Raw genomic sequence first — 54,884 nt, 5'->3', positions numbered from 1 at the left:
AGGGGTGACGAAGGGGGTGACGAAGGGGGGTGTCAGGGCGTCAGTCTTCCCGGGTCTGACAACGTTGTCCAGGCTCTATGCTCGACCTCACCTCCGTGCATCAGAGGCCCCTCCGCGCAAAGGACGAGCGCCCGTGACCGACACCCGCCGCGCCGACGGCGCCGCCCCCGTCCCCCGGCCCCGTTACGGCAGCCGCCCGACGATGAAGGATGTCGCGGCCCGTGCCGGAGTGGGCCTGAAGACCGTCTCGCGCGTGGTGAACGGCGAGTCCGGCGTCACCGAGGACACCGAGCGGCGCGTGCGGGAGGCGATCACGGCCCTCGGCTTCCGCCGCAACGACAGCGCCCGCGTCCTGCGCAAGGGCCGCACCGCCTCCATCGGGCTGGTCCTCGAGGACCTCGCCGACCCGTTCTACGCCCCGCTCAACCGGGCCGTCGAAGAGGTGGCTCGCGCCCATGGCGCGCTCCTCATCAACGGCTCCAGCGCCGAGGACCCCGAGCGGGAACGGGAGCTGGCCCTGGCCTTCTGCGCCCGCCGCGTCGACGGACTGGTCGTCATCCCGGCGGGCCACGACCACCGTTATCTGGAACCCGAGATAGCGGCGGGCATCGCCACGGTGTTCGTCGACCGCCCGGCCGGGCTGCTGGAGGCCGACGCGGTGCTCTCGGACAGCTTCGGCGGTGCCCGCGAGGGGGTGGCCCATCTGATCGCCCACGGCCACCGCCGCATCGGCTTCATCGGCGACCGGCCCCGCATCCACACCGCCGCCGAGCGGCTGCGCGGCTACCGCGCCGCGATGGCCGCCGCGGGCCTGACCGTGGACGACGCGTGGGTCTCCCTGGGCCCCACCGAACCCGGTCGCGTACGAGCCGAGGCGGAGCGCATGCTGACCGTTCCGCACGCGGTGACCGCCCTGTTCGCGGGCAACAACCGCGTGACCCTCACCGCCGTGCGCGTCATAGCCCGCCTGCCCCGCGCGGTCGCCCTCGTCGGCTTCGACGACCTCGAGCTCGCCGATCTCCTCTCCCCCGGCATCACCGTCGTCGCCCAGGACGCGGCGCGGCTCGGCCGCACGGCGGCGGAGCTGCTCTTCCGCCGGCTGGACGGTGCGGAGGACGCCCCGCGCCGCGTGGAGCTGGCGACCCGTCTCATCGCCCGGGGCTCGGGCGAACTCCCGCCCGCGCAGGACTGACGACCGGTGTCACCCACGATGTGCCGGCAGTACGGCTCCGGCGCCACCCACGAGCCGTCGCCCACGGCCACTCCCGCGTGGGCGTGCCCGGTCAGATGGGCAGGTGCGTGGCGAGTTGCTCCCACTGCCGTACGGACGGGGAGTCGGGTGCGGTGGTCATGAGGTGGAGGCTGACGTGGTCGGCTCCAGCGTCGAAATGCTCTTGGACGCGGTGGGCGATGTCCTCGGCACGGCCGTGGGCGACCAGTGCGTCGATCAGCCGGTCGTCGAGCGCGTCCGGGTTCTCGTGTCCAAGTCCTCGCAGCAGGTCGCGGCGGTTCGGCAGGGCGGCCGCGGCCGTGGTGCGGGCCGGCTCGGCAGTGTCGGCCGGGTTGTGGGTGAGCACGCACAGCTGGGTGATGGCCAACAGGCCGTCGTCTCCGAGGACGGTCCTGGCGGTGCGGGTGTACTCGACGGGCATGCCCAGCACCGTTGCGCCCCGGGCGCGTTCGGCGGCGAGGGCGAGCATGCCGGGATCCAGGGCGGCGAGTACGCGGTGCGGTGAGGCGGCCGTGTCGGGCGGCCCGAACGGGGCGGTGTCCAGCGCGTCGAGGTAGGAGCGCATGGTGGCCAGGGGCGGGCCGAAGCGGTGGCCGCGGATGTCCTCGGCCAGGCTGGGGTGACTGTCCCACAGGCCGAGCAGGAACCGTCCGGGGAACGCCTCCTCCAGGGTGCGCTGCCCGGCGGCGGCCGTGACCGGGTCGCGGGCGTAGATGTCGGTCATGCCGGCGGCCACGGTGATGCGCCGGGTGGCCGACAGGAGGATCGCGGCCTGCGCCATGGCCTCCCGTCCCGTGATCTCGGGGAACCACAAGGTGCCGTAGCCGAGGTCCTCGATCGCGGCGACGGCCTTACGGACCTCGGGTGCGGGGAGGTGGTCGAAGTCCCCCGCCCAGATTCCGATGCGTCCGAGGCCGTGGGCGCGGGCGTTCACGCGTCCTGCCCTGCGGTGCGCGCGGAGTCCAGGAACACGGCGATCTGGGACGCTCCGGTGCGCTCCAGCCAGGTGCCGAAGTCCATCGCGGCGGGGTGGATCTTCCGGGTGGCGGGAATGTCGGCGCGGTAGCCGGGTGCGTTGAGCCATTCGTTGGCGTAGGCGAAGTCTTCGCTCACGGCCCGGATCGCGTCGATCGGGACCTGAACGTAGGGCAGCGGTATGCCGAGCGCCTTCCCGATGGCCGCGGCGATCTGAACCGGCGTGAGTTCGTCCCCGGCCAGGGAGACGGCCCGGCCGATCCACTCCTTCGGCCGGGAGAACGCCAGCGCGGCGACGGCGCCGACATCGTCGACGGCCATGATCTGCTGCGGGACCTGCGGCGCGAGCCCGGTGGACAGATTTCCGTTCCGCAGCGCGTATCCGCCGGTGAAGTTCTCCATGAAGGACACCGGCCTCAGGATCGTCGCGGGCAGGCCGAGCGTGGCGATGTGCTGCTCGATCCGCCACTTGCTGACCAGGTTCACCGGCAGCTTCTCCTCAAGGTGCCGGTGCGCTTCGGCGACCGAAGTGAAGACGAAGTGCCCGATGCCGGCGGCGCGGGCGGCCTCGGCGACGTTCACACCCCAGCGCACCTCGTCCTCGGCGCTGAAGTCCGGCGCGGTGCCGGGCGAGCCGACGGTGGGCTGGACGCTGAACATGCCCCACGCGCCCTCGGCCGCGGCGGTCAGGGAGCCGACGTCCTCCATCTGCGCCCGCACCACCTGTGCCCCGGCCTGAGCCAGTGCTGTGGCCTGCGCCCCGTTCGGGTCACGCGTCAGCGCGCGCACCTGCCAGCCGTCGCGGAGCAGGTGATGCGTCACGGCCCTGCCCTGCAGTCCGGTCGCTCCCGCCACCACGACGGTCTTCTGCGTCAGCTTCACGTTTCTTCTCCATCGCGCCCGTGCGGAAGGGGCGCCACCCCATAAGTGGGGTGGCCCTCCGTTTCTCGTTCGCTACGATATGGAGGACCACCCCACTTTTCAAGCCGTCAGGAGTGCCCGTGCCCAAGGACGCCACCCCGCCCCGCCGGCCGATGCGCGCCGACGCCCGCCGCAATGTCGAGAAGATCGTGGCCGCCGCCGGGGACCTGATCGCCGAACACGGCGCCGATGCCTCCCTGGAGGAGGTCGCCCGCCGTGCCGGAGTCGGCTCGGCGACGTTGCACCGCCACTTCCCCTCCCGCCAGGCACTCCTGGAGGCGGTCTTCAAGGACCGGGTGGAGGCTCTGTGCGCGAAGGCCGGCGACCTGCTCGCCGAACCCGACCCGGGCCAGGCCCTGTCCACCTGGCTTCACGCCGTCGGCGCACACGCCGTGGCCAACCGGGGACTGGGGGCGTCGCTGACGCGCGACGCGGACCCGGCACTGGGCGAGACCTGCCACGACATGATCACCAATGCCGGAGACGCCCTCCTCGCACGCGCCCGAGCGGCAGACGCCGTGCGCCCCGGGATCACCGTCACCCAGCTGCTGAAACTCGTCGGCGCCATCGCGCTGGCCACCGAGCAGGACATCGACGGCCCGGCCGAGGCCGACCTCCTGCTTGCGATCGCCATCGAGGGCGTACGCGCGCGCTGATCGGGGGTGCGCCCCCGGCCGTGGCCGGGGGCGCGTTGAGGGGCCCTACGCCCCGCCTTCGGCGGTCCAGCAGCGCCATGGCGCTACCTGCGTCACTGCGGGGCTCATCGCGCCGCCCCTGCCGTCTCGACGCTTTCGGCGGCGGCCCGCGGGGCGTCGCCATCCGTCGCACGGGGGCGACCGCGGAGGCCGAACGCGCTGATGAGCGCGGCAAGGGCGGCCGCGATGAGCGGCACCAGCAAGGCGGCGTGGTAGCCGTCGAGCAGGGCCTTGGGGGATCCGCCGTCGGCGGTGGCCGCGACGTTGACGGCGGTGACGGTGGACAGGCCGAGGGCGGCGCCGAACTGGAAGGAGGTGTAGAGGAGGCCTCCGGCGAGGCCCTGCTCCTCCTCGTCGATGCCCTCGGTGGCGACGATGGTGAGCGGGCCGTACGCCAGGGAGAACGCCAGGCCGAGGGTGATGAAGCCGGGGAACATCGCCGCGTACGTCCAGTCGGCGCCGACCGGCAGGAACAGGGCGTACGACAGCACGGCCAGCACCAGGCCGCCGAAGATGACCCGGGCGTTGCCGAAGCGGTTGACGAGTTTGGGGGTGAGGGTGGGTGAGAGTGCGGCGTCGATGCCGATCACCAGGAGCGCGAGGCTGGTCTGGACCGTGGACCAGCCGCGCAGCTCCCGCAGATACAGCACGGCGATGAACTGGAAGCCGAAGAAGCCGGCGGAGAAGAGCAGCGCGGCGAGGTTGGCGCGCACCAGGGAACCGCTGCGGAAGATGCCCAGCCGCACGAGCGGGGCGGCCGCCCGGCGTTCGGCCAGTACGAAGACGGTGAGGAGGGCGAAGCCCGCGGCGAGGGTGCCCAGCGTCTGGACCACACCGGTGTGGGCGGCGCGTTCGACGGCGAGGACGAGGAGCACGATCGCGCCGGTCACGGTGAGCGCCCCGAGCAGATCGACACGCTGCCCGGCCCGGTCGGGCCGCTCGGACTTGGGGATGAGGGCGAGTGCGGCAACCAGGATGAGGAACGACATGACAACGGGCGCGAAGAACACCCAGCGCCAGTCGGCCGAGGTCAGCAGCCCTCCGACGACCAGGCCGACGGAGAAACCTCCGGCCGCGGTGCCCGAGTAGACCAGAAGGGCCTTGTCGCGCTGCGGTCCCTCCTCGAAGCCGGTCGTGATGATGGACAGCCCGGCCGGGGTCATGAACGCGGCGGCGACCCCCGTCACGAAGCGGGCGGCGATGAGCGTCGGTCCGTCGTCGGCGAAGCCGCCCAGGCCGGAGAAGAGCAGGAACACGGTGAGCCAGAACAGAAACATCTGCCGGCGGCCGAAGAGGTCCGCCGCTCGTCCGCCCAGCAGCATGAACCCGCCGTAACCCACGACGTAGGCACTCATCACCCACTGCAGTTCACCGGTGGACATTCCCAGGTCGGCACGGATCGACGGCAGGGCCACATTGAGCATGGCCACATCGATGCCCTCCAGGAAGATCGCTCCACACAGTACGAAGAGCACTCCCCAGGCGCGCCCGCCCAGGCGGGCGGCGCCGGGCTCCGGCGGTGATGACGTGGACGACGTGGACACAGGACGGCTCCTTCAAGCGAAAAGGAAAGAGGAGAGAAAAGAGAACGAAGGCATCGCAGGTGGTTACCAAACTGCCTGTCAGTTCCCTCTTGTTACCGTCTCGATCCTGTTGCACCCTGAACGACTATGGAAGAAGGCACTTTGAAGTCACCGAGTTACTGCACGGGAACCGAGGACGACCAGGCCCGCCAGTGGGACACCCGCGAGGGCTGCGAGGTCCGTCAGATCCTCGACCGCGTGGCCGACAAGTGGTCGCTGCTCGTCATCGCCCTGCTCGACCGCCGCACCCTGCGCTTCACCGAACTGCGGCGCGAGATCGACGGGATCAGCCAGCGCATGCTGACGGTGACACTGCGCCAGCTGGAGCGCGACGGGCTGGTGCGCCGCACGGTGCACCCGGTCGTTCCGCCGCGCGTGGACTACCAGCTCACCCCGATGGGCACGACGCTGCATGACACCATCCAGGCGCTCGTCACCTGGACCGAGGGCCACCAGGACGAGATCGCCGCCGCGCGCGCCGAGTACGACCAGCGGGAGGCAGAGGCCGAGCGCGCACAGACGGCGATGGGCGGGGTCTGAGGCTGTCATCCAGCGGCAGTAAAGGCACCGCTGGTGAGGACGGGGACCACGCTGGAAGCGTCCAGTTCCGTCGCTATGGCGACGTCGTCGGCATAGCCCCCATCGATGAGTTCCCGTCCCGAGGAACTGTCCGCGACAACGGCGCCGAACGTTCGTGACGCCCGCGAAGGCTGCCGCTGCCACCGCCGCCTCAGGCGAGAGCTGGTCTCTGCCACATCGGCGCAGAGAAGCAATCACAGCTCCAGCCGACGTCGAGCCGAGTGGGTTCCAGGTTCAGAACTCGTACTTGCGTTCGCTCCCTGTCTCCTCGATCACACACTCTCTTCCCGACGCACGGAGAAGGCACCCCCGGCAGCCGCCAGGACTGCCGTCTCCGCGGCCCGTTCCGGGAGTTGCGGGTCCGGGTTGGCACGCAGGAGCACCAGCTGGTGGTAGAGCGGAGCCGTGGCGGCGATCAGCAGGCTCCGCGCGTCCGTGTGCTGTGCGGGGAGTTCACCGCGCTCGATGGCGCGCTCGACGAGGATCTCGCACTGGGCGTACCGGTCCGTCCACAGCTGCGTCTGGGCCCGCGCGGCCTGTTCGAAGTGGAACGAGGCGGCCATCAGGGCGACAGCGAACGACGGCTGTACGACCAGAGATTCCTGGATCTCCTGGTTGAGGGCGGTCAGATCGCCGCGCAGCGAGCCGGTGTCCGGCGGCTGCCAGTCGATCTCGCCGGCGGCGTCGATGACGTCGACGAGCAGGCCGCCGACATCGCGCCAACGCCGGTAGACCGTGGCGCGGTGCACTCCGGCCCGCGTCGCGACACCCTCCATCGTGAGTCCTTCGTGACCGCCTTCAGCGAGTTCGGCGCGCACCGCATCGAGGACCTGGGCGCGGATGCGGGCGGTGCGACCGCCCGGGCGGCGGTCCGGCGTCGTGTCCAGCGAGTCTGTCATCGGCAATCAGTATCCAGTTGATCAAGGCGGCAGGGCTGTGCCAGCATCTTAACGCGACAGTTGTCGCTCAGCCCATCGGAGAGGAACCGCCCCCGCGATGCCGCCCGTTCCCGCCGACCCCACCGCGCTCCACCCGATGCCCGAGCACCCGCGCGTGGTTCTGCTCAAGCCGTTGGTGAAGTCGCCGCTGATCGAGGTCGGTGACTTCTCCTACTACGACGATCCCAACGACCCGACCGCGTTCGAGACGCGCAACGTGCTCTACCACTACGGTCCCGAGCGGCTCGTCATCGGCAAGTACTGCGCGCTGGGGACGGGAACCCGGTTCATCATGAACGGCGCCAACCACCGCATGGATGGTCCTTCCACCTTCCCGTTCCCCACCATGGGGGGCTCCTGGGCGGAGCACTTCGACCTGATCACCGACCTGCCCGGCCGGGGCGACACGGTCGTCGGCAACGACGTGTGGTTCGGCCACGGCGCCACGGTCATGCCCGGTGTACGCATCGGCCACGGCGCGATCATCGCCGCCGGCGCCGTGGTCACCGGCGACGTCCCCGACTACGGCATCGTCGGCGGCAACCCCGCCCGGCTCATCCGCACCCGCTACGACGCTGCGGACATCGCCCGGCTCCTCGCCGTGGCGTGGTGGGACTGGCCCGTGCAGCACATCACCGGGCATGTACGGACGATCATGTCGGGGACCGTCGCCGACCTGGAGGAGGCCGCCGCGCAGATCGATCAGCCCTGACACCGCGTCGCCGCATCGACACCGCGGACGCCACCGCCGACACCCTGCGGAAGGCCCTGAACGTGCCGGGGTGAATGGCGAGGTCGCGGAGCGGGCGGGCCGGTCGCTGTTGAAGACGCTGCATCGAGTTGAGGCATCTACCCCGTTGTGCAAATCGGCATTTTATGGCCTCTGCCATAGGTCAGTACGGTCGGTTTCATGGAGTGGAACCTTCAGACAGCAGAAGAACTCGCGGCTGCCTTGCGTGCCGGTGAAGTGACCTCGGTGGAACTGACCGATGCGGCGATTGCCCGTATCGAGCGCGACGACGAGGTGATCAACGCGATCTGTGTGCCGGACTTCGACCGTGCGCGGGCCGCCGCGCGCGATGCCGACCAGGCGCTCGCCCGCGGCGAGGTCCGGCCGCTGCTCGGTATTCCGGTGACGGTCAAAGAGTCCTACAACATGGCTGGGCTGCCCACGACCTGGGGCATGCCGCAACACCGGGACTATGTGCCGGCCGAGGACGCGGTACAGGTGTCGCGGCTCAAGGCCGCGGGCGCGGTGGTGCTGGGCAAGACCAATGTGCCTTTGGGGCTGCAAGACATCCAGAGCTTCAACGAGATCTACGGCACCACCAACAATCCGTGGGCTCACGATCGCACGTCGGGCGGATCCTCCGGCGGATCAGCGGCGGCCCTGGCGTCCGGGTTCGGCGCGCTGTCCATCGGCTCCGACCTCGCCGGTTCGCTGCGCACCCCCGCGCATTTCTGCGGCATCTATGCGCACAAGCCGACACTCGGACTGGCGGCAACCCGCGGCATGGTCGCGCCGCCGGCACCGGCATTGCCGGTGGACCTCGACCTCGCCGTCGTCGGTCCGATGGCGCGCAGTGCCCGCGACCTCATGCTCCTGCTCGACGTCATGGCCGGACCGGACCCGCTGACGCACGGTGTGGCGTACGACGTGACGCTGCCGCCCCCGCGCCACGAGCGGCTCGGCGACTTCCGGGTCCTGGTGATCGAGGAGCATCCGCTCATTCCGACCGGGTCCGCCGTGCGGGCGGGCGTGAACCGGGTGGCCGACGCGCTTGCCGACGGCGGCGCCCGCGTCGAACGGCACAGTCCGCTGCTGCCCGATCTGACCGAAGCCGCCATGCTTTACCGGCAGTTGCTGTTTTCGGGCTCCGTCGCACGTTTTCCCGTCGACTCCTACGAGCAGCTGCGGACCCGCGCCGCCGCACTGAGCGCAGACGACCAGAGTCTCGATGCGGCGGTACTGCGCGGGATGGTGTTGAGCCACCGCGACTGGATCGAGACGAACAACCGTCGCGAGCTCCACCGCCACGGCTGGCGGCAGCTCTTCGCCGAGTTCGACGCCGTGGTGTGTCCGATCACGCCGACTCCCGCGTTCCCGCACGACCACAACCCCGATCCGAGGGAACGCCGGATCGACATCGACGGCGTCGAGTACCCGTACTTCGACCAGCTCGTCTGGGCCGGTCTGGCCACCATGCCCGGCCTGCCCGCCACCGCCATACCAACGGGCCGGTCCCCCGAGGGTCTGCCGGTCGGAGTGCAGCTCATCGGTCCGATGTTCGAGGACCGCACCCCGCTGCGGCTGGCCGAACTGCTCGAGCAGAAGATCGGCGGCTTCCAGGCACCGAAGTAGGGCGTACTGCTCGCGGCCTGGCACGCGGGACCGGCCATGCCGGCTGTCCAGTCGCTCCACTCCCACCTCCGCGGAAGCGTGGTCAGCAGGGTGACCCGGGGCCCTTGGCGAAGCGGGCGAGTTCTTCGGCGGCGCCGCGCGGCAGGTCGGCGACCGCCGTCTCCGGCAGAGTCGTGATCACGCCGCGCAGCCGCGCGGCGAGGTCCGGCATCAGAGCCCAGGCCGAGGCCGGGGCTTCGACAGCCGCGAGCAGCAGGTCCCCCTCATAGAAGTACGCGTCGAGCAGCGGCTCCTCGAGCAGCAGGTGCACCGCGAGCGGCAGGACGTACGGCAGGGCCACCCGCTGAATCTAGTCGTCCCGCCCCGCACCCGTACGCCCGGCCAAACCCTCCAGCGCAACCCGGTCCAGCCCAGTAAGCCGGTCCACCTCGTCCGCGTCCACGGCCCCGCAGTCCAGCCCGCGCAGCAGGTGGCCGCTGAGCGCACGGGCCGTGGCGGGCTCGTCCAGCACGGCGCCGCCGCGCTTCCCGACGTACGCCACGAGGCGGGCGGCGGCCGCTTCCAGTCCTTCGCGGTAGAAGGCGTAGACGGCCGCGTAACGGGTGGGCAGGTGGGCCGGGTGCATGTCCCAGCCCTGGTAGTAGGCGCGGGACAGGGAGCGGCGTACGAGCCGGTGGTGCAGGCGCCAGGCCGCGTGGACCTGCTGCGTGGTGCCGACGGGCAGCACGTTGGTCGAGCCGTCCGAGAGCCGTACGCCGGTGCCGGCGGCCGCCGTCTGCATGACGGCCTTGGCGTGGTCGGCCGCCGGGTGGTCGGGCGCCTGGTGGGCGGCGGCGACCGAGCACGCGGCGCTGTAGTCGAAGGTGCCGTAGTGCAGTGAGGTGACGCGGCCCTGTCCGGCGTCGATGAGCCGGGCGACCGTGGCCCGTCCGTCGGCGCCGAGGACGGCCTGGGTGGTCTCGATCTGTATCTCGAACCCGATGCGCCCGGTGGGCAGGGCGTGGGCCTTCTCGAACTCCTCGGCCAGCCGGACCATCGCGGTCACCTGCTCGGGATAGGTGACCTTGGGCAGGGTCAGCACGAGGGCGCCGGGCAGCCCGCCCGCCTCCATGAGGCCGGTGAGGAAGATGTCGAGGGTGCGTATCGCCCGGTCACGGACGGCCGCTTCCAGGCACTTCATACGGATGCCCATGTACGGAGCCGCCGTGCCCCGCGCGCAGGCCCGGGCCACCAGGGTGGCCGCGCGGGCGGCCGCCGCGTCCTCCTCGGCGTCCGGGCGCGGGCCGTAGCCGTCCTCGAAGTCGATGCGCAGGTCCTCCACCGGCTCGCGCTCCAGCTTGGCGCGCACGCGCTCGTACACCGGGCCGGCGAGTTCGTCGGGCAGGCCGAGCACGGCGCCGAACGCGGCCGCGTCGGGGGCGTGTTCGTCGAGGGCGGCGAGGGCGGCATCGCCCCAGGAGCGGAGGGTGCCGGCGTCGAAGGCGTCGGCCGGGACGTAGACGGTGTGCACGGGCTGGCGGGTGCCGGGGTCGCCCGGGTAGCGCCGGGCGAGCTCGGCGTCGACGTCCGCGAGCAGGGCGCCGACGCCCTCGCTCACGGTGGTTCCGAAGGTCGTCGCGACGCGCTGCTGCCCCATGCCACTCCTCCGCGTTTCCGCTGAACGGAATCGACCATCCGCAGCGCGAAGCTAGCGAGGGGGCGGTGAGGGGGTCAACACCCCGGCCGTGTCAGAAGTCGCGTCAGCCGCGTCAGAAGTCGCGTCAGAAGAAGTCCTTGGCGACGCCCTCGGCGGCACGGTGCTCCGCGGTGGCCGGGTCGAGTTCGCTCAGCGCCATCAGATCGGTGTCGTCGCGCAGGTGCTTCTCCCACTCCTGCGCCAGCTTCTCCTGCTGTTCGCGGGAGAGCTGTTGGACGTCCTCACGGCTGGCGGGGCTCAGGGCGTGGAGAAACCGCGCCACGGTGTCGGTCTGTTCACTGGGCATGGGGCTTCCTCGTCGTCCGTGCGGCGCCGTGCGCAGATTCCGGTGGTCCACGGTCATCTCTTCCAGCGACCGGCTCGGCCGGACACCCCCGTACCGGCCAAGGTCACCCGAACGGACGCGGCGGACGTGCGGCACGACGCAGCCGCCCCCGGCCGGTGGCCGGGGGCGGCGGGACGACGCGCGTGCCGTGCGGGATCAGCCCTTGCGGGCGGTGATCTCCTCGGTGAGCTGCGGGACGACCTGGAAGAGGTCGCCGACGACGCCGTAGTCGACGAGGTCGAAGATCGGGGCCTCGGCGTCCTTGTTGACGGCGACGATGGTCTTCGACGTCTGCATGCCGGCGCGGTGCTGGATGGCACCGGAGATGCCGGCCGCGATGTAGAGCTGCGGCGAGACGGACTTGCCGGTCTGGCCGACCTGGTTGGTGTGCGGGTACCAGCCGGCGTCGACGGCGGCGCGGGAGGCGCCGACGGCCGCGCCGAGGGAGTCGGCAAGGGCCTCGATGACGGGGAAGTTCTCGGCGCCGTTGACGCCGCGGCCGCCGGAGACCACGATCGCGGCCTCGGTCAGCTCGGGGCGGCCGGTGGACTCGCGCGGGGTGCGGGAGACGACCTTGGTGCCGGTGGACGCACTCCCGAAGGAGACGGCCAGCTGCTCGACCGTGCCGGCGGCCGGGGCGGCCTCCGGGGCGGCGGAGTTGGGCTTGACGGTGATGACCGGGGTGCCCTTGGTGACACGGGACTTGGTGGAGTACGAGGCCGCGAAGACGGACTGCGTGGCCACCGGGCCCTCGTCGCCGGCCTCCAGGTCGACGGCGTCGGTGATGATGCCGGAGCCGATGCGGACCGCGAGGCGGGCCGCGATCTCCTTGCCCTCCGCGGAGGAGGGGACGAGCACGGCGGCCGGGGAGACGGCGTTGTACGCGGCCTCGAGCGCGTCCACCTTCGGTACGACGAGGTAGTCGGCGAACTCGGCGGCGTCGGCGGTGAGGACCTTGACCGCGCCGTACTCGGCGAGCGTCGCGGCGGCGGTGTCCGCGCCGGCGCCCAGGTGCACGGCGACGGGCTCGCCGATGCGGCGGGCGAGGGTCAGCAGCTCGAGGGTGGGCTTGCGGACGGCACCGTCCACGTGGTCGACGTAGACGAGGACTTCAGCCATGGATCTGCACTCCTGCGGGAATTGCGAGGGCGGTTGAGGGATCGGGTGTCAGGAGCTCAGATGAACTTCTGGCCCGCGAGGAACTCGGCGAGCTGCTTGCCGCCCTCGCCCTCGTCCTTGACGATCGTGCCGGCCGTGCGGGCCGGGCGCTCGGTGGCCTCGTCGACCGTGGTCCAGGCGCCCTCGAGGCCGACCTCTTCGGCCTCAAGGCCGAGGTCGGAGAGGTCCAGGGACTCCACCGGCTTCTTCTTGGCGGCCATGATGCCCTTGAAGGACGGGTAGCGGGCCTCGCCGGACTGGTCGGTGACGGACACGACGGCCGGGAGGGAGGCCTCCAGCTGCTCGCTGGCGGCGTCGCCGTCACGGCGGCCGGTCACCTTGCCGCCCGCGACCGCGACCTCGGAGAGCAGGGTCACCTGCGGGACGCCCAGGCGCTCGGCGAGCATCGCCGGGACGACGCCCATGCCGCCGTCGGTGGAGGCCATGCCGGAGATGACGAGGTCGTAGCCGACGTGCTCGAGGGCCTTGGCCAGCACCAGCGAGGTGCCCAGCGCGTCGGTGCCGTGCAGGTCGTCGTCCTCGACGTGGACGGCCTTGTCGGCGCCCATGGACAGCGCCTTGCGCAGGGCGTCCTTGGCGTCCTCGGGGCCGACGGTCAGGACGGTGATCTCCGCCTCGTCGTCGTTCGCCTCCTTGATCTGCAGCGCCTGCTCGACCGCGTACTCGTCGAGCTCCGAGAGCAGACCGTCCACGTCGTCACGGTCGACGGTCAGGTCCTCGGCGAAGTGCCGGTCGCCGGTGGCGTCGGGCACGTACTTCACAGTGACAACGATCCTCAAGCTCACGCCGGCTCTCCTACTGCATCGTCTCTATCAAAGCTGCCTTGGCAGGCAGCATAGGCGCCTTGGGGGCGGACCCCGGTCGGGTGCGGGCCCCGCTCCCACCGGAATGTTACTCGTCAGTACATCGAGGGTGTGCGCCGAACGCAAGGCCGCTCGACTGTGATCTGCCCAACGCGGCGAAGGGGGATGTATCAGTCCCGCAATCCGTTGAAGCGGCCCTGGTGGTAGAGGAGCGGACGGCCGTCCCCGGTGGGGTCGCCGGCCACCGCCTCGGCCAGCACCAGGCGGTGGTCCCCGGCGGGCACCCGGGCCACCACGCGGCAGACCATCCAGGCCAGGACGTCCTCCAGCACCGGCACCCCGTGGGGGCCCGAGTACCAGCGGGTGGGGGCGGCGAAGCGGTCGGCGCCGCTGCGCGCGAAGGTGGCGGCCAGCTCCTGCTGGTGCTCGCCGAGTATGTGCACGCCGACGTGGTCCGCCTCGGCCAGGACGGGCCAGCTGGAGGAGCCGGTGCCGACGCCGAAGGAGATCAGCGGGGGCTCGGCCGCCACCGAGGTCAGCGACGTGGCGGTGAAGCCGGCCGGGCGGGCGCCCCGGGCCGTGATCACGGCGACGCCGGCCGCGTGCCTGCGGAAGACCGAGCGCAGCAGTTCGGGAGTGGCGGTGCGGTGCGTGCCGAGGTCGGGCGAGGCAGTCATGAGGGGTCCTTCTGCCGGGAGGTCGGGGCTGCCGGGGATCGAGCCGGGAGCGGCGCCGGGGGCGCTGCGGTGCGGGTGCTCACGGACTCGGACAGCGCGCGCTCGCGGTCCGCAGGAGATCCACGTACGCGCGTCCATGGAGAAGGAGCCCAGGCCACATAGCGTCACAGTGACGATTCAGGGCGTGCGACGTCAAGGGACGCCTGCGATCTGGGAGGTGGATCACGGCCCGTCAGACCGCCGCGCCCAGCGCAGCGATGACGTCCGCCTTGCGCGGCTGGCCGACGGCGCGCCGCACCTCGCGGCCGGCGGCGTCGAGGACGAGCGTGGTGGGGGTGGCGCCGATGTCCAGGGCGCGCACCAGCTCCAGGTGCGCCTCCGCGTCGACCTCGACGTGCGCGACGCCCTCGACCATGGCGGCGACGTCCGCGAGGACGCGCCGGGTCGCCGCGCAGGGCCGGCAGAAGGCGCTGGAGAACTGCACGAGCGTGGCGCGCCGCCCGAGCTCCGCGCCGATCCCGTCGGCGCCGAGCCACCGGGCCCCGTCCCCCTCGCGGGCGTCCTCGTACCGCACGGGCACGCGCGTCCTCCTTCTTCCGTGTCCGACTCCCTTCCTCCAGCACCGTCCGAACCGGGAAAATTTCGCGACGTGACGAGGATCTCCCGGCCCATGGGGCCTCCCCGCTGGCCCGCGGGCCGGGCATTCAGGCACGATCTGCCGGAAGCCGACACCCTACGGCCGCGTAACTTGAGAACCGCACCCCTTCACCATTTCCGTGGGAGCACCCTCCCCAGGCCCGGAAGGAACTTCCCGATATGGCAGAGCTCGTCTACCCCCCGGTGATCGGAGTGGCCCGCACCATGTTCAAGGCGCTCGATCTGCGCTTCGACATCCAGGGCACCGAGCACATTCCGCAGCGCGGCGGGGCGGTGCTGGTGAGCAACCACATCGGGTACCTCGACTTCGTCTTCTGTGGTCTGGCGGCGCGCCCCGCCAAGCGGCTGGTGCGCTTCATGGCGAAGGATTCGGTGTTCCGGCACAAGGTGTCCGGGCCGCTCATGCGGGCGATGAAGCACATTCCCGTCGACCGCGCGGCGGGCCTGGAGGCCTACCGGCACGCGCTGACCGCCCTGCGTTCGGGTGAGATCATCGGCGTGTTCCCCGAGGCGACGATCTCCACGTCCTTCACGCTCAAGAACTTCAAGTCCGGCGCGGCGCGGCTGGCGCAGGAGGCCGGGGTCCCGCTGGTGCCGATGGCGCTGTGGGGCACCCAGCGGCTGTGGACCAAGGGCCAGAAGCGCAATCTGGGCCGCGACCACATCCCGGTGGCCATAAGGGTGGGCGAGCCGGTGACCGCCGGCGCGGAAGAGTCCGCCGACACCGTCACCGAGCGCGTCCGCTCCCGCGTCCAGGGCCTGCTGGAGTCGGCCCAGCGGGCCTATCCGGTGCGGACCGAGGGCCCGGGCGACAGCTGGTGGATCCCGGCCCACCTCGGCGGCACGGCCCCGACCCCGGCCCAGGCCGCGGGCACGGACCGGCGCTAGTACGCGCAAAAGCCCAGGAGCCCCCGGCCGCTCGATGAGCGGCCGGGGGCTCCGGCGTCTCCACGGCCGTACGTCGCCGTGGGGAGGGCTGCTACGCGCTGCTACTGCTTGGCCATCTCCTCGGCGACGGCCGCGGTGAAGGCGTCCACATCGGCCTCGGTGGTGTCGAAGGAGCACATCCAGCGCACGTCGCCGGCCGTCTCGTCCCAGAAGTAGAAGCGGTAGCGCTTCTGCAGGCGCACGCTCACGTCGTGCGGCAGCCGGGCGAAGACGGCGTTGGACTGCACCGGGTGCAGCACCTCGACGCCCTCCACGTCCCGTACGCCCTCGGCCAGGCGCGCCGCCATGGCGTTGGCGTGGGAGGCGCTGCGCAGCCACAGGTCGCCCGAGAGCAGGGCCTCGAACTGGACGGAGACGAAGCGCATCTTCGAGGCGAGCTGCATCGACAGCTTGCGCAGGTGCTTCATGGCCCGCACCGCGTCCGGGTTGAGGACGACGACGCACTCGCCGAAGACCATGCCGTTCTTGGTGCCGCCGAAGGAGAGCAGGTCCACTCCGGCGTCGGTGGTGAAGGCCCGCAGCGGCACCCCGAGGGTGGCCGCCGCGTTCGCGATGCGGGAGCCGTCGAGGTGGACCTTCATGCCCCGCTCGTGGGCGTGGTCGCAGATCTCGCGGATCTCCTCGGGCGTGTAGCAGGTGCCCAGCTCGGTCGTCTGGGTGATCGAGACGACCTGCGGCTGGGCCCGGTGCTCGTCGTCCCAGCCCCACGCCTCGCGGTCGATCAGCTCGGGGGTGAGCTTGCCGTGCTCGGTCGGCACGTGGAGCAGCTTCAGGCCGCCGACGCGCTCGGGCGCCCCGCACTCGTCGACGTTGATGTGCGCGGAGGAGGCGCAGATCACCGCGCCCCAGCGCTCGGTGGCGGCCTGGAGGGCGACGACGTTGGCGCCCGTGCCGTTGAAGACCGGGAAGGCCTCGGCCGTGGGCCCGAAGTGGGCCCGCATGACGTCCTGCAGGTGCGCGGTGTAGTCGTCCTCGCCGTAGGCGACCTGGTGGCCGCCGTTGGCGAGGGCGAGCGCCGCGAGGACCTCGGGGTGCGCGCCGGCGTAGTTGTCGCTGGCGAAGCCGCGCACCGCGGGGTCGTGGCGGCGTATCGCGTCGGTGGCCGGCAGGGCGGTGCCGGGGTTGTCGGTCAGACGTGCGGGGTGAGCCACTGACGGGTTCCGTTCACTTCCTGGGCGGGCTTGTCCCACAGACCGGCGATGGCCTGGGCGAGGTCCTTGACGTCGGTGAAGCCCGCGAACTTGGCGGTGGGTCGTTCGGCCCGCATGGCGTCGTGCACCAGCGCCTTGACCACCACGATGGCGGCCGCGGCGGGCGGTTCCTGGTCGCCGCCGGCCTTGCGGAAGGAGTCCGCGAGGGCGAGCGTCCAGGCCTCGGCTGCGGCCTTGGAGGCGGAGTAGGCGGCGTTGCCGGCGGTGGGCTTGCTGGCGCCGGCGGCGCTGACGAGCACGTACCGGCCGTTGCCACTGCGGGCCAGGGGACCCTCGAAGGCCAGCGAGGTGTGCTGGACGGTGCGGATGAGGAGCTTTTCCAGCAGCTCCCAGTCGGCCAGGTCGGTCTCGGCGAAGGTCGCCGAGCCGCGCCAGCCGCCCACGAGGTGGATCAGGCCGTCGACGCGGCCGAATTCCTTCTCGGTGCGGTCGGCCCAGGCGCGGGCGGCGTCGAGGTCGAGCAGGTCCACGGTGTCACCGGTGACGGTGGCGCCGCCGTGGGCGTAGCGGGCGGCGTCCACGGCCTCGGCGAGGCGGGCCGCGTCCGCGTCGGAGGCGACCACGGTCGCCCCGGCCTCCGCCAGGCGCAGCAGGGTCGCCCGGCCCGCCGGGCCGGCCGCTCCCGCCACCGCCACGACGGCACCCTCCAGCGGGCCGTTGCCGTTGGTCGGAGTGCTCATGCTGGTCGCCTCCTCCTGTTGCCCGGTCTCGTTCTCGCTCACGCGGCCACCTGCGCCATGTCCGCAGCAGTGATCCCCCTGGTCGAGGCGATCACGCCACGCAGCTTCTTGGCAAGGGCCTCGTAGAACATGCTGAGCGGGAACTCGTCCGGAAGCACGTCGTCCACCAGCTTGCGCGGCGGAAGGGAGAGGTCGAGGGCGTCGGGGCCCTTGGCCCACACGGATCCGGGGTGCGGGGCGAGGTAGGTCGAGACGAGTTCGTAGGCGGCGAACCAGTGGACCAGCTTGGGGCGGTCGATACCGTCGCGGTAGAGCTTCTCGATCTCGCCGCAGAGCTGGTTGGTGACCTGCGGAGCACGCTCCCAGTCGATGTGCAGTGTGTTGTCCGTCCAGCGTACGACGTCGTGCTTGTGGAGGTAGGCGAAGAGCAGCTGGCCGCCCAGACCGTCGTAGTTGCGGACGCGCTCGCCGGTGATCGGGAAGCGGAACATCCGGTCGAAGAGGACGGCGAACTGCACGTCACGGGCCTGGGTGTAGCCGTCGGCCTCCAGCTTCACGGCCTCCTTGAAGGCCGTGAGGTCGCAGCGCAGCTCCTCCAGGCCGTACATCCAGAACGGCTGCCGCTGCTTGATCATGAAGGGGTCGAACGGCAGGTCGCCGTGGCTGTGGGTGCGGTCGTGGACCATGTCCCACAGGACGAAGGCCTGCTCGCAGCGGTCCTGGTCGCCGACCATCTCGGCGATGTCGGCCGGCAGGTCGAGGCGCAGCGTCTCGACGGCGGACTCGGTGATGCGGCGGAAGCGGGCGGCCTCGCGGTCGCAGAAGATGCCGCCCCAGGTGAAGCGCTCGGGGGCCTCGCGGACGGCGATGGTCTCGGGGAAGAGGACCGCGGAGTTGGTGTCGTAGCCCGCGGTGAAGTCCTCGAAGGTGATGCCGAGGAAGAGCGGGTTGTCGTAGCGGGTGCGCTCCAGCTCGGAGAGCCACTCGGGCCAGACCATGCGCAGGACGACGGCCTCGAAGTTGCGGTCGGGGTTGCCGTTCTGGGTGTACATCGGGAAGACGACCAGGTGCTGGCGGCCGTCCTCGCGGCGGGCGGCCGGCTGGAAGGCCAGCAGCGAGTCGAGGAAGTCCGGCACGCCGAAGCCCGTGTCGGCCCAGCGTCGCAGGTCCGCCACGAGTGCCGTGTGGTACGCGGCGTCGTGCGGGAGGAGCGGCGAGAGCTGCTCGACCGCGGCTATGACCGTGTCGACCTGGGCGCGGACCGTCGCGCCCGGTGGTGCGCCCTCGGTCTCGAGGTCGATGGAGCCGTCGGCGGACTGCCACGGCCGAATCGTCTCCACAGCGGCCTTGAGCTCGGCCCAAGCCGGGTGCTCCACGACGCGGTCAACAGACAAAATGTCGGATTTTGCGGCTGTCGACGCAAGAATTTCCGTCACGACTACCCCTCCTCGGGAGAACCTGGCGTTAAGACACCGTATCCATGCGCAGTTCTTCGACTCAAGGGGTTGAGCCATAAATTATCCTGCCGAGCCCCCGTCGTACAGCCTTTTTTCCTGTCGACCTCGGCCGTTCAGGGCATCGGGGGCACTCAATCCTCACTCGCAACACCGCGGAACCGCCCGTCACACCGACTGTTTCCGGCCATCTCTCGCTTCCGTCGGGACGCGCGTACTCCCGTCGGCCGCGCGTTCATGATCCGGCAACAACCGTCCGCCATTCGGACGGTTCATGGCCTTGACCTGGACAGATCACAGCGCGCGCTGCCAGTCTCACGCCATGTCCGTCGCCACCCAGCCCAGACGCCTGGCCGCAGCCCTCCTCGTCCTCCTCGCCGCGGCCACCGGCTGCGCCCCGCAGGAGGAGACCGGCGCGGCGAAGCCCCCCGGCTCCCCCGCCGCGCAGGCGGCCGCGTGCGCCAAGGAGCGGCTGACGACCCGGACCGCCGGGAAGCTCACCGTGGGGACGGACAAGCCCGCCTACGCCCCCTGGTTCGTCGACGACGACCCCGCCAACGGCAAGGGCTTCGAGTCGGCCGTCGCCTACGCCGTCGCCGACAAGCTCGGCTACGGCCGCTCCGAGGTCCTGTGGCAGACCGTGCCCTTCAACACCTCCGTCGCGCCCGGGGCGAAGAAGTTCGACTTCGACATCAACCAGATCTCCGTCAGCGACGAGCGCCGCCGGGCCGTGGACTTCTCCTCCGGCTACTACGACGTACGGCAGGCCGTCATCGCCCTGAAGACCTCGGACGCGGCCAAGGCCACCACGATCGACGGCCTCAAGCACGCCAGGCTCGGCGCCCAGGTGGGCACCACCAGCCTGGACATCGTCGACGAGGTCATCAAGCCGGACCGCAAGCCCGCCGTCTTCCAGAAGAACGACTACGCCAAGACCGCGCTCAAGAACGGCCAGGTCGACGCGATCGTCGTCGACCTGCCCACCGCCTTCTTCATCACCTCCGCCGAGGTGCCCGAGGCGAAGATCGTCGGCCAGTTCGACCCGAAGGACGCCAAGGGCGCCGCGAACGGGCGGCAGGAGCAGTTCGGGCTCGTCCTCGACAAGGGCAGCCCCCTCACCGGCTGCGTCAGCAACGCCGTCGACGCGCTGCGCAAGGACGGCACGCTCGCCCGGCTGGAGAAGCAGTGGCTGTCCGCGACCGTCGGCGCGCCGGTGCTCTCATGACGGCCGGGGACGCGGTGCCCACGCAGCAGGGGGCACAGGAGCCGCGCAAGACACAGGACGCGCCACCGGTGGCCGAGGACGGGTACGTGCCGTCCGCGCGCCGCCTGGAGCGGGAGCGGTTCAAGCGGGCGCGGACCCGCCGGGCCACCGCCGTCGCGGCCGTCAGCACGCTGGTCACCGGCGCCGTGCTCTTCCTCGTCATCGTCAACTCCCCCGGCTGGCCGCGCACCCGCGAGACGTTCTTCAGCGCCCACTACGCACGCGAGGCCCTGCCGGAGATCCTCGACGGGCTCTGGCTCAACTTCCGGCTGCTGCTCGTCTGCGGGGCGGCGGTGCTCGTCCTGGGCATGCTGATCGCGGTCGCCCGTACCCTGCGCGGCCCGGTGTTCTTCCCGCTGCGCGCCCTCGCCACCGCCTACACGGACTTCTTCCGCGGGCTGCCGCTGATCATCTGCCTGCTCATGGTGGTCTTCGGCATCCCGGCGCTGCGGCTGCAGGGCGTCACCACCGATCCGGTGCTGCTGGGCGGGACGGCGCTGGTGCTGACGTACTCCGCCTACGTGGCCGAGGTGTTCCGCGCCGGCATCGAGTCCGTCCACCCCAGCCAGCGCGCCGCCGCCCGTTCGCTGGGGCTCGGCAGCGGGCAGACGCTGCGCTTCGTGGTCCTGCCGCAAGCCGTGCGGCGCGTCGTGCCGCCCCTGCTCAACGACCTGGTCTCGCTGCAGAAGGACACGGGCCTGGTCTCCATCGCGGGCGCGGTCGACGCCGTGTACGCGGCGCAGATCACGGCGAGCAAGAGCTTCAACTACACCCCCTACGTCGTCGCCGGGCTGATCTTCGTGGCGCTCACCATTCCCATGACCCGGTTCACCGACTCCGTCACCGCCCGGATGGACCGCCGCCGGGCCCAGGGAGGGATCGTATGAACGAGCAGCCGGTGCTGCGCCTGGAAGCGGTGCGCAAGACCTTCGGGAGCACGGTCGTCCTGCGCGACGTGGACCTGGAGGTCGCCCCGCACACCGTCACCGCGCTGATCGGCGCGTCGGGTTCGGGCAAGTCGACGCTGCTGCGGTGCGCGAACCTGCTGGAGGAGATCGACGACGGCGCGATCTTCCTCGACGGCGAGGAGATCACCGATCCGCGCGTGGACCCCGACACCGTGCGCCGCCGCATCGGCGTGGTATTCCAGGCGTACAACCTCTTCCCGCACATGAGCGTGCTGGAGAACATCACCCTCGCCCCGCGCCGGGTGCACGGCGTGCCGCGCGCGGAGGCGGAGGAGCGGGCGCGCGAGCTGCTGGCGCGGCTCGGCCTGGGCGGCAAGGCGGACGAGTACCCGGACCGGCTCAGCGGCGGCCAGCAGCAACGGGTCGCCATCGTCCGCGCGTTGGCGGCCCGACCCCGGCTGCTGCTGCTCGACGAGATCACCGCGGCCCTCGACCCGGAGCTGGTCGGCGAGGTGCTGGGCGTCGTGCGCGACCTCAAGGACGAGGGCATGACCATGGTCCTGGCCACGCACGAGATGGGCTTCGCCCGCGACGTCGCCGACCAGGTGTGCTTCCTGGACGGCGGCGTGGTGCTGGAGCGCGGCACACCGGGCGAGGTCTTCGGTGAGCCGCGGCAGGAGCGGACCCGGCGCTTCCTGCGACGGCTCGTCGAGGCGGGCCGGCTGTGAGGGCCGGCCCCCGGGTCAGTCCAGTTCCTTGACCAGCAGCTCGAACTCGAGGTCGTCGCGCTGCGGGATGCCGAACCGCTCGTCGCCGTACGGGAAGGGGCTCATCCGCCCCGTGCGCCGGTAGCCGCGGCGCTCGTACCAGGCGATCAGCTCGGTGCGCTGCCGGATCACCGTCATGTGCATCGCCGCGGCGTCCCACTCGGCGCGCGCCAGGCGCTCGGCCTCGGCCATGACGAGCTTGCCGAGGCCGCCGCCCTGGGCTGTCGGGCGTACCGCGAACATGCCGAAGTAGACGTGGTCGCCGCGGTGTTCGAGATGGCAGCAGGCCACGGTCTCGCCGTCCTGCTCGGCCACCAGCAGCCGGCTGTTCGCGTCGGTGACCACCGCCAGGACGCCCTCGGGGTCCGTGCGCTGCCCCTCCAGGAGATCGGCCTCGGTCGTCCATCCCGCGCGGCTGGCGTCGCCCCGGTAGGCCGACTCGACCAGCTCGACCAGGACGGGCACGTCGGCGACGGCCGCGGTCCGGAAGACCGGCTCCGAGGTGCGGGTCGTGGTGGTCTCCATGTGCTGCGAGGTCCTCTCCGTGCGGTTTCGGGCGTATGTACGACCCTAACGGACGTAACAGGAGGGGAATGCGTACAGTCGCGGGCATGGTGCACGTACTGAGCAGCAGGGTGTTGCTGAGGCCGACCGATCCGGAGCGGACCCGGGCCTTCTACGGCGGGGCCCTGGGCCTCGCGGTCTACCGCGAGTTCGGCACGGGCCCCGAGCGCGGGGTCGTCTACTTCCTGGGCGGCGGCTTCCTGGAGGTCTCGGGCCGGTCGGAGGCGCCGCCGGGGCCGGGGATCGAGCTGTGGATGCAGGTCGCGGACGCGGCGCGGGCGCACGAGGAGTTCGTCAGCCGCGGGGTGGAGGTGCTGGAGCCGCCGGAGACGAAGCCGTGGGGCCTGATCGAGATGTGGATCGCGGACCCGGACGGGGTGCGCATCGCGGTGGTGGAGGTGCCCGAGGGACACCCGCTGCGGTACCGGCCGGGCATCTGACGGGTCTGCCCGCCGAGGGCCGGGCCCGTGTGGCACCACGTCGCGCGCCCCGGCGCGCCCCGGCGCCGACGCCGCCTGTGCCCGCGCTGCGCCGGAGCACGAACCGGGCTGCCTGCGCTCCCCCTGTGCGCCTGTGCGCTCCCGTGTGAGGCGGCCCCGGCGGGCATTCTCCGGGGGTGGACGCGCGTCCCGGGGAGGTGTGCCGTGCACGGACCACCGCTGGTCGGGTGGTTGCTGGTCGTGCTCTGCACCGCCACGGGCGCGTACGGCCTCGTCAGTACGCGGGCCGGCGCGGCGGGGGAGCGCCGGGCCGCGGGAGGCGACGCACTCATGGGGCTCGGCATGGCCGCGATGGCCGTGCCAGCCGCCGTGCTGCACACCCGGCCCTGGGGGTACGCCCTGTACGCCGTGGTGTTCGGGGCGGCCGGGCTGCACACGCTGATCCGGGCCCGCAGGGAGCCCGAGGCGCACCACCTGCACCACGCGGTGGGCGCGTTCGCCATGGTCTACATGGCCCTGGCGATGGCCGGGACCCCGGCGGCCACGGCTGCCCGGGCATCCGCGGGAGCCGCCCATGCCGGGCACGCGGCGGCCGCGCACGAGCCGGCGGGCACACCACTGCTCACCGGCCTGCTGCTGGTGTACTTCGCGGTGTACGTCGTCCGCGGCGCGGCCCAGATGGTCCCCGTCCCGGCGGGCGCGCCGGCCGAGGCCGGCGGGCCGGGCCGGGCGCCGGGCGGGCGGGAGCTGACCCACGCGTGCCGGTTGTCCATGGGCATCGGAATGCTGGCGATGCTGCTCACCATGTGAGCGACGCCGGGCCGCCGTGTCCTGCGTCACTTCCCCGCCGGGAACGTACCCGCCGCGGCGCCGCACTCATAGGCTGCTGACCATGATGGTCCCGCTCGCGCTGCTGGCCCTCGGCGGCCTGGCCGCGGCGATCGCGCCGCGCGTGCTGACCCGTGCCGACTGGCCCCGCCGCGAGCCCGTACTGGCCCTGTGGGTGTGGCAGTGCGTCGTGGCCGGCGTGCTCCTGTGCTGTGCGCTCGCGATGTCGCTGAGCGCCTCCGCCGCCTGGGAGGCCGTGCGCGGCAACGTCTTCGCCCCCGCGCCGCACGGCGTCGTCGAGGCCTACGCGTTCGCCGCCTACGGTTCCTGGGCGGCCCCCCTGGCCGTCTCCCTCGCCGCCGGAGCCCTGTGGACGGCGGCGATGCTCACCCGCGAGGTCCGCGACGCCCGGACCCGCCGCCGCCGTCGCCGCGCCGACCTGCTCGTACGCTCCCCCCGCCTGCCCGGCGAGGAGCGCGACGGGGAGCGGCTGGTGGTCCTGGAGGGCGAGCGGCCCGAAGCCTGGCTGCTACGGGCCGGCGCCGCGCCCCAGCTGGTCATCACCACCTCCGCGCTGCGCCGGCTGAAGGGTTCCCAGCTGGACGCGGTGCTGGCACACGAGCAGGGCCACGCGCGGGCCCGCCACGACTGGCTGCTGCACTGCTCCTCGGCGCTGGCGAACGGCTTCCCGCAGGTGCCCGTGTTCGCGGCCTTCCGCGACCAGGTGCACCATCTGGTGGAGTTGGCCGCCGACGACTCCGCCTCCCGCCGCTTCGGCCGCCTGACCACCGCGCTCGCCCTGGTCGAACTCAACGAGGACCGCGGCGTGTTCGGCCCCTGCCCCTCCCTCTCCCAGGTCCCGGACCGCGTCGAACGCCTGCTGGCCCCCGCTCCCCGCCTGACGGCGGCCCGCCGCCTGCGACTGACGGCCGTGGCGTCGCTGGTGCCATTCGTACCGCTGCTGGTGACGTTCGTACCGGGGCTGAGCGCGCTGGGGGGCTGAACGGCGCCGGGGTTCCCGTCTTTCGTCCGCGCCGGGACTCCCGCCTTTCGTCGTGGTCAGCGTGCCGGGAACGCGGCAGAGTGCTCCCATGAGCAATCTCGACCTTCATCCCGCACCGGCCGAGTGCGGCGGCCGACACGACGTCACCGCCCGGCCCGTGCGCGAGCTGTTGCCCGCCAAGGACGTACGGCTGGGCGAGAGCACCATGGTGCGCCGACTGCTGCCCAGCATGGGCCGGCGCATGGTGGGGGCCTGGGCTTTCGTCGACCACTACGGCCCCGACGACATCGCCGACGAGCCGGGCATGCAAGTGCCGCCGCACCCGCACATGGGTCTGCAGACCGTCAGCTGGCTGCATGCGGGCGAGGTGCTGCACCGCGACAGCCTCGGCAGCGAGCAGCTGCTGCGCCCCGGCGAGCTGGGGCTGATGACGTCGGGGCGCGCCATCAGCCACTCCGAGGAGTCGCCCCGCGAGCACGCGCCCTCCCTGCACGGCGCACAGCTGTGGGTGGCCCTGCCGGACGAGCACCGGCACACGGCTCCCACGTGGGAGCACCACGGCGAACTGCCGACGGTGACGGGCGGTGGTGGCCTCCGTGCCACCGTGCTCCTGGGCGAGCTGGACGGGGCGCTCTCGCCCGGGACGACGTTCACGCCGATCGTCGGCGCGGATGTCTCACTCGCCGCGGGGACGTCCGCCCGGCTCCCTGTGCGGCCTGACTTCGAGTACGCGGCCCTGACCATGTCCGGCGAGGCCGAGGTGGACGGCGTGCGCCTCGCACCGGGCACGATGCTCTACCTCGGCTGCGGGCGCTCCGAACTGCCGCTGCGGGCGGACGTGGACAGCGCGTTCATGCTGCTGGGCGGGGAGCCGTTCGAGGAGCGGATCGTCATGTGGTGGAACTTCGTGGGGCGCTCCCATGAGGAGATCGAAGAGGCCCGCGCGGACTGGATGACCGGCTCCCGCTCCCGCTTCGGCGAGGTGCGGGGCTACGCGGGCGACCGGCTGCCCGCGCCCGCGTTGCCGCCGGTGGCGCTCAAGCCGCGGGGAAGGGTGCGCTGAGCCGGGGGCGCGGCGCGTGATGTTCGACCGGATGGCGGGCATGTGCGGGGTCTCGGATAGCAGGGAGGCTCCGTACAGATCACTATCACCATATGTCGCTAAAACGACACAGTGTCCGGTGGCGGTGCCCCGGCACCGCCGAGGGCGCCGGCCGTCGCTCGATCGTCGTCGGCCTCATCGGCACCACCCTGGTCTGGTACGACTTCTTCCTGTACGTCGGCGCTTCGGTGGTGGTCTTCCGACACCAGTTCTTCGCCCCCTCGGCGCCTCTCACCGGGGTGCTCCCGGGCATCGGCCTGTACGGTGCCGGGCTGGTGGCGCGGCCGCTCGGGGGGCTGTTCTTCGGTCATCTCGGTGAACGGTTCGGCAGGCGCGTGGCCGTCGTCGCCACGCTGCTGCTCACCGGCGCCTCCACCGCCGCGATCGGTGTGCTGCCGACGTACGGACAGATCGGGGTCGGCGCCCCGCTGCTGCTGGTCGCCCTGAGGTTGCTGCAGGGGCTCGGGCTCGGTGGCGCGCGGGGAAGCGCGGCCGTCATGTCGTGGGAGGCCACGCCGCCGGAGCGCCGCGGGTGGGTGTCGAGCTGGGCGCAGATCGGGGCACCGGCCGGCAATCTGCTGGCCTTCGGGGTGGTGGCGGCCGTGTCGGGCCTGATGACGCCGGGCGAGTTCCTGGCCTGGGGCTGGCGGGTGCCGTTCCTGTTCTCGGGGCTGCTGGTGGCGGCCGGGCTGTGGGCGCGCGTACGGATCGCGGAGACGGGGCCCTTCGAGGCGCTGGTCTCGACGGGCTCGCGTGCCGAGCGGCCGGTCGCCGTGCTGGTCCGGGGGCACCGGACCGAGTTGGTGACGGCCGCGGCCCTGGCGCTGCCGCTCCTGTTCCGGACCGGCTCCTTGCCGGTGCTGGCCGTCGGCTGCCTTGCGGCTCTGATCGCCTTCGCGGCGATGTACGCCCCGCAGGCGGGGCTGATCGCCGAACTGTTCCCCAGCCGGGTGCGGCTCAGCGGCACGGCGGCCGGCTACCAACTGGCCGGCCTCCTCGGCGGCGCCCTCGCCGTGTCCCTGGCCGGCCACGGCCCCGCCTGGGCGCGCGCTCCCCTGACCGTCCCCCTCTACGCCGTCGCCGCGCTGGTCGTGAGCGGCGCGACGCTCCTGATCGCCCGGTCACCTCGCGAAGCGATATCAGCGATATCTCCGAAAGGGATAGGGACATGAGAATCCCCTGGCATCTCACCTGCGCCGTGACGGCCGCCGCGCTGTTCGGCGCGTTCTTCCTCCACGACGTCTCCTCGGCCAGAGCAGCGCAGGTCATCGCCTGTGACCACACATGGACGATGACCTTCGAGCCCGCTCTGACGCTCACGCCCCAGTCCCAGGTGACGGCGAAGGTCGGTTCTCCCGACGGCGCGCTGCGCGGCTGCACCGGCGACGCGGCCATCTCCCGGGCGAGCTTCGTGACCCAGGGCGTCGGCACCGACGTGACCTGTGCGGCCGGTACGTACGGCGACCGGCCCGGAGCGGCCAATCGCGTTGCCTGGGACGCCAAGAGCGGTGAGCCCGCCATGAAGTACAGCTGGTCGATGCGGCCGGTCGCCGACCTGCTCAGCGTCTCGACCCCGTTGAGCGGGGGCATCACCGAGGGCCGGTACAAGGGCGGCACCTGGACCGCGACGCTCGACCCGCAGCGCTCCGACATCAGCCTCGCGGACTGCTCGGCCCCTGGCGGGCTGAAGTCCATGACGGTCGCGGGCACGCTCTTCATCACCACTCCCGGATAGCGGGGCGGACGGACTCGTGGACGGCGGACGACCGGCGGGGCGGTGGTGTGGTCGAGGCGTGCACCGGGCCGTGGCAGGCGCTTGGCCGGACCGCGGATGCCCCGGGAGCGGCACGGTCGGCGCTTCTGTGTTCCCGCGCCGGATATCTAGACTGCTGGCATGGTTTCGGGGGGCTGGGGATGGTTCACCACTGTCGTGTCGATCCTGATCGGCCAGGCCACGGTGGTGACGATGGGCTTCGTCAACAACCGCTCCCAGGCCAGGCGGGAAGCGCAGGCCAGGGCGGCCGAGCGGTACAAGGTGGCCGCGGAACGCCGTGAGACGTTCGAGCTGGCCCAGCTCGTCGAGGTGAACACCCTGCTGCGGAACGCCATGATGGCGCTCCACGCCTTCGTTACGGCCAGGCGGCACTACCGGTCGCGCCTGCGGGAGGACCCGTCCGCTCCGCCGGAGACCCACCGGCAGCCGATGCTGGACGCGTCCGCCGCGTCGGACGCCGCTCTCGACGCCCTGCGGTCCCAGATCGGCTTCATCCTGGCGGACGACGTCCGGGCGCTGGCCGATACCGCGGAGAAGGCCCTGACGTTGGCCGCGGCGGCCGTCCTGCTCGACGAGCCGGTCGACCCCGGCGCCCTGGGCGCACGGGCCAATGCCGCGTACGAAGCCCTGTCCGCCCGGCTCCGGGACATCTACGCGACCCGGGAGTCGGCCATGCCGGCGCCATAGCTCGGCGACGTGGCGGGGCTCGTGCCGTGGCTGTGGGAGCGGGGTGTTCAAAAAAGACTTCGGCTGGAGGCGAATCCTTTTCGGATCTCCCCGCCTCTTGTCTGTGTACCGGCCGAACGGGCCGGCAGAACCGGGAGGAACCACCCATGATGGTCACCAGCCTCGTAGTAATCGGAGCCCTGCTCGTGGGCGCGTGCAGCTGGCACCTGATGCGGCGCTACAAGAGCCGAAGCTGACCAGCACCTGCCCGTAGGGCGCCTTCCGGGGAGGAGTCCCAGATGAACCAACGCTTCACTTGGCCGGACGAGCGGCTGATCAAGGCCGCTCAGGACGGCGACGTCACTTCGCTCACCACCGTCGTCATGGAATCGCAGCCTCATGTGCGCAAGTTCGCCATATCGCTGTGTTCGTCACCGCAGGACGCGGAGGACGCGGCGCAGGAGGCGCTGATCATCCTCTATCGGAAGATCGGCACTTTGCGGGCCAGTGGCGCGCTCGCCTCATGGATGTTCCGGATCGTGCGCAACGAATGCCTCCGGCAGGTACGGCTGCTCGTCCCGCGGAGCGACGAGGCGCCAGCCGAACCGGAGGCGACCGCGGAACCGTCCGCCGAGGACGCGGTGCTGCGCGGGCTGGAGGCGGAGCGGATCGCGGCTGCGGTCAGCGCCCTTCCCCGTGACCAGCGGCAGGTCCTGATCATGCGGGACGTACAGGGCCTGCCCGGCAGGACCGTCGCCCATTCGCTCGGTCTGAGCAGCGCCGCGATGAAGTCGCGGCTGCACAGAGCACGCGCGGCACTGCGTCACTCTCTGGCAGTGACAGACCAACCAGTCGGAGGAGTCTCACGACCGTGAGCACCGTGAACACCATGAACGCCGCGAACACAGTGAAGCCCGCGCAGGGCGCGAAGGCCCAGGCCGCCGCACAGTCCGCCGCGCCCGGGAGGAACTTCGCCAGCAAGTCCGTCCCGCGCCATCTGGCGCGCGGCGCCATCGGCTTCGGCCTGATCATCGGCTCGATCGCCCTGGTACCCACTGCCGGCCCGGCCACCCTGCTGGCGGCCCCGTTGGCCCTGATCGCCTTCCGCGGCTGTCCTACCTGCTGGATGGTCGGCCTGGCGCAGACCATCTCCCGCGGCCGTCTGGAGCGCCAGTGTGTGGACGGCGTTTGCACCCTCACCAAGGCGCACCTGGCGGCGAAGGCCACGGACGAGCCGACAGCCCGTTAGGGACCGGGCGGCTTCGGGAGGGCCTCGCGCAGGCGGTCGAGGAGTGCCCGGGCCGCGGGGCTCGAGGGGCCCGTGGCCTGCCAGGCGAGCGCGATGCGGGCCCGCATCTGGGGCCGGACGATCCGCAGGGTGCGCAGCTGCCCGTCGAGGGTGGGCTCCTCCTCGCCGGCAGGAAGCACGGCAACGCCCAAGCCCCGCGCGGCGAGCTGTACGAGCACGTGCGGGGCCGCCGCCTCGAAGGTGACGCGGGGCCGGAATCCCGCCTGCGCACAGCCGCGTTCGAGCGCCGCGCGCACCCCGGTGCCGCGCGGCAGGCAGATCAGCGGCCGATCACGCAGATCGGCAAGCGGGACGCTCGCGCCGTCGACGCGGTCGACGCGGTCGACGCGGTCGACGCGGTCGATTCGGTCGACGCGGTCGAGAAGCGGATCGCCGGGCGCGACAGCGGCCACCAGCGGAACGTCGATCAGCATCTGGAAGGCCGCTCCGGGCGGGGGCACCTCCTCTGCCGTCCCGAGGACGGCGATATCGAGCTCGCCGGCCAGGAGCGCGGCCTGCATCCGTTCCGTGGTGTCCTCGGTGAGTGCCACCTCCACCGAGGGGTGGGCGTCATGGAAGTCCGCGAGGAGAGCGGCGATGTCGAAGGCGTGGCCGGTGGCGCCGGAGACCAGCCCGAGCGTGACCCGGCCGCGCAGCAGCCCCGTGTACGCGTCCACCGTCTGCCGCACCGCGTCCGCGGCGGCCAGTGCGGCGCGGGCGTGGGGCAGGACCGCCCGGCCCACCTCGGTCAACGTCACCGACCGGCCGGAGCGGTCGAGCAGGGGCTGCCCCACCTCCTTCTCCAACTGGCGGATCTGGGCGCTGAGGCCGGGCTGGGCCAGATGCAGCCGGGCGGCGGCCCGGGTGAAACCGCCTTCCTCGACGACACACACGAAGTAGCGCAGCTGACGAAGCTCCATAACCGATGATTCTAGGGAGCAGCAAAACCATCTATTGGCGCTATCGCTCCTTCAGGCCGCAGGCTTGATCACATGAAGAACGCGGCAGCCCGCAAGGGCAAGAGCACCGAGGTCAGGGCCGCGATCGCGGCGGAACGCCGAGAACTGGCCGATCTGTTCGACACTCTGCGAACCGAGCAATGGAACGAGCAGAGCCTCTGCTCAGGATGGCGCGTTCGCGAGGTCGCGGCACACATGTCGATGGGGTTCCGGCTCTCCTTGCCCATGACGCTCGGCGAGTTGGTCAAGGCGCGCGGGAACCTTCACCGCATGACCGACCGGGTCGCGCGCAGGGACGCGACCGCCCATTCCCCCACCGCACTCGCCGCATCCCTGCGGGACAACGCCCACCACCCCTGGACACCACCGGTCGGCGGGTTCCCGGCGGCGCTCGGCCACGACGTGGTGCACGGGCTGGACATCACCGTCGCCCTCGGCCTCGACCGGCGCGTCCCCGAGGACCGGCTGCGCATCCTGCTCGACCAGATCCGGCCCAGCGGCCTGAAGTTCTTCGGCGCCGACCTCGACGGAGTGCGGCTGTGCGCCGAGGACCTCGACTGGTCGTACGGCTCCGGCTCGCCCGTGTACGGCGCCGGCCAGGACCTCCTGCTGCTGGCCTACGGTCGCAGGCTTCCGCACGGCCGGCTCCGAGGAGAACCGGGCAACCGTTTCACCCGGCCCGCCGACGAAGCATGAACATGCGTCGCACTCACGCGGCGCCATGCGAGCTGGGCGTCGAGCAGTTCCAGCCGCTTGCCGTGGCCATGGGCACCCCGCATGCTGGTCAGTGGAGGACGCCGTGAGCTTCACCGACGAGCACCTGATTCCCCTGGTGGACGTGGGGCTGGGCAACAGCGCCTATCTGGTCGACCTCGGCGACGGCCGCGCCCTGGCGGTGGACGCGAGCCGCGATCTGCGCGCCCTGCGGGCAGCGGCCGCGGAGCGTGGCCTGCGTGTGGCGTTCGCGGCCGACACCCACCTGCACGCCGACTTCCTGACCGGCGCGCTCCAGCTCGCCGCCGACGACCGGGCCACCGTGCTCGCCTCCGCCGCCGGCCGCCGTGCCTTCCCCCACACACCACTGGCGGACGGCGCCGAGGTCGACCTCGGCGGGCTGACGCTACGGGCGCTGGCCACCCCCGGTCACACCGACGAGCACCTGTCCTTCCTGCTCCTGGACGGCGGTCGCGGGCTCGGCGTGTTCACCGGCGGTTCCCTGATCGTCGGCTCCGCCGCCCGCACCGACCTGCAGGGGGCCGACCGGGCGGAGGAGCTGGCCCGCGCCCAGTACCGTTCGCTGCGGCGGCTGACCGAGCTGCCCGACGAGACCGCGGTGTGGCCCACCCACGGGGCGGGGTCGTTCTGCTCGGCCCCGCCCGGTGCCGAGCGGACCACGACCATCGGCGCGCAGAAGGCTGCCAACGAGCTGCTGGCGGCGCCGGACGAGGATGCCTTCGTGGCCCGCCTGCTCGGTTCGCTCGGCTCGTACCCGGCGTACTTCGACCGTCTCGCCGAGATCAACCGCCGCGGCCCGGCCCTCCTCACCGCCGCCCCCGGCCTGGAGCCGCTCACCCCGGCCGCCGTCCGCTCCCTGCTCGCCTCCGGCGCGTACCTCGTCGATGCCCGCCCCGTAAAGGAGTTCGCCGCCGGGCACATCCCCGGTGCCGTGTCCAACGCGCTGCGGCCGGCGTTCGCGACCTGGCTCGGCTGGCTGCTGCCCGACGACGTCCCGCTGGTCTTCGTCCTCGGCCCCAGCCCCAGCCCCAGCCTCGGCCTCGGCCTCGGCCAGGATGCGGCCGAACTCGCCTGGCAGGCCGCGAAGATCGGCTACGACCGGATCGCCGGACAGCTGGCCGGCGGCATGGACGCCTGGCGCTCCGACCATCAGCCGGTGGCCACCATCCCCCTGCTCACCGCCGGCCAGATCGGCGACCGGCCCGTCCTCGACGTGCGGCAGACCTCGGAGTTCACCGGCGGCCACATCCCCGGCGCCGGCCACGCCGAACTCGGCACCTTTCCCGCCGACCTCCCCGCCACGCTGGACGGAACGGTGGTGACGTGCGGGCACGGCGAACGCGCCATGACCGCCGCCAGCCTCCTCACCCGCGCCGGCGCCGACGGGCTCGCCGTCCTGGTCGGCGGCGCCCACGACTGGGCCGAGGCCACCGGCCGCGCCCTCGAGGGCGACTCCTGAACATCCCCGAACGGTCCGCATGTACGAAACCCACGCCCCGCCCTAGGCTCCTGACCTGTGACGACGACAAAGACGACAGAGACGACACAGACGACACAGACGACAGAGCTGCGCACCAAGGACCGTCAGAGCATCAAGGCCGTGCTGTTCGACTTCTCCGGCACCCTCTTCCGCGTCGAGTCCACCGCCTCCTGGCTGCGGACCGCGCTCGAGCGGTCCGGCATCCGGCTGCCGGAGGGGGAGTTCGCGGAATTGGTGCGGCGGCTGGAGGAGGCCGGTGCGCTGCCCGGTGGGGTGGCGCCGCGGGCCGTGCCGCCGCACCTGGCGGAGGCATGGGCAGGGCGCGACGCCGGCCGGGAGCAGCACCGGGCCGCCTACGTGGGCGTCGCGCGGCAGGTTCCGCTGCCGGACCCGGCGCTGTACGACGTGCTGTACGCCCGGCACATGGAGCCCGCCGCGTGGCGGCCGTACGCCGATGCCGCCGAGGTCCTCGGTGAGCTGCGGCGGCGTGGCATACGGACCGCCGTGGTGAGCAACATCGGCTGGGACCTGCGTCCGGTCTTCCGCGAGCACGGTCTGGACGAGCTGGTGGACGCGTACGTCCTGTCCTACGAGCACGGGGTGCAGAAGCCCGATCCGCGGCTGTTCCGGGCGGCGTGCGAGGCGCTCGGCGTGCCGCCCGGCCAGGCGCTGATGGTCGGCGACGACCCGCGTGCGGACGCGGGGGCGGCCGGGATCGGGTGTGCGGTGCGGCTGGTGGAGCATCTGCCCGTCCAGGAGCGGCCGCGGGGGCTGCTGCCCGTGCTGGACCTGGTCGGCTGACCGCGGCCCGGCGGGGCTACTCCGGTTCCGCCGCTTCCGGGGCTTCGGCTTCCCTGGAGGCGCCGGCCCAGGACCGCAGCGCGGCCCGGCTGTCGAACCGTGCGACGTTGCGGTCCAGTCCGCCGGCCCAGCTGTACTGGTGGAAGGTCCACGGGTGCTGTACGGCCGGGTGGCCCGCGGCGTGGGCGGGGTCGGCTATCCACAGGCCGTCGCCGGCGTTGTTCGTGGTGTCCCGGTTGAACCAGTAGTCGCGGTTGCAGTAGAGGACCACCCGGTGTCCTCGGGCCTTGGCCCGTACATGGGCCAGCCAGCGGTCCTTGTCCGCGCACCACACGTCGGGGTGCTCCCAGTCGAGGGCCAGGACGTCCCCGGCGCGTAACGCGATCTTGCCGAGGAAGTAGTTGCCCTGCGCGGACATCGAGCCCGGTGAGACGTAGTGGTAGTAGCCGACGACGAGCCCGGCCCGCCGGGCCCGGTCACGCTGGACGACCCATTTGGGGTTGGTGTAGGAGGTCCCCTCGGTCACCTTGACGAAGACGAAGTCCAGGCCCTGGAGGGCGTAGTTCTCGCTGTTGTGGCTGCTGACATCGATGCCGTGAAGCATGCCGGCCTCCTTCGAAACTGCGCACGACAGGCGTCCGCAGTATCGAGGGGAAAGGGCGCGAGAGCGAGGGTTTTGGCCACAGTTCTTCTATGGGACCCCGCTAGGGGCCCACCGTGACGCGTGGCGGCCGGCTGCCCGCCGCCGTGCGCAGGGCCAGCGCGGCCAGGGCCTCGGGGGCGCCGGCCTGTCCCCGTATGCCCGGAAAGGCGTTGATGTCGACGATCACGGGCTCTCCGCCGGCGTCGAGCAGGTCGACGCCGTACACGTCCAGCGCGAACACCTCGCCCACGCGCCGGACGACGTCGAGCCAGCGCGCGGGCAGCTCGCCGGTTCCCAGGGTGCGGGTGCGCTTGTCGGGGACGGCTGTGGCCAGCTCGGACCGGCGCAGGCCGGCGAAGATCTCGTCGGCGACCGCCCAGAGCTTGTGGTCCCAGCCGTCGTTGGGCGCGAACGGCTGTATCACGACCGGCTCGTCGGGCCACTGCCGCGCCAGCGACCGCAGCCGCTCGGCGTCGTCGACGCGGGCGACCAGGTCGTGGCGGCGGCTGTGCCGGCTCTTGACCACCACCGGACCCGGCAGTTCCGCCCCGGCCTCGACGAGCCGCGCGAGCGAGGTCTCCGTGCGGGTGGCGACGAACGGCAGCCCGGCCCGCAGGGCGACCTCCGCCATGGCGGTGCGGTCCTGGCACAGCTCGGTGGCCGCGGCGGTGTTGATCACCGGCGCCCCGTGCTCCTCCAGGAAACGGGCGTAGGCCAGCGCCCGCGGGGTGCGCGTCTTGAGCAGATAGACGTCCGCCAGCGCGCCGGGGTCCGGCAGCCGCGCCGTCCCCGGATCCAGCCACTCCACGTCGTGCCGGGGCGTGAGCAGGGCGGTGGTCTCCGCGAGCAGCGGGTGGTCGGGGGCGGGAGTCAGCAGGCAGACCCTCATGCGCCGCCGCCGGTGACCGGGGCCTGAGCCGTCAGCGGCGGCCGAGGGGCGGGCACCGAGCCGTGGCCGGCCCCCGCGAGCCGCAGGATCGCCGAGGCCACCCGGGCGACGGCGTCGGGCACCTGACGGAAGCTCGGGAAGTCATTGACGTCGACGACCACCGGGCCGTCGGGGCCGAAGACGATGTCGACGCCGTACAGGTCGAGCCCGTAGGCGGCGCCGACCTCGGCGGCGATCGTCGCGACCTCGGGCGTCAGGGGCACGTGGCGCTCGCGGGCCGGCTGGTCGGGGTGGAGGGGGCTGCGGCGCTCGGTGGCGTACAGCTCGCCGTCGACGCTGTACACCTTGAGGTCGATGCCCGAATTGGGCACATAGGGCTGGGCTATCAGCATTCCGCCGCCGCCCTCCGCACCGTCCTGCGGGGACAGCCTGCCCGGGTCCGGTACGAGCCGTACCGCGCGCCCGGAACTGCCGTCGGCGGGCTTGACCACCAGTGGGTACGCGCTCGCCGGCAGCTGGGCGAACTCCTCGGCCCGCGCCGCCGCGTACGTCGCCGGCACGGGCAGGCCGCGGGCTTCGGCTGTCACGGCGGCGAGCGCCTTGTCCCGCACCCCGCGGATGGAGCGGGCGTCGTTGACGGTGGTGAGCCCGACGGACGCGGCAGCCTCGAGGAGCGTCAGCCCCGGGCCGCCGGAGACGGTCTTGAGCACCCAGGCGTCGTGCTGCCCGGCGCGCACCACCTCGGAGAGGCGCATCAGCGAACTGCCCGGCCGCAGCACATCCACCCGGTGACCCCAGGCGGTCAGTTGACGGATCACGTCCACCGGCATGCCGTCGTACCGGTACTGCTCCTCCACCAGGAAGCAGAGTCTCATGTGCCGCATCACCCTCGAAATCCCGGACATCCGCCGATCCGCCCGGCAGAAGTGTGACGCCTCAGGATGTCATGGGAACCCCCGCGCCCCGCACACGGAGCCCGTCGGCCCTAGCCGGGCGAGCGGAAGGCCTCCAGGAGCCGCTCGGCGGCCAGGCTCGCCGTCAGGGTGCCCTCCCGCACCTGTTGTTCGAGACCCGGGCCCAGGCGGCGCACCTCGGGGTGACCGAGCAGCTCCGTCAGGAGTTGTTCGCGGACCATCGTCCAGGTCCAGTCGACCTGCTGCTCGCGACGGCGGCCGGCGAGTTCGCCGGTGGCCCCGAGGACACTGCGGTGCGCTTCCACCCGCTCCCACAGGGTGTCGAGGCCGGTGTTCTCGCGGGCGCTGCAGGTGAGCACGGGAGAGTTCCAGGCGGCGTCCGGGGACTGCAGCAGGCGCAGGGCGCCGGACAGCTCCCGGGCGGCGGCCTTGGCGTCGCGTTCGTGGGGGCCGTCCGCCTTGTTGACGGCGACGATGTCGGCCAGCTCCAGGACGCCCTTCTTGATGCCCTGCAGCTGGTCGCCGGTGCGGGCCAGGGTGAGCAGCAGGAAGGTGTCGACCATGTTCGCGACGGCCGTCTCGGACTGGCCGACGCCGACGGTCTCCACCAGGACCACATCGTAGCCCGCGGCCTCCATCACCACGATGGTCTCGCGGGTCGCCTTGGCCACCCCGCCGAGCGTGCCGGCGGTCGGCGAGGGGCGGACGAAGGCCGCCGGGTCGACGGCGAGGCGCTCCATGCGGGTCTTGTCGCCCAGGATGCTGCCGCCGGTGCGGCTGGAGGAGGGGTCGACGGCGAGCACGGCGACCTTGTGCCCGAGGCCGGTGAGCATCGTGCCGAGGGCGTCGATGAAGGTGGACTTGCCGACGCCGGGCACGCCCGTGATGCCGATCCGCCGTGCCGCGCCGGCGTGCGGCAGCAGTTCGGTCAGCATGCGCTGGGCGAGGGCGCGGTGGTCGGCGCGGGTGGACTCGACGAGCGTGATGGCGCGGGCGATCGCCGCCCGCTTGCCGTCGAGCACACCCTTGACGTAGGCGTCGATGTCGATCGCGCGGGCCATCAGGGAAGCGGCCTCACAGCTCGTGGCCGAGGACCCCGGCGAGGGTCTTCAGCAGATCGTGGGCGGCGTCCGGGATGACCGTGCCGGGCGGGAAGACGGCGGCGGCGCCCATCTCCCGCAGCGGCTCGACGTCCTGGGGCGGGATGACCCCGCCGACGACGATCATGATGTCCTCCCGGCCCTGCTCCTCGAGCTGCTCGCGCAGTGCGGGGACCAGGGTGAGGTGGCCGGCCGCCAGCGAGGAGACGCCGACGATGTGCACGTCCGCCTCCACCGCCTGCCGGGCGACCTCGGCGGGGGTCTGGAAGAGCGGGCCGACGTCGACGTCGAAGCCGAGGTCGGCGAAGGCCGTGGCGATGACCTTCTGGCCGCGGTCGTGGCCGTCCTGGCCCATCTTGGCGACCAGGATGCGCGGGCGGCGGCCGTCCTCCCGCTCGAACGCCTCCACCAGCGCGCGGGTGCGCTCCACCCCGGACGACGGTCCGGCCTCTTCGCGGTACACACCGGAGATCGTACGGATCTGGCCGGCGTGCCGGCCGTAGACCTTCTCCAGGGCGTCGGAGATCTCGCCGACGGTGGCCTTGGCGCGGGCCGCGTTCACCGCCAGGGCCAGCAGGTTGCCCTCGAGCCCCTGGCCGGGGCCGGCCTCGGCGGACGCGGTGAGCGCGCGCAGCGCGTCCTGGCAGGCGCCCTCGTCGCGCTCGGCGCGCAGCCGGCGCAGCTTGTCGATCTGCTGGGTGCGCACGGAGGAGTTGTCGACCTTGAGCACCTCGATCTGCTCGTCGCTGTCGACCCGGTACTTGTTGACGCCGATCACCGGCTGCCGGCCGGAGTCGATGCGGGCCTGGGTGCGGGCGGCGGCCTCCTCGACGCGCAGCTTGGGGATGCCGGCGTCGATGGCCTGGGCCATGCCGCCGGCGGCCTCGACCTCCTGGATGTGCTGCCAGGCGCGGCGGGCGAGGTCGTGGGTGAGCCGCTCGACGTAGGCGCTGCCGCCCCAGGGGTCGATGACCCGGCAGGTGCCCGACTCCTGCTGCAGCAGCAGCTGGGTGTTGCGGGCGATGCGGGCGGAGAAGTCGGTGGGCAGGGCCAGGGCCTCGTCGAGGGCGTTGGTGTGCAGGGACTGGGTGTGTCCCTGGGTGGCGGCCATGGCCTCGACGCAGGTGCGGGCCACGTTGTTGAAGACGTCCTGGGCGGTCAGGGACCAGCCGGAGGTCTGCGAGTGGGTGCGCAGGGACAGCGACTTGACGTTCTTCGGCTCGAACTGCTTGACGAGCCTGGCCCACAGTAGGCGGGCGGCCCGCAGCTTGGCGATCTCCATGAAGAAGTTCATGCCGATCGCCCAGAAGAACGACAGGCGGGGCGCGAAGGCGTCGACGTCCAGTCCGGCGCCGAGCCCTGCGCGCAGGTACTCCACGCCGTCGGCGAGGGTGTAGGCCAGCTCCAGGTCGGCCGTGGCCCCGGCCTCCTGGATGTGGTAGCCGGAGATGGAGATGGAGTTGTAGCGCGGCATCTTCTGCGAGGTGTACGCGAAGATGTCGGAGATGATCCGCATCGAGGGCCGGGGCGGATAGATGTAGGTGTTGCGGACCATGAACTCCTTGAGGATGTCGTTCTGGATGGTCCCGGCCAGCTTCTCGGGCGGTACGCCCTGTTCCTCGGCGGCCACGATGTAGAGCGCGAGAACGGGCAGGACGGCGCCGTTCATCGTCATCGACACGCTCATCTTGTCCAGCGGGATGCCGTCGAAGAGCTGCCGCATGTCGTAGATGGAGTCGATGGCCACGCCCGCCATGCCCACGTCGCCGGTGACGCGCGGGTGGTCGCTGTCGTAGCCTCGGTGGGTCGGCAGGTCGAAGGCGACGGACAGGCCCTTCTGACCGGCCGCCAGATTGCGGCGGTAGAAGGCGTTGGACTCCTCGGCCGTGGAGAACCCGGCGTACTGACGGATGGTCCAGGGCTGGTTGACGTACATCGTCGGGTACGGGCCGCGCAGGTAGGGCGCGACGCCCGGGTAGGTGCCCAGGAAGTCCAGGCCCTGCAGGTCCTCCTCGGTGTACAGCGGCTTGACGCCGATGCCCTCGGGGGTCTCCCACACCAGGTCCTCGGCGCTCTTGCCGGTGCGCTCCTTCAGCGCCGCGCGCCAGGCCGCCGGGTCGGCGGGGGCGGCGGAGGCGGGCCCCAGGTCGATGCCGGAGAAGTCGGGGATCGACATCACGCCACTCCCATGCGGTCGAGGACGGAGGAGAGGACGGCAACGGCGTTGCCGCCGGCGAAGACGAACTCGTCGACTCCCGCCTGCACATAGGCCTTCTGCTGTTCCCCGCGCGGCTTCCCGGCGAGGAACACCCGCTCGGCGCCGGCCTCCTTGAGCGCGACGGCCACGGCCTCGGCCTGTTCGGCGTAGAGCGCGTCGCTGGAGCACAGGCAGGCGATCGTGGCGCCGCTGGCGGCGAAGGCCGCGGCGGCGGACTCCGCGTCGACGCTGGCGGGTTCGTGGACGGGCTCGATGCCGCCGGCCTGGAAGAGGTTGGCGGCGAAGGTGGCCCGGCCGGTGTGCGCGGCGGCGGGGCCGAGCGCGGCGAGGAAGACCCGCGGCCGGGCGCCGGTGGCGGCCAGGTGGGCGTCGGAGCGGGCGCGCAGCCGCTCGTACGCCTCGTCGCGGCGGACCCGGGGCAGGCCGCCGGACAGCGGCTCGGGCGCGGGCCGGCGCTCCAGGGGCTTCTCGTTCAGGTTCGGGAACTCGCTGACACCGGTGATCGGGTAGCGCCGCTTGGCGGTCCTGTCGCTGTACGCCTCCCAGACGTCGGCCAGGGCCTTGGCCAGGTGCCCCTCGCGCAGGGCCGCCGCCTGGCCGCCCAGGCGCTCGATCCACTGGAAGACCCCCCAGGCCTCGTGGGCGAGCTCGTCGGTGAGCCGCTCCACGTACCAGGAGCCGCCCGCGGGGTCGACGACGCGGGCCAGGTGGGACTCCTCGAGCAGGATGGAGGAGGTGTTGCGGGCGATGCGGCGGGCGAAGGCGTCGGGAAGGCCGAGTGCCTCGTCGAAGGGCAGGACGGTCACGGCGTCCGCGCCGCCCACGCCGGCGCCCAGGCAGGCGATGGTGGTGCGCAGCATGTTCACCCACGGGTCGCGGCGGGTCATCATCACCGAGGAGGTCACGGCGTGCTGGCGCTGGGCGGCCGCTGCGGTCGTCGCCCCGCTGACCTCGGCGACCCGGGCCCACAGCCGGCGCGCGGCGCGCAGCTTGGCGATGGTCAGGAACTGGTCGGCGGTGGCGGCGTAGCGGAACTCCAGCTGGGCGCAGGCCTGGTCGATGGTGAGCCCGGCGGCGGTGAGCGCGCGGAGGTAGGCGACGCCGGTGGCCAGGGAGGCGCCCAGCTCCTGGGCGGCCGAGCCGCCGGCCTCGTGGTAGGGCAGCGCGTCGACGGTCAGGGCGCGGATGCCCGGCCGCTCGCGCAGGCAGCGGGCGGCGAGCGCGGCGGCGGCCGCGAGGGGCTCGGCGGGGTCGGTGGTGTTCCCGGTGCGGGCCAGGGTGCCCAGCGGGTCGGCGCCGAGGTTGCCGAGGGCGGCCCCGGGCGGCAGGCCGCGTTCGTCGTGGAGCGCGAGGAGTTGGTGTGCGGCGGCCTCGAAGTCGGCGCCCGGGTCGAGGACGACGGGGGCCAGGTCGAGGTAGACGCCGTCCAGGGCTGCGGGGAGGGCGTCGACGGGCAGTCCTGCCTCGCCCGTGGTGAGCCAGAGGGAGGTGACGCCGTTCTCGAGGTCGGCGAGGACGGCCTCGTTGGCCCGCCGGGGGTCGGGGTCGGCGTGGTGCTGGCGTACGTCCCACCCGGAGACGGCGGTGCCCTCGGGCCGGCCGCCGCGGACGAAGGGCGGGAAGCCGGGGTGGCCGGCCGCGGGGGCGCTGTCGTCGGCCGTGTAGAGCGGGCGGATCGTGGGCCCGTCCAGGAGTGTGGTGGACAGCGCTTCCTCGGCCGCCGGGCCCTCGGCCACGGTGCCCGCCTTGCTCAGCACGCCTTCGACGAGGCGCTGCCACTGCTGGCGGGTCGCGTCCGGGAACTCGGCGGCCAGAAAGAAGCCGTCGTCAGGCAGGACCGTCATGGGGGGAAGGCTAGGGGAGCGGGTGCGCCCGGCAGCAGAGGAAGCGGCTGTGACCTTGGCCTCTTCCTCCGTGGTCCCGCCGTGATCCTGCGTGACGGCTCCGGGGTCAGCCCTTGGGCGCGCAGTCGCGGGCGGGATCGTCGTGGGTGAGGGCGCAACCGATGCTGCGCGCACGGTCCTTGCCGTAGCGGGCGGTGAGCGCGGCGCGGAAGTCGGACCACTGGCGGCGGGTGTCGGCGACGGCGGCCTGTACGGCGCGGTCGAAGTTGTCGCCCACCTTGCCCCGGGCGGTGGTCGGCCCGCTGGTCGCTCCGGTGGCGGGGTCGATCAGGCCGTTGTCCTTGTTGAGGCCGCTGTGCTGGACGCGCTTGGAGCAGCCGAGCGGGACGAGCGAGAAGCAGCCGGTGGTGAGCTCGCGGGGCACGGCCGAGGTGGCGGGGGGCCGGCCGGTGGACAGGGCCAGCAGCGGGGAGGGTCCGGGCAGGTTCAGGCCGGGCGGGTTGTCCTTGCCCAGGGGGCGGTCGCCGGCGGCGGCGTCGGCCCAGTTGCTGTGCGAGTAGAAGTCCTGGACGCCGTGCAGGGCGCGGCCGAAGCCCTCGATGGCCTCGCACTTGTTGCGGCCCGGCAGGCCGAGGGTGAAGGTGCAGCTCTTGGCGAGGTTGCTCTCGCCCGCGTCGATCGTGCCGTCGGGCTTGAGGGTGCCGCCGGCGGCGGCGACGCCTTCGGCGAAGCGGGTCTGCAGCTTGGTGACGCAGGCCTGGAGCTGCCGGGTGGCCTCTTCGCGGCTGCGCGGGTAGCCGGGGGCGGCGAGGAAGTCGGCGTTGTCGCAGTGGGCCTCGGGGGTGGCGACCTCGTCGGTGTCGGGGGCCCCGACGGCGCCGAAGGTGCCCTTGTGGCCGGCGACCTGGTCCAGGGAGCGGGGCTCGAAGCAGGTGCCGTCGGAGGGGGTGCCGGGCGCGCAGGCCAGGGCGGCGCGGGTGATGCGCTCGTGCTCGGCGTGCTGGCCGAGCGCGTTGACCGTGCCGAAGGCCTGGGCCGGCGGCGCCTGGGCGGTGAGCAGGGCGAGGGGGGTGATGGTGGCGGCGCCCAGGAGCAGCGTGGCGCGGCGGGCGGTGTGGGGTCTGGAGGTCCACATGGTTCTACGGCCTTTTCGACGGTTCGTCAGGGAGCAAAGCCGCAAGTGGAACCGGAGAACGGCCTACTGCGCAAATCGTCGGCCGGGCGGGCCCCTCAGTCGGGACTTTCGGGGGTGTGGTGGCGGTCGGGTACGACGAATTCGCACCAGACGGATTTGCCGCCGCCGCGCGGCTCCGTGCCCCAGACGTCGGCCAGCCGGTCCACCAGCAGCAGCCCCCGTCCGGAGACGCCCGACTCCCCCGGCTCCCGGCGGCGCGGCAGGGCGCTGGACTTGTCCTCGACCTCGACCCGTACGCGGCGTTCGGGGCCCGGGAGCATGCGGATGGTGACGACGGCGGCGCCGTCGGTGTGGAGCAGGGCGTTGGTGACCAGTTCGTCGGCGACGAGCTCGATCTCGTCCGCGCGCTCGCGGGCGCCCCAGGCCCGTACGGCGGCGCGGATCATGTGCCGGCCGGCGGAGAGGGCCTCGGGGTCGGCGGGGGCGATGTGCTGCTGGAGCTTGCCGCCGCCGCGGACGGCCGCGCCCTGGCGGCGCAGCAGCAGGACGGCCATGTCGTCCTCGCCGACGCGCTCCCCGACCACGTCGCACAGGAGGTCGGCCAGCTTCTGCAGCTCGTAGGGGCCCTCGCGGACGATGCCGCTGAGCTGCTGCATTCCCTGGTCGAGGTCCGAGCCGGGCACTTCGACCAGGCCGTCGGTGAACAGCATCAGGGTCTCGCCGGGGTCGAGCTCCACGGTGGTGACCGGGTAGTCGAGGCGGCCGAATTCGGCGGACAGGCCCAGCGGCAGTCCGCCGGAGACGGGCAGGCGGCGGCAGGTGCCGTCGGTGTGCCGCAGCATGGGGTCTATGTGGCCGGCGCGTACGAGCTGGACGACGCCGGTGGTGAGGTCGGCCTCGGCGTAGGTGCAGGTCGCGAAGCGGTCGGTGTCGAGGTCGTGGAGGAAGGCGGAGGCGCGGGCCATGACCGTGGCCGGGGCGTGGCCTTCGGTGGCGTAGGCGCGCAGCACGATGCGCAGCTGGCCCATGACGGCGGCGGCGTGGGTGTCGTGGCCCTGGACGTCGCCGATGACCGCCCCGACGCGGCCGCCGGGCAGCGGGATGGCGTCGTACCAGTCGCCGCCGATGTCGCGCCCCATGCGGGCGGAGCGGTAGCGCACGGCGATGTTCGCGCCGGGCACGTCGGGGATGCGGCGCGGCAGCATGGACTGCTGCAGGCCCTCGGCGAGGTCGTGCTCCTGGTCGAAGAGCATCGCGCGGGCGATGCTCTGGGCGAGGCTGCTGCTCAGGGCGATGAAGAGGTTGCGCTCCTGCCGGGTGAAGCCGCGCGCGTCCCGGTAGAGCAGGCCCAGGGCGCCGATGGGGCGGGCCTGGGCGATCAGCGGGAGGTAGGCGGCGGAGGCGATGCCGATGTCCTTGATCCGCTCCCACAGCCAGGGGTAGGAGGAGGCGAACTCCTCCCGGGATTCGATGAAGCGGGGGGCGAGGGTGCGGATGACGTCGCTCATCGGGAAGTTGTCGTCGACGCGGGTGTAGCGGGTGCCCGGGATGAAGTGCACGGAGGGGCCCTCGGCGACGAGGTGGATCCGGCCCGCCTCGACGAGGCCGAGGACGAGGAGGTCGGAGCCGAGATGCTCGACGGCCTGGGCGTCCTTGAAGAAGTCGATGACATCCTGGACGGTCCTGGCGTGGGCGAGGGCGGCGGTGATCGTCTCCACCACGGTGGTCTGGTGACGGCGCTCCTCGTCCTGCATGCGCGGCCCGGCCCGGTCGAGCTCGAGCGTGGCGTCGCGGACGATGCCGATGATGCGGCGGGGGCGCCCGTCCTCGGCGCGCAGGATGCGGCCCTGGGTGTACGTCCAGCGCAGGCTGCCGTCGGGGACGCGGACGCGGTAGTAGGCGCCGTAGCTCTCGCTGCCGTCCTTCAGGGCGCTGGAGACCAGGGCGTCCAGGCGGCTCGCGTCGGTCCGGGGCAGCCGGCCGGCGAGGTCGGACATGCTGCCGTGGAAGGTGCCCGGCGGGACGTGCAGGATCTCCAGGGCGGCCTCGTCCAGGTGGAGCCGGCCGCCGTCGAGGTCCCAGTCGAAGCCTCCCGTGCGGTTGAGGGCGAGGATGAGCTCCGGGCGAGCGGGCCAGTCGTCCGGCGGCGGTACGGCGGCAGGCGTCGCTCCCCGATCAACCATAGAGCCACTCTGCCATCTTTTGTCCGTTTCTTCGATGTGACTGCACGTTTCTCGGGGGCCCGAGTGGTACGGATACCGCCATGGAGTGGTTCACGGCATCCGGGTACTGGCTGAGCCGGCTGGTCCTGCAGCGGGGGCTCGCCGCCCTCTACCTGGTCGCCTTCGCCTCGGCGGCCCTGCAGTTCCGCGCGCTGATCGGCGAGCGGGGCATGCTGCCGGTGCCCCGCTTCACGGCGCTCGCACCGCTGCGCCGGACGCCCAGCGTCTTCCACTTCCACTACTCCGACCGCTTCTTCGCCGCCTGGACGTGGGGCGGCGCGCTGCTGTCGGCCGCCGTGCTGGCCGGCGGCGCGGATGCGGTGCCGCTGTGGGCGGCGATGGCGATGTGGGCGGCGCTGTGGGTGCTCTACCTCTCGGTCGTCAACGTGGGCCAGACCTGGTACAGCTTCGGCTGGGAGTCCCTGCTGCTGGAGGCCGGGTTCCTGGCCGTCTTCCTGGGCAACGCCCGGACGGACCCCCCGGTCCTGGTGCTGTGGCTGCTGCGCTGGCTGGTCTTCCGCGTGGAATTCGGCGCGGGGCTGATCAAGATGCGCGGGGACAGCTGCTGGCGGGACCTGACGTGCCTGTACTACCACCATGAGACGCAGCCCATGCCGGGCCCGCTGAGCTGGTTCTTCCACCGGCTGCCCCGGCCCCTGCACCGCGTCGAGACGGCCGCCAACCACGTCGCCCAGCTGGTGGTGCCCTTCGGGCTCTTCGCACCCCAGCCGTTCGCGAGCGTCGCGGCGGGACTGATCATCGTCACCCAGCTCTGGCTGGTGGCCTCCGGCAACTTCGCCTGGCTGAACTGGGTGACGATCGTCCTCGCCTTCGCCGCCGTCGACGGAACGGCCATGGCCGAGCTCTTCTCCCTCCCACCGCACGCACCGCTCGGCGGCGCGCCGCTGTGGTTCGAGGTCCTGGTCCTCGCCGCCACGGCCCTGGTGCTGACGCTCAGCTGGTGGCCGGTGCGCAACCTGCTCTCCTCGCACCAGCGGATGAACATGTCCTTCAACGCCTTCCACCTCGTCAACACCTACGGCGCCTTCGGCAGCATCAACCGCCGCCGCTACGAGGTGGTCGTCGAGGGCACCGACGAGGACGAGCTCACCCACGCGACCGTGTGGAAGGAGTACGGCTTCAAGGGCAAGCCGGGCGACCCCCGACGGGTCCCGCGCCAGTTCGCCCCGTACCACCTGCGGCTGGACTGGCTGATGTGGTTCGCCGGCATCTCGCCGGGCTACGCGCGCGAATGGTTCGGCCCCTTCGTCGAGCGGCTGCTGACGGGCGACCCCGCGACCCTGCGTCTGCTGCGGCACAACCCCTTTCCCGCCGCCCCGCCCACCCACGTCCGCGCCCGGCTGTACCTGTACCGCTTCACCACATGGCGGGAGCTGCGCGAGACCGGTGCCTGGTGGCACCGGACCCTGGAGGGCGAGTACCTGCCGCCCATCCGTCTGGCCGGTCCCGGGTCGTGAGCCGCGGGACCCATCAGCCCGGCGTCAGCCCCACGCGGGCCCGCTCCTCGGCGGTCAGGGTCGGCCCAGGCGGCACCGGGCGGCCCGAGGAACGCGCCACGGCTATCAGCACCCCCGGGCTGACCAGGGCGTTCACCGGTGCCGAGAGCGTCATCACGCCCATCAGGGCCTGCATGACGGACGCGTCCACGAGCCCGGCCCGCATCATCCGGGCGACGTAGCCGCGCAGCAGCCGGGCCGGCAGCGGCGGCCGGGGGCCGATCGCGCCCGGATAGTTGATGTCCTCCCCCGTCGACAGGTCCCACGCACCGGCCGGGGCACGGGACGGCGGAGTCGGGCTGGACGGTGACCACGGGGAACTCCTCGGCGCCCGACGGGGCACGGAAGATCCGGGTGGCGTACACCAGCCCGGAGTCGACGGTCTGCTCCCGCACGGCGGGCAACCCCAGATCGTTCAGCCGGCGCACGGCCCGGGAGCCGCGCCCCGCGGCGTCGACGACCAGATCGGCCGGCAGCTCCTCGTCCTGCCGCGCACCGGTCCCCCGGACCAGCACCCCGGTCACGCGGCCGGGGCCGCCCAGGAGCGCCAGGCTCTCGGTGCCGTCGCGCAGGGTGACGCGGGGGTGCGCGAGGACCTGTTCGCGGACCACCAGGTCCAGCAGGTCACGGGTGCAGGCCACCATGAACTGCATCTCCGGCCGGCGCGGCAACCAGCCGGGCGGCGAGAACACCACCAGGTCCGTCGGTATGGCGATGCGCCGGGCGCCCGCGGCGATCCAGCGCCCGAGCGTGCCGGGCAGCAGCGACTCGACGGCGCGGGCGCCGCCGGACATCAGCAGGTGCGCGTGGCGGGCCTGCGGCAGCCCCGTGCGCGGCACGGCCCGGGCCGGCAGCCGGTCCCGCTCGACGATCACCACCTCGCCGACGTGGTCGGCCAGGGCGGACGCGGCCAGCATCCCGGCCATGCCGCCGCCCAGCACCACCGCCCGGCGGGCTCTGGGCTCGGTGCGGTCCCAGCGCTGCGGATCACTCATCGTGCGGCTCCCTCGTCTTGGCCAGTGGGAGGTGACCTGCCCGCGCCGCACGCCGCCCGAACACGTGCGGGCGGGCGGCCCGTGGCGCACGGTGGTGACGTGGAGGTGGGTGCCATGGAGCCCGTGGAGGCGCTGGAGCGGATCGCGTTCCTGCTGGAGCGCGCCCAGGCGCCCACGTACCGGGTGAAGGCCTTCCGCACGGCCGCCGCCGTGATCGCCGCGATGAAGCCCCAGGAGGTGCGGCGCCGTGCGGCCGACGGCTCGCTGACGCAGGAGAAGGGCATCGGCCCCAAGACCGCGGGCGTGGTCGCCGAGGCGGCGCGCGGCGAGGTCCCGGCCTATCTGGCCCGCCTGGAGGAGGAGGCCGCAGAGCCGCTGGCCGAGGGCGGACTGGCCCTGCGGGCGGCGCTGCGCGGCGACTGCCATCTGCACTCGGACTGGTCGGACGGCGGCAGCCCCATCGAGGAGATGGCCCGCGCGGCCCGCGCGCTCGGGCACGAGTGGGCCGTTCTGACCGACCACTCGCCCCGGCTGACGATCGCCCGCGGCCTGTCCCCCGAGCGGCTGCGGGCGCAGCTGGAGGTGGTCGCGGAGGTCAACGAGCGCCTCGGGGACGGCTTCCGGCTGCTGACGGGCATCGAGTGCGACATCCTGGCCGACGGCTCGCTGGACCAGGAGGAGGAGCTGCTGGAGCGGCTGGACGTGGTGGTCGCCTCCGTGCACTCCAAGCTGCGGATGGACGCGGCGAGCATGACCCGGCGCATGGTCTCGGCGGTCGCCAGCCCGCTCGTGGACGTCCTGGGGCACTGCACGGGACGGATCCTGGGGCACCGGCCCGAGTCGGAGTTCGACGCGGAGATGGTCTTCGCGGCCTGCGCCCGCTTCGGCACCGCCGTCGAGATCAACAGCCGGCCCGAGCGGCTCGACCCGCCGCGCCGGCTGCTGCGCACGGCGCTGGACGCGGGAGTGCTGTTCTCCGTCGACAGCGACGCCCACGCCCCCGGTCAGCTGGACTGGCAGATCCACGGCTGCGCCCGCGCCGAGGAGTGCGGCGTGCCCGCCGAACGGGTCATCACCACCTGGACGGCCCGGGAGTTGCTGGAATGGACCGCATCGAAGTGACGCCGGCGCACGCTCTCCCCGAGATCCGCCCCATGCTGGCCACCCCGGCCCCGCTGCCCGCCGGGGACGACGAGGCCTCCTGGGGCTTCGAGGTCAAGTGGGACGGCGTGCGCTGCGTCGCCTACGCGCCGGGCGACGGCACCCTGCGGCTGGTCACCCGGGCCGGCAACGACGCCACCGCCACCTATCCCGAACTGCGGGGACTGGGCGAGCGGCTGCCCGGCCGGCCGGTGGTGCTGGACGGGGAGGTCGTGGTCGTGGACGAGCGCGGGCGGCCCGACTTCGGGCTGCTGCAACGCCGGATGGGGGTCGCCAATCCGCGCCGCGCGGCGCATCTGGCCATGGAGTACCCCGTCCACCTGATGCTCTTCGACGTCATGTACCTCGACGGCGCGCTACTGACCGAGCTGCCCTACCGCGAGCGCCGTGCCCTGCTGTACGGGCTGGGCGTCGGCGGCCCCAACTGGTCGGTGCCCGCGCACGTGGAGGGGCACGGCCTGCAGGCGTGGGACGCCACGCTGCGCGGCGGCTTCGAGGGCGTCCTGGCCAAGCGGCTGACGTCCCGCTATCTGCCGGGCGTGCGTTCACCCGACTGGCGCAAGACCAAGCATGTGATCACCCTCGACGTGGTCATCGGCGGCTGGGCGGAGGGGCGCGGCCGCCTGGCGGGGCTTCCCGGCGCGGTCCTGGCCGGCCTGCGGGACCCGTCCGGGCTGCGCTACGTGGGCTCCGTCGGGTCCGGGCTCTCCGAGCACGAACGGCAGGACCTCGCCCGCTACCTGTCGGTGATCCCGCGCGCCGACTCCCCCTTCGCCGGCCCGGTCGACGTGTCCGGCGCGCACTGGGTCGAGCCGCGCCTGGTCGCCGAGATCGCCTTCACCGGCTGGACGGCCGCCGACCGGCTGCGGCACCCGACGTGGCACCGGCTGCGGCCGGACCTGACCCAGCTGGGGTGAGGCTCAGGGCAGCCGTCCCCGGGTGCGGTCGCCGCACAGTCCGGCCAGCGGGTCGCCGTGTGCGTCGAGGCGGTCGAGGACCTCCTCGGGGGTGAAGGAGAGCGCGTCGGGTGCGGTGCAGGAGGCGACCTCGTCCCAGGTGACGGGGGCGGCGACGCCGGGGCGGTCCGGCAGCAGGCGCACGGTGTAGGGGGCGGCCGTGGTCTTCGCGCTCGCGTTCTGCGACCAGTCGATGAGCACCTTGCCCTCGCGTTCGGACTTGGTCATGGAGACCACCACCAGGCCGGGGTGTTCGTTCATCATCCGCTTCGCCAGTGCCTTGGCGTAGTGCCCGGTGGCCCGGCCGGAGGCGGCCTCGACGGGCGCGTACAGGTGCAGCCCCTTCGCTCCGGAGACCACCGGATACGCCGTGAGCCCGTCGTCGGCGAGCAGCTGGCGCAGGCGCTGGGCGACGCGGCAGCAGACGACGAGGTCGGTTCCGGGGCCGGGATCGAGGTCGAGGACCAGACGGTCGTGGCCCTCGGGGCCCGCCTCGGCGGTCCACTGCGGGACGTGCACCTCGTACGCGCCGAGGTTCACCATGGCGATCAGGGCCGCCGTGGAGTCGATCATCACCTGTTCGGCCACCCCGTCCTTGTGCCGGACCGGCACCCGGGGCACCCAGCCGGGTGATCCGTTGGGCGGGGTCTTGGCGATCCAGCTCTCCCCGCCGGTGCCCTCGGGGGCGCGGACGAAGGAGGCGGCCCGGCCCGCCGCGTGCGGCAGCATCGCCGCGGCGACGCGGGCGTAGTACCGCAGGATCTGGGCCTTGGTGTGCCCGGACGCGGGAAAGAGCACCCGGTCCAGGTGGGACAGGGAGAGCCTGCGGCCCTCGACCTCCACCACCTGCCGTTCCGGGGACTGCCGCTCCGAAGAAGTGGACATAAGGTGATAATTCCCACGGAGGGACGTGAGCTATGCGGAGCATGTGGAAAGGCTCGATCGGCTTCGGGCTGGTCTCCGTGCCCGTGCGGCTGTACGCCGCCACGGAGGAGCACGGCATCAGGCTGCACCAGGTCCACGACGCGGACGGCGGCCGCATCCACCTCAAGCGCTTCTGCGACGCGTGCGGCAAGGAAGTCGACTACGAACACGTCGCCAGGGGCTTCGAGGACGACGAGGGCCGCACCGCCGTCGTCACCAAGAACGAGCTCGCGGGCCTGCCCCTGCCGAGCAAGAAGCTCATCGACGTCCTGGCCTTCGTCGACGCCGACCGCATCGACCCCCTCCAGCTGTCCGGCGCCTACTACCTGGCACCCGAGAGCGCGGCGGCGAACAAGCCCTACGTCCTGATGCGCGAGACCCTCAAGCAGACCGAGCGGGTCGCCGTCACCAAGATCGCCCTGCGCACCCGTGAGTCGCTGGCCCTGCTGCGCGTCCACGAGGACCTGCTGACCCTGCACACCATGTACTGGCCCGACGAGATCCGCGACGCCGACGACCTCGCCCCGCCCTCGTCCGTCACCGTACGGCCGCAGGAGCTCAAGATGGCCACGAGCCTGATGGACACCCTCTCGGAGGACTTCGACCTCGACTCCCTGGAGGACGAGTACGAAGTGGCCCTCGACGAGCTCATCACCGCCCACCTGGACCACCGGCCCGCGCCCCGCAAGGAGACCACCCCCGCACCCGACAACGTCATCGACCTGATGGCCGCCCTGCAGGCCTCCATCGACTCGGCGGGCGGAAAGGGCGAGGCGGGAAAAGAGGCGAAAGCGGCGGCCGGGGGCACCCCGCGGAGTCGCGCGAAGAAGAGCGCCGAATCGAATAAAGGCACGAGCAAAAAGGCCGCGGCCAAGAAGACCGCGGCCAAAACCACCGCTTCGAAGAGCGCCGCCTCGAAAAGCACGGCCACCAAGAGCAGCGCATCGAAGAGCGCTGCCTCGAAGAGCACGTCGGCAAAGAACACGAAAAAGGCCACCGCCAAGAAAACGGGCCGCCGCGCCTCCTGAGCTCCATGCCCTCGGGCGGCGACCCGCTCCCCTCCTCAGTCCTTCTGCTCACCGCCCTTGAACGCGCACGCCACGACCTCGGACCGGGCCCGCTCCACCAGCCCGTCCGCCCCGCAGCGCTCCGCGATGACCAGCCCCTCGTGCAGCCGCTCGACCGCCTCGACCTCACGGCCCACCGCACGCAGCATGGAACCGTGATCGACCAGCGCCGCCGCGTACTCGTACTGGCAGGGCGACTGGCTCAGCAGTCCGACCGCCTTCTCGAGCCGGGCGAGCCGCTCCTCCGGCCCGTACAACCGCGCGGAGCGGCGCAGGGCCTCACCGATCGCGGTCTCGGTACCGAACCGGTTCGCATGCCGGACGGCCTGGTCGGCGAGGTCCCGGGCACGCTCGGGCTCCTCGTCGGCGACGGCGGACGCGAGGTCGAGCGCCCAGGGAGCCCAGAGCGTGTTGTGACGGCCACGCTCGTCCAGTCTGCGCCCGGCGGCCTCGAGTTCGGCGACGGCCTCCTTCACCCGGCCCCGCTCCAGCAGCAGCCGACCGGCCAGGCAGGCGGCGTCCGGCAGCACGATCACCGGGGAGTAGGGCGGCTCGAAGAGGTTCTCCTCCGCCACGACCTGCGCCTCGTCGATCTTGCCGCGTGCGATCAGGGTGTCGATCAGCAGGCAGGTGCCGTCCCACTGGGTGGGCAGCCCCGGGCCGAGGCGGTAGGCCAGCTCCAGCCCCTTGCGCAAGGTCTCCTCGGCGCGGTCCAGTTGACCGCGCCGCCGCTGGACCAGGCCCAGGAAGTCATGGGCGAGGGCCAGATGGGCACCGCTCCAGCCGGAGATCTCGAAGGCGCGCACGGCGTCCGTGAAGAACTGCTCGGCCTGGTCGAGCCGGTCGGTGTAGGCGAAGGTGATACCGATGATGCTGGGGAGCTCGAAGCCCCACTCGGTATTGGTCCACCCCATGCCCTCGGCGAGCCGGCCGTCGACCAGCGCCCGCTCGACCGCCTCGATGACCTCCAGGGCGTTGTCGCCACGGATCATGCCGTCGAAGCCGCGCAGCGCGAGCAGGGCCCGCTCGGAGTTGTCCCGACCCCTGAGCGGACGGGCGAGTTCGGCGATGCGCCGCGACCGCCCGTGCGCGTCCTCCTCCTCGACCTGGATGCCCTTCCACAGATAGTGGGCGGCCTGCAGACGCATCAGACCGGGCCCCGGTGGCGTACGGGAGGCCTGGTCCGCCACCACCGCGACGGCCTCGCGCAGCTGGCTGTTGTGCGCGTACGCCTGGGAGAGCCGGTAGGTCGCGTCGACGCGCAGCTCTTCGCTGAGGTCCGGCAGGTCCAGTGCGGCGCGCAGGTGGTTGACGGTGGTCTGCGGCGAGGTGAGCAGGGCGGCGCAGCCCAGCTCGTAGAGGAGCATGGCGCGCTCCTCCTCCGCAGGCGGCTCCTGCAGCGCCCGCTCCAGACAGCGACGGGCGGCGTCCGGGGCGCCCACGGCGAGGTGCTCGCGGGCGGCGGCACGCAGCTGGTTGACCACGTCGGGGTCGCTGTCGGGGTGCACTTCCAGCAGGTGCCGGGCGGAGACGGCCACGCCCTTGCCCGCGTCCGCCGACAGCCAGGCGGCCTGGCCGTGCATGGCGGTACGGGTGGCCGCGGGGATGGCACGGTAGACCGCGGTGGCGATCAGCGGGTGGACGAACTCCAGCCGCTCGGCGCCCACGAGGATGCGGTTCTCGCGCAGCTGGTCGGCGCAGTCGGATGCCTCGGCCGGGCCCATGCCCGCGAGGCTGGCCGCCAGCCGTGCCTCGATCTCCGTGCCCAGGACGGCCGCGGCCCAGGCGAAGCGGGTGACCGACGAGCCGAGCAGCTCGAGACGGGACACCAGGCCCTTGCCGCGGGCCGCCGCACCCAGATCGCGCAGCAGCGCCGCGGACTCCTCGACCGGCTCGATGTCCCGGTCCTGTGCCTTGGCTATCAGCTCGACGACCTCGTACGGGTTTCCCCCGGTGACCGCCCAGACCTCCCGGCAGAAGGGCGGATCGGCCTTGGGGCCGAGGGCTTCGTGGACCAGGCCGGCCACGGCCTCCGGAGTCAGGGTCCGCAGTTCGACCGGCCGGACCGCCCGGCCCTCGACCAGGTCACGGAAGGCGGGCGTGTGCTCGGGCAGTTCCTTGGGCCGGTAGGCCAGTACGAGCAGCAGGGGCATCTCGCCCAGCCGCACGCTGAAGGAGGTGAGCCAGGACAGCGACTCGGGGTCGGCCCAGTGGGCGTCGTCCACGACGACGACCAAGGGCTTCGTCTGGACGGCGAGTTGGGTGACCACCCAGTCGAGTCCGTCGCGCACGCCCTGGGGGTCGGCCTGCGGGCCGACGGGCGGCACGATGCCCAGCGCGGGCCCGGCGATGTCGTACCAGCCGCCCAGCAACTCCTGCCGGGCGGACGTGGTCATCGGCGCCAGAGCGGGCTGGAGCAGCTGCCGCACGACGTGGAACGGCACCTTCTCGGCCGACCTGCTGCCGCGGGCGAAGAGCACCGTGCACGTGCCGCACTCGGCGGACAGCCGCCGCACCTCGGTGAGCAACGCCGTTTTGCCCAGGCCGGCTTCACCGCTGAAGAGGAGTAGACCGCCTTCCTTCGGCTGCTCGCCGCCGTCCTCTGATCCGTCCGGTCCCTGGCGGCCGCAGAGGCCGTACACCGCCCGTTCGACGACGTCGAGCTCGCGCTCGCGCTCGAACAGGGCGGCAGATGGGTCGCGTTCACGCTGATGCCCCGACATGGCGATGTCTCCCCGGAGAATGTGGTGGGGCGAGCCTAGCCCCGTCCGTCGGCGTACGGGCCCGGTTCGCCGGACGGACCACCCGTGAGCGTGACCTTCACCCCCCACCGAACGTCCATTCAGGCCGTTCGGAAATGCATTCGCTCACCTGGTGCAGGTCATTATGAGGCCATTCGAATTCGCTCGTCAGCCCATCACGCGAATATGACAACTTCGCGCCGGAGCATCGGTGCGACAAGCTACGCTCCATCTCGCGCAGCGGGCCGCCTGGCTCGGCACGCTGCGGCCAAGTGCTGTGCTGCCGCCGCCTTTCCGGGAGAACGGAAAACGCCGCGCGCCGGCCCCCACTCCTTTATGTCTCAAGAGTTCCGAGGATCTCGATGGTTGGTACTGGCTCGTCGGCTTCAGGGCGGCCCCCCTCCGCTCTTATATGGGTGGTCTCCCCTCTGGTACTGGCCGTGTGCACGGTCACGGCGTCCCTCGCCGTGACGCCCGAGGCGCGCGCGCCCGTGGCCTGGTGCGGGGCCGCGGCCACGGTCGCCGTGGCACTGGCCGCCGCCGAGGCGGCCCGCCGGGGACGGGTGATCGCCGGGCTGCGCCGGCGCCACGCCGAGCGGGAGGCCCTCCTGCAGCACCGGCTCGACCAGCACGACGCGGAGACCTGGCGCTTCGCCCGCGATGTGATGCCCGAGGCGCTCAAGCTGATGCGCCACGGCGCCCCCACCGACCAGGTCCTGCGGGTCACCATCCCCATTCACGAGCTGGAGCCGGGCTTCGCCGCGGCGCACCGCTCGGTGGTGCGGTCCGTGATCGAAGCCGTCCAGGCGGAAGAGGCGCTGCGTGACGCCGCCCACCGCGCGTTCGTCAACATCGCCCGCCGCATGCAGGCCATCGTTCACCAACAGGCCTACGACATCCGGGAGATGGAGCACAAGCACGGCAACAACCCGGACGTCTTCGGCGACCTGCTGCACCTGGACCACGGCAACGCCCTGACCGGCCGCCTCGCGGACAGCATCGCGGTGCTCGGCGGCTCGCGCCCGGGCCGTCAGTGGCGGTCCGAGATCCCGCTCTACAACGTGC

53 protein-coding genes (1 of these 53 cut by a window edge) are annotated in these 54,884 nt (G+C 72.3%); 26 read left to right on the top strand and 27 right to left on the bottom strand.

The features are described from left to right. Positions 1 to 202: 202 nt before the first annotated feature. Entirely contained in the window at positions 203 to 1,192 is a 990-nt protein-coding gene (locus ACIGXW_RS32315; RefSeq protein ID WP_399576578.1) for a LacI family DNA-binding transcriptional regulator, read from the top strand. Positions 1,193 to 1,283: 91 nt separating this feature from the next. Here ACIGXW_RS32315 and ACIGXW_RS32310 read toward each other — a convergent pair whose 3' ends face one another. Continuing rightward, a complete protein-coding gene (locus tag ACIGXW_RS32310; protein WP_399576482.1) occupies positions 1,284 to 2,165 on the bottom strand; it encodes a TIGR03620 family F420-dependent LLM class oxidoreductase in 882 nt (293 codons plus the stop codon). Next, a complete protein-coding gene (locus tag ACIGXW_RS32305; RefSeq protein ID WP_399576481.1) occupies positions 2,162 to 3,088 on the bottom strand; it encodes an NmrA/HSCARG family protein in 927 nt (308 codons plus the stop codon). The genes ACIGXW_RS32310 and ACIGXW_RS32305 overlap by 4 nt, the downstream gene beginning before the upstream one ends. Before the next feature lie 119 nt (positions 3,089 to 3,207). Between ACIGXW_RS32305 and ACIGXW_RS32300 the strand changes: the two genes are divergently transcribed. After that, the gene (locus tag ACIGXW_RS32300; RefSeq protein WP_399576480.1) at positions 3,208 to 3,783 is read left to right on the top strand and encodes a TetR/AcrR family transcriptional regulator; all 576 of its coding nucleotides are present in this window, start codon (positions 3,208 to 3,210) and stop codon (positions 3,781 to 3,783) included. A gap of 104 nt (positions 3,784 to 3,887) precedes the next feature. Here ACIGXW_RS32300 and ACIGXW_RS32295 read toward each other — a convergent pair whose 3' ends face one another. Beyond that, positions 3,888 to 5,318 carry an MFS transporter gene (locus ACIGXW_RS32295; protein WP_399576577.1) on the bottom strand — a complete coding sequence of 477 codons (1,431 nt, stop codon included), beginning with the start codon at positions 5,316 to 5,318 and terminating at the stop codon, positions 3,888 to 3,890. Between the two features lie 174 nt (positions 5,319 to 5,492). On the opposite strand from ACIGXW_RS32295, the gene ACIGXW_RS32290 reads away from it, so the two are divergent. Then, the gene (locus ACIGXW_RS32290) at positions 5,493 to 5,945 is read left to right on the top strand and encodes a helix-turn-helix domain-containing protein (protein ID WP_071963204.1); all 453 of its coding nucleotides are present in this window, start codon (positions 5,493 to 5,495) and stop codon (positions 5,943 to 5,945) included. A gap of 311 nt (positions 5,946 to 6,256) precedes the next feature. On the opposite strand, the gene ACIGXW_RS32285 is transcribed toward ACIGXW_RS32290, so the two are convergent. Continuing rightward, the gene (locus ACIGXW_RS32285) at positions 6,257 to 6,883 is read right to left on the bottom strand and encodes a TetR/AcrR family transcriptional regulator (protein ID WP_399576479.1); all 627 of its coding nucleotides are present in this window, start codon (positions 6,881 to 6,883) and stop codon (positions 6,257 to 6,259) included. Between the two features lie 97 nt (positions 6,884 to 6,980). On the opposite strand from ACIGXW_RS32285, the gene ACIGXW_RS32280 reads away from it, so the two are divergent. Continuing rightward, a complete protein-coding gene (locus tag ACIGXW_RS32280; protein ID WP_399576478.1) occupies positions 6,981 to 7,634 on the top strand; it encodes a CatB-related O-acetyltransferase in 654 nt (217 codons plus the stop codon). 198 nt (positions 7,635 to 7,832) lie between these two features. Beyond that, positions 7,833 to 9,284 carry an amidase gene (locus ACIGXW_RS32275; protein WP_399576477.1) on the top strand — a complete coding sequence of 484 codons (1,452 nt, stop codon included), beginning with the start codon at positions 7,833 to 7,835 and terminating at the stop codon, positions 9,282 to 9,284. An 82-nt stretch (positions 9,285 to 9,366) separates the two neighbouring features. Here ACIGXW_RS32275 and ACIGXW_RS32270 read toward each other — a convergent pair whose 3' ends face one another. The 7 genes from ACIGXW_RS32270 to ACIGXW_RS32240 all read right to left on the bottom strand — a co-directional run bounded on the left by ACIGXW_RS32270 (position 9,367) and on the right by ACIGXW_RS32240 (position 14,544). Next, positions 9,367 to 9,624 (bottom strand): contact-dependent growth inhibition system immunity protein, encoded by a 258-nt coding sequence (locus ACIGXW_RS32270; RefSeq protein ID WP_399576476.1) that lies wholly within the window; start codon positions 9,622 to 9,624, stop codon positions 9,367 to 9,369. Positions 9,625 to 9,633: 9 nt separating this feature from the next. Beyond that, complete coding sequence (locus ACIGXW_RS32265) at positions 9,634 to 10,920, bottom strand: DUF6986 family protein (RefSeq protein WP_399576475.1); 1,287 nt, start codon at positions 10,918 to 10,920, stop codon at positions 9,634 to 9,636. A 124-nt stretch (positions 10,921 to 11,044) separates the two neighbouring features. Then, positions 11,045 to 11,266, bottom strand: coding sequence for a hypothetical protein (locus tag ACIGXW_RS32260; RefSeq protein ID WP_071963194.1), 222 nt, complete (start codon positions 11,264 to 11,266; stop codon positions 11,045 to 11,047). A gap of 195 nt (positions 11,267 to 11,461) precedes the next feature. Next, positions 11,462 to 12,424 (bottom strand): electron transfer flavoprotein subunit alpha/FixB family protein, encoded by a 963-nt coding sequence (locus ACIGXW_RS32255; protein WP_071963193.1) that lies wholly within the window; start codon positions 12,422 to 12,424, stop codon positions 11,462 to 11,464. A 56-nt stretch (positions 12,425 to 12,480) separates the two neighbouring features. Continuing rightward, entirely contained in the window at positions 12,481 to 13,269 is a 789-nt protein-coding gene (locus ACIGXW_RS32250) for an electron transfer flavoprotein subunit beta/FixA family protein (RefSeq protein ID WP_399576474.1), read from the bottom strand. Positions 13,270 to 13,457: 188 nt separating this feature from the next. Continuing rightward, positions 13,458 to 13,964 carry a flavin reductase family protein gene (locus tag ACIGXW_RS32245; RefSeq protein WP_071963191.1) on the bottom strand — a complete coding sequence of 169 codons (507 nt, stop codon included), beginning with the start codon at positions 13,962 to 13,964 and terminating at the stop codon, positions 13,458 to 13,460. Positions 13,965 to 14,196: 232 nt separating this feature from the next. Next, the gene (locus ACIGXW_RS32240) at positions 14,197 to 14,544 is read right to left on the bottom strand and encodes a thioredoxin family protein (protein ID WP_104531611.1); all 348 of its coding nucleotides are present in this window, start codon (positions 14,542 to 14,544) and stop codon (positions 14,197 to 14,199) included. 236 nt (positions 14,545 to 14,780) lie between these two features. Between ACIGXW_RS32240 and ACIGXW_RS32235 the strand changes: the two genes are divergently transcribed. Next, positions 14,781 to 15,509 (top strand): lysophospholipid acyltransferase family protein, encoded by a 729-nt coding sequence (locus ACIGXW_RS32235; protein WP_071963190.1) that lies wholly within the window; start codon positions 14,781 to 14,783, stop codon positions 15,507 to 15,509. A 101-nt stretch (positions 15,510 to 15,610) separates the two neighbouring features. On the opposite strand, the gene ACIGXW_RS32230 is transcribed toward ACIGXW_RS32235, so the two are convergent. The 3 genes from ACIGXW_RS32230 to ACIGXW_RS32220 are packed head-to-tail and all read right to left on the bottom strand — an operon-like array spanning position 15,611 to position 18,896. Further along, positions 15,611 to 16,678: a threonine aldolase family protein gene (locus ACIGXW_RS32230; protein WP_399576576.1), complete on the bottom strand. Its 1,068-nt coding sequence runs from the start codon at positions 16,676 to 16,678 to the stop codon at positions 15,611 to 15,613. 20 nt (positions 16,679 to 16,698) lie between these two features. Next, entirely contained in the window at positions 16,699 to 17,460 is a 762-nt protein-coding gene (locus tag ACIGXW_RS32225) for an SDR family NAD(P)-dependent oxidoreductase (RefSeq protein WP_079273872.1), read from the bottom strand. Positions 17,461 to 17,498: 38 nt separating this feature from the next. After that, positions 17,499 to 18,896 carry a DUF6421 family protein gene (locus ACIGXW_RS32220; protein WP_399576473.1) on the bottom strand — a complete coding sequence of 466 codons (1,398 nt, stop codon included), beginning with the start codon at positions 18,894 to 18,896 and terminating at the stop codon, positions 17,499 to 17,501. 340 nt (positions 18,897 to 19,236) lie between these two features. Between ACIGXW_RS32220 and ACIGXW_RS32215 the strand changes: the two genes are divergently transcribed. Genes ACIGXW_RS32215 through ACIGXW_RS32205 form a run of 3 tightly spaced genes read left to right on the top strand, consistent with a single transcriptional unit; the run spans position 19,237 to position 21,814 of the window. Further along, on the top strand, positions 19,237 to 20,139 hold the full coding sequence (locus tag ACIGXW_RS32215; protein WP_399576472.1) for an ABC transporter substrate-binding protein: 903 nt from the start codon (positions 19,237 to 19,239) through the stop codon (positions 20,137 to 20,139). Further along, on the top strand, positions 20,136 to 21,065 hold the full coding sequence (locus ACIGXW_RS32210) for an amino acid ABC transporter permease (RefSeq protein WP_079273871.1): 930 nt from the start codon (positions 20,136 to 20,138) through the stop codon (positions 21,063 to 21,065). Before ACIGXW_RS32215 ends, ACIGXW_RS32210 begins: the two co-directional genes overlap by 4 nt. Next, positions 21,062 to 21,814 carry an amino acid ABC transporter ATP-binding protein gene (locus tag ACIGXW_RS32205; protein ID WP_071963187.1) on the top strand — a complete coding sequence of 251 codons (753 nt, stop codon included), beginning with the start codon at positions 21,062 to 21,064 and terminating at the stop codon, positions 21,812 to 21,814. Before ACIGXW_RS32210 ends, ACIGXW_RS32205 begins: the two co-directional genes overlap by 4 nt. A gap of 15 nt (positions 21,815 to 21,829) precedes the next feature. Here ACIGXW_RS32205 and ACIGXW_RS32200 read toward each other — a convergent pair whose 3' ends face one another. Beyond that, a complete protein-coding gene (locus tag ACIGXW_RS32200) occupies positions 21,830 to 22,378 on the bottom strand; it encodes a GNAT family N-acetyltransferase (protein ID WP_071963186.1) in 549 nt (182 codons plus the stop codon). A gap of 86 nt (positions 22,379 to 22,464) precedes the next feature. Here ACIGXW_RS32200 and ACIGXW_RS32195 point away from each other — a divergent pair, with 86 nt between their 5' ends. The 9 genes from ACIGXW_RS32195 to ACIGXW_RS32155 all read left to right on the top strand — a co-directional run bounded on the left by ACIGXW_RS32195 (position 22,465) and on the right by ACIGXW_RS32155 (position 29,479). After that, the gene (locus tag ACIGXW_RS32195; protein WP_071963185.1) at positions 22,465 to 22,857 is read left to right on the top strand and encodes a VOC family protein; all 393 of its coding nucleotides are present in this window, start codon (positions 22,465 to 22,467) and stop codon (positions 22,855 to 22,857) included. A gap of 204 nt (positions 22,858 to 23,061) precedes the next feature. After that, on the top strand, positions 23,062 to 23,667 hold the full coding sequence (locus tag ACIGXW_RS32190) for a DUF5134 domain-containing protein (protein ID WP_399576471.1): 606 nt from the start codon (positions 23,062 to 23,064) through the stop codon (positions 23,665 to 23,667). An 82-nt stretch (positions 23,668 to 23,749) separates the two neighbouring features. After that, positions 23,750 to 24,688, top strand: coding sequence for a M56 family metallopeptidase (locus ACIGXW_RS32185; RefSeq protein ID WP_071963183.1), 939 nt, complete (start codon positions 23,750 to 23,752; stop codon positions 24,686 to 24,688). Positions 24,689 to 24,776: 88 nt separating this feature from the next. Beyond that, positions 24,777 to 25,751 carry a pirin family protein gene (locus tag ACIGXW_RS32180; RefSeq protein WP_399576470.1) on the top strand — a complete coding sequence of 325 codons (975 nt, stop codon included), beginning with the start codon at positions 24,777 to 24,779 and terminating at the stop codon, positions 25,749 to 25,751. Between the two features lie 92 nt (positions 25,752 to 25,843). Further along, positions 25,844 to 26,962 (top strand): MFS transporter, encoded by a 1,119-nt coding sequence (locus tag ACIGXW_RS32175; protein WP_399576469.1) that lies wholly within the window; start codon positions 25,844 to 25,846, stop codon positions 26,960 to 26,962. After that, the gene (locus ACIGXW_RS32170) at positions 26,959 to 27,525 is read left to right on the top strand and encodes a hypothetical protein (RefSeq protein WP_071963181.1); all 567 of its coding nucleotides are present in this window, start codon (positions 26,959 to 26,961) and stop codon (positions 27,523 to 27,525) included. The genes ACIGXW_RS32175 and ACIGXW_RS32170 overlap by 4 nt, the downstream gene beginning before the upstream one ends. Before the next feature lie 159 nt (positions 27,526 to 27,684). Continuing rightward, the gene (locus ACIGXW_RS32165) at positions 27,685 to 28,251 is read left to right on the top strand and encodes a hypothetical protein (protein WP_143170246.1); all 567 of its coding nucleotides are present in this window, start codon (positions 27,685 to 27,687) and stop codon (positions 28,249 to 28,251) included. Between the two features lie 278 nt (positions 28,252 to 28,529). After that, positions 28,530 to 29,105, top strand: a complete 576-nt coding sequence (locus tag ACIGXW_RS32160) for an RNA polymerase sigma factor (RefSeq protein WP_399576468.1) — start codon at positions 28,530 to 28,532, stop codon at positions 29,103 to 29,105. 14 nt (positions 29,106 to 29,119) lie between these two features. Beyond that, on the top strand, positions 29,120 to 29,479 hold the full coding sequence (locus ACIGXW_RS32155; protein ID WP_399576575.1) for a hypothetical protein: 360 nt from the start codon (positions 29,120 to 29,122) through the stop codon (positions 29,477 to 29,479). Here ACIGXW_RS32155 and ACIGXW_RS32150 read toward each other — a convergent pair. After that, on the bottom strand, positions 29,476 to 30,438 hold the full coding sequence (locus ACIGXW_RS32150; RefSeq protein WP_399576467.1) for a LysR family transcriptional regulator: 963 nt from the start codon (positions 30,436 to 30,438) through the stop codon (positions 29,476 to 29,478). The genes ACIGXW_RS32155 and ACIGXW_RS32150 overlap by 4 nt on opposite strands. A gap of 72 nt (positions 30,439 to 30,510) precedes the next feature. Here ACIGXW_RS32150 and ACIGXW_RS32145 point away from each other — a divergent pair, with 72 nt between their 5' ends. From ACIGXW_RS32145 to ACIGXW_RS32135, 3 genes are all read left to right on the top strand, one after another. After that, a complete protein-coding gene (locus tag ACIGXW_RS32145) occupies positions 30,511 to 31,173 on the top strand; it encodes a maleylpyruvate isomerase family mycothiol-dependent enzyme (protein ID WP_399576466.1) in 663 nt (220 codons plus the stop codon). Positions 31,174 to 31,276: 103 nt separating this feature from the next. Further along, entirely contained in the window at positions 31,277 to 32,671 is a 1,395-nt protein-coding gene (locus tag ACIGXW_RS32140; protein WP_399576465.1) for a rhodanese-like domain-containing protein, read from the top strand. 132 nt (positions 32,672 to 32,803) lie between these two features. Beyond that, positions 32,804 to 33,493 carry an HAD family hydrolase gene (locus tag ACIGXW_RS32135; protein WP_399576574.1) on the top strand — a complete coding sequence of 230 codons (690 nt, stop codon included), beginning with the start codon at positions 32,804 to 32,806 and terminating at the stop codon, positions 33,491 to 33,493. A 16-nt stretch (positions 33,494 to 33,509) separates the two neighbouring features. Here ACIGXW_RS32135 and ACIGXW_RS32130 read toward each other — a convergent pair whose 3' ends face one another. The 8 genes from ACIGXW_RS32130 to ACIGXW_RS32095 all read right to left on the bottom strand — a co-directional run bounded on the left by ACIGXW_RS32130 (position 33,510) and on the right by ACIGXW_RS32095 (position 44,419). Beyond that, positions 33,510 to 34,097, bottom strand: a complete 588-nt coding sequence (locus ACIGXW_RS32130) for a glycoside hydrolase family 25 protein (protein ID WP_399576464.1) — start codon at positions 34,095 to 34,097, stop codon at positions 33,510 to 33,512. Between the two features lie 100 nt (positions 34,098 to 34,197). Further along, complete coding sequence (locus tag ACIGXW_RS32125) at positions 34,198 to 35,025, bottom strand: RimK family alpha-L-glutamate ligase (RefSeq protein WP_399576463.1); 828 nt, start codon at positions 35,023 to 35,025, stop codon at positions 34,198 to 34,200. Next, positions 35,022 to 35,900, bottom strand: coding sequence for a RimK family alpha-L-glutamate ligase (locus ACIGXW_RS32120; protein ID WP_399576462.1), 879 nt, complete (start codon positions 35,898 to 35,900; stop codon positions 35,022 to 35,024). Before ACIGXW_RS32120 ends, ACIGXW_RS32125 begins: the two co-directional genes overlap by 4 nt. A 110-nt stretch (positions 35,901 to 36,010) precedes the next feature. Next, positions 36,011 to 37,000 carry a methylmalonyl Co-A mutase-associated GTPase MeaB gene (gene meaB / locus ACIGXW_RS32115; RefSeq protein ID WP_399576461.1) on the bottom strand — a complete coding sequence of 330 codons (990 nt, stop codon included), beginning with the start codon at positions 36,998 to 37,000 and terminating at the stop codon, positions 36,011 to 36,013. Positions 37,001 to 37,013: 13 nt separating this feature from the next. Beyond that, positions 37,014 to 39,215: a methylmalonyl-CoA mutase gene (gene scpA, locus ACIGXW_RS32110; protein ID WP_399576460.1), complete on the bottom strand. Its 2,202-nt coding sequence runs from the start codon at positions 39,213 to 39,215 to the stop codon at positions 37,014 to 37,016. Then, a complete protein-coding gene (locus ACIGXW_RS32105; RefSeq protein ID WP_399576459.1) occupies positions 39,215 to 41,101 on the bottom strand; it encodes a methylmalonyl-CoA mutase family protein in 1,887 nt (628 codons plus the stop codon). Before ACIGXW_RS32105 ends, scpA begins: the two co-directional genes overlap by 1 nt. Positions 41,102 to 41,207: 106 nt before the next feature. Next, positions 41,208 to 42,236: a CinY protein gene (locus ACIGXW_RS32100; protein ID WP_399576458.1), complete on the bottom strand. Its 1,029-nt coding sequence runs from the start codon at positions 42,234 to 42,236 to the stop codon at positions 41,208 to 41,210. 95 nt (positions 42,237 to 42,331) lie between these two features. After that, positions 42,332 to 44,419, bottom strand: coding sequence for a SpoIIE family protein phosphatase (locus ACIGXW_RS32095; RefSeq protein ID WP_071964193.1), 2,088 nt, complete (start codon positions 44,417 to 44,419; stop codon positions 42,332 to 42,334). Between the two features lie 80 nt (positions 44,420 to 44,499). Between ACIGXW_RS32095 and ACIGXW_RS32090 the strand changes: the two genes are divergently transcribed. Beyond that, positions 44,500 to 45,936, top strand: coding sequence for a lipase maturation factor family protein (locus tag ACIGXW_RS32090; RefSeq protein ID WP_071964192.1), 1,437 nt, complete (start codon positions 44,500 to 44,502; stop codon positions 45,934 to 45,936). 13 nt (positions 45,937 to 45,949) lie between these two features. On the opposite strand, the gene ACIGXW_RS32085 is transcribed toward ACIGXW_RS32090, so the two are convergent. Then, entirely contained in the window at positions 45,950 to 46,318 is a 369-nt protein-coding gene (locus ACIGXW_RS32085) for a hypothetical protein (RefSeq protein ID WP_399576457.1), read from the bottom strand. Positions 46,319 to 47,084: 766 nt separating this feature from the next. On the opposite strand from ACIGXW_RS32085, the gene ACIGXW_RS32080 reads away from it, so the two are divergent. Both ACIGXW_RS32080 and ligD (ACIGXW_RS32075) read left to right on the top strand, forming a co-directional pair. Further along, positions 47,085 to 48,092, top strand: coding sequence for a PHP domain-containing protein (locus ACIGXW_RS32080; RefSeq protein WP_399576456.1), 1,008 nt, complete (start codon positions 47,085 to 47,087; stop codon positions 48,090 to 48,092). Then, positions 48,074 to 49,048, top strand: a complete 975-nt coding sequence (gene ligD, locus ACIGXW_RS32075; RefSeq protein WP_399576455.1) for a non-homologous end-joining DNA ligase — start codon at positions 48,074 to 48,076, stop codon at positions 49,046 to 49,048. Before ACIGXW_RS32080 ends, ligD (ACIGXW_RS32075) begins: the two co-directional genes overlap by 19 nt. Before the next feature lie 3 nt (positions 49,049 to 49,051). Here the strand turns inward: ligD (ACIGXW_RS32075) and ligD (ACIGXW_RS32070) are convergent, their stop codons facing one another. Continuing rightward, positions 49,052 to 49,972 carry a non-homologous end-joining DNA ligase gene (gene ligD / locus ACIGXW_RS32070; RefSeq protein WP_399576454.1) on the bottom strand — a complete coding sequence of 307 codons (921 nt, stop codon included), beginning with the start codon at positions 49,970 to 49,972 and terminating at the stop codon, positions 49,052 to 49,054. Between the two features lie 32 nt (positions 49,973 to 50,004). Between ligD (ACIGXW_RS32070) and ACIGXW_RS32065 the strand changes: the two genes are divergently transcribed. Beyond that, a complete protein-coding gene (locus tag ACIGXW_RS32065; protein ID WP_399576453.1) occupies positions 50,005 to 51,039 on the top strand; it encodes a Ku protein in 1,035 nt (344 codons plus the stop codon). Between the two features lie 35 nt (positions 51,040 to 51,074). On the opposite strand, the gene ACIGXW_RS32060 is transcribed toward ACIGXW_RS32065, so the two are convergent. After that, positions 51,075 to 53,801 (bottom strand): ATP-binding protein, encoded by a 2,727-nt coding sequence (locus tag ACIGXW_RS32060; RefSeq protein WP_399576452.1) that lies wholly within the window; start codon positions 53,799 to 53,801, stop codon positions 51,075 to 51,077. A 380-nt stretch (positions 53,802 to 54,181) separates the two neighbouring features. On the opposite strand from ACIGXW_RS32060, the gene ACIGXW_RS32055 reads away from it, so the two are divergent. Continuing rightward, a protein-coding gene (locus ACIGXW_RS32055) for an ATP-binding protein (RefSeq protein WP_071964185.1) crosses the window boundary here: on the top strand, positions 54,182 to 54,884 show its 5' portion. The gene runs 815 nt beyond the window's last position; 703 of the gene's 1,518 nt are visible here — the first part of the coding sequence; it begins with the start codon at positions 54,182 to 54,184; the stop codon falls past the right edge of the window.

Origin of the sequence: Streptomyces sp. NPDC053079 (assembly GCF_044546695.1) — a bacterium.
Lineage (GTDB): Bacteria > Actinomycetota > Actinomycetes > Streptomycetales > Streptomycetaceae > Streptomyces.
This window is presented reverse-complemented; position numbering and strand designations above follow the sequence as displayed.

Excerpts from the sequence above, each read along its gene's own strand:
- ACIGXW_RS32185 (WP_071963183.1), top strand. The coding sequence starts at position 23,750 with ATGATGGTCCCGCTCGCGCTGCTGGCCCTCGGCGGCCTGGCCGCGGCG.
- ACIGXW_RS32175 (WP_399576469.1), top strand. The coding sequence starts at position 25,844 with ATGTCGCTAAAACGACACAGTGTCCGGTGGCGGTGCCCCGGCACCGCC.
- ACIGXW_RS32285 (WP_399576479.1), bottom strand. The coding sequence starts at position 6,883 with ATGACAGACTCGCTGGACACGACGCCGGACCGCCGCCCGGGCGGTCGC.
- ACIGXW_RS32235 (WP_071963190.1), top strand. The coding sequence starts at position 14,781 with ATGGCAGAGCTCGTCTACCCCCCGGTGATCGGAGTGGCCCGCACCATG.
- ACIGXW_RS32260 (WP_071963194.1), bottom strand. The coding sequence starts at position 11,266 with ATGCCCAGTGAACAGACCGACACCGTGGCGCGGTTTCTCCACGCCCTG.
- ACIGXW_RS32120 (WP_399576462.1), bottom strand. The coding sequence starts at position 35,900 with ATGAGACTCTGCTTCCTGGTGGAGGAGCAGTACCGGTACGACGGCATG.
- ACIGXW_RS32265 (WP_399576475.1), bottom strand. The coding sequence starts at position 10,920 with ATGGGGCAGCAGCGCGTCGCGACGACCTTCGGAACCACCGTGAGCGAG.
- ACIGXW_RS32200 (WP_071963186.1), bottom strand. The coding sequence starts at position 22,378 with ATGGAGACCACCACGACCCGCACCTCGGAGCCGGTCTTCCGGACCGCG.
- ligD (WP_399576455.1), top strand. The coding sequence starts at position 48,074 with ATGGACCGCATCGAAGTGACGCCGGCGCACGCTCTCCCCGAGATCCGC.
- ACIGXW_RS32180 (WP_399576470.1), top strand. The coding sequence starts at position 24,777 with ATGAGCAATCTCGACCTTCATCCCGCACCGGCCGAGTGCGGCGGCCGA.
- scpA (WP_399576460.1), bottom strand. The coding sequence starts at position 39,215 with ATGTCGATCCCCGACTTCTCCGGCATCGACCTGGGGCCCGCCTCCGCC.
- ACIGXW_RS32160 (WP_399576468.1), top strand. The coding sequence starts at position 28,530 with ATGAACCAACGCTTCACTTGGCCGGACGAGCGGCTGATCAAGGCCGCT.
- ACIGXW_RS32065 (WP_399576453.1), top strand. The coding sequence starts at position 50,005 with ATGCGGAGCATGTGGAAAGGCTCGATCGGCTTCGGGCTGGTCTCCGTG.
- ACIGXW_RS32170 (WP_071963181.1), top strand. The coding sequence starts at position 26,959 with ATGAGAATCCCCTGGCATCTCACCTGCGCCGTGACGGCCGCCGCGCTG.
- meaB (WP_399576461.1), bottom strand. The coding sequence starts at position 37,000 with ATGGCCCGCGCGATCGACATCGACGCCTACGTCAAGGGTGTGCTCGAC.
- ACIGXW_RS32150 (WP_399576467.1), bottom strand. The coding sequence starts at position 30,438 with ATGGAGCTTCGTCAGCTGCGCTACTTCGTGTGTGTCGTCGAGGAAGGC.
- ACIGXW_RS32210 (WP_079273871.1), top strand. The coding sequence starts at position 20,136 with ATGACGGCCGGGGACGCGGTGCCCACGCAGCAGGGGGCACAGGAGCCG.
- ACIGXW_RS32195 (WP_071963185.1), top strand. The coding sequence starts at position 22,465 with ATGGTGCACGTACTGAGCAGCAGGGTGTTGCTGAGGCCGACCGATCCG.
- ACIGXW_RS32280 (WP_399576478.1), top strand. The coding sequence starts at position 6,981 with ATGCCGCCCGTTCCCGCCGACCCCACCGCGCTCCACCCGATGCCCGAG.
- ACIGXW_RS32255 (WP_071963193.1), bottom strand. The coding sequence starts at position 12,424 with ATGGCTGAAGTCCTCGTCTACGTCGACCACGTGGACGGTGCCGTCCGC.
- ACIGXW_RS32060 (WP_399576452.1), bottom strand. The coding sequence starts at position 53,801 with ATGTCGGGGCATCAGCGTGAACGCGACCCATCTGCCGCCCTGTTCGAG.
- ACIGXW_RS32080 (WP_399576456.1), top strand. The coding sequence starts at position 47,085 with ATGGAGCCCGTGGAGGCGCTGGAGCGGATCGCGTTCCTGCTGGAGCGC.
- ACIGXW_RS32090 (WP_071964192.1), top strand. The coding sequence starts at position 44,500 with ATGGAGTGGTTCACGGCATCCGGGTACTGGCTGAGCCGGCTGGTCCTG.
- ACIGXW_RS32215 (WP_399576472.1), top strand. The coding sequence starts at position 19,237 with ATGTCCGTCGCCACCCAGCCCAGACGCCTGGCCGCAGCCCTCCTCGTC.
- ACIGXW_RS32145 (WP_399576466.1), top strand. The coding sequence starts at position 30,511 with ATGAAGAACGCGGCAGCCCGCAAGGGCAAGAGCACCGAGGTCAGGGCC.
- ACIGXW_RS32275 (WP_399576477.1), top strand. The coding sequence starts at position 7,833 with ATGGAGTGGAACCTTCAGACAGCAGAAGAACTCGCGGCTGCCTTGCGT.
- ACIGXW_RS32155 (WP_399576575.1), top strand. The coding sequence starts at position 29,120 with ATGAACGCCGCGAACACAGTGAAGCCCGCGCAGGGCGCGAAGGCCCAG.
- ACIGXW_RS32290 (WP_071963204.1), top strand. The coding sequence starts at position 5,493 with ATGGAAGAAGGCACTTTGAAGTCACCGAGTTACTGCACGGGAACCGAG.
- ACIGXW_RS32165 (WP_143170246.1), top strand. The coding sequence starts at position 27,685 with ATGGTTTCGGGGGGCTGGGGATGGTTCACCACTGTCGTGTCGATCCTG.
- ACIGXW_RS32315 (WP_399576578.1), top strand. The coding sequence starts at position 203 with ATGAAGGATGTCGCGGCCCGTGCCGGAGTGGGCCTGAAGACCGTCTCG.
- ACIGXW_RS32130 (WP_399576464.1), bottom strand. The coding sequence starts at position 34,097 with ATGCTTCACGGCATCGATGTCAGCAGCCACAACAGCGAGAACTACGCC.
- ACIGXW_RS32225 (WP_079273872.1), bottom strand. The coding sequence starts at position 17,460 with ATGAGCACTCCGACCAACGGCAACGGCCCGCTGGAGGGTGCCGTCGTG.
- ACIGXW_RS32100 (WP_399576458.1), bottom strand. The coding sequence starts at position 42,236 with ATGTGGACCTCCAGACCCCACACCGCCCGCCGCGCCACGCTGCTCCTG.
- ACIGXW_RS32205 (WP_071963187.1), top strand. The coding sequence starts at position 21,062 with ATGAACGAGCAGCCGGTGCTGCGCCTGGAAGCGGTGCGCAAGACCTTC.
- ACIGXW_RS32245 (WP_071963191.1), bottom strand. The coding sequence starts at position 13,964 with ATGACTGCCTCGCCCGACCTCGGCACGCACCGCACCGCCACTCCCGAA.
- ACIGXW_RS32105 (WP_399576459.1), bottom strand. The coding sequence starts at position 41,101 with ATGACGGTCCTGCCTGACGACGGCTTCTTTCTGGCCGCCGAGTTCCCG.
- ligD (WP_399576454.1), bottom strand. The coding sequence starts at position 49,972 with ATGTCCACTTCTTCGGAGCGGCAGTCCCCGGAACGGCAGGTGGTGGAG.
- ACIGXW_RS32095 (WP_071964193.1), bottom strand. The coding sequence starts at position 44,419 with ATGGTTGATCGGGGAGCGACGCCTGCCGCCGTACCGCCGCCGGACGAC.
- ACIGXW_RS32125 (WP_399576463.1), bottom strand. The coding sequence starts at position 35,025 with ATGAGGGTCTGCCTGCTGACTCCCGCCCCCGACCACCCGCTGCTCGCG.